Origin of the sequence: Microbacterium sp. AG238, assembly GCF_003610405.1 — a bacterium.
Lineage (GTDB): Bacteria > Actinomycetota > Actinomycetes > Actinomycetales > Microbacteriaceae > Microbacterium.
The window spans coordinates 1-57671 of sequence record NZ_RAQC01000001.1 but is presented as its reverse complement, the minus strand read 5'-3'; the positions used below and the strand labels follow the sequence as shown (position 1 = coordinate 57671).

Annotated in this window: 40 protein-coding genes and 1 pseudogene (1 of these 41 running past the window's edge); 21 read left to right on the top strand and 20 right to left on the bottom strand. The window is 70.8% G+C overall.

The annotated features are described in order from the left end of the window. Both DEU36_RS00205 and DEU36_RS00200 read right to left on the bottom strand, forming a co-directional pair. On the bottom strand, positions 1-678 hold the 5' portion of the coding sequence (locus DEU36_RS00205) for a 4-(cytidine 5'-diphospho)-2-C-methyl-D-erythritol kinase (RefSeq protein WP_120262403.1). The gene continues 264 nt to the left of window position 1, outside the view; the window shows 678 of its 942 coding nt (coding positions 1-678); the start codon lies at positions 676-678; its stop codon lies off the left edge, out of view. Continuing rightward, entirely contained in the window at positions 675-1745 is a 1071-nt protein-coding gene (locus tag DEU36_RS00200; RefSeq protein ID WP_396652139.1) for an aldo/keto reductase, read from the bottom strand. The genes DEU36_RS00205 and DEU36_RS00200 overlap by 4 nt, the downstream gene beginning before the upstream one ends. 132 nt (positions 1746-1877) lie before the next feature. On the opposite strand from DEU36_RS00200, the gene DEU36_RS00195 reads away from it, so the two are divergent. After that, positions 1878-3467 (top strand): stealth conserved region 3 domain-containing protein, encoded by a 1590-nt coding sequence (locus DEU36_RS00195; protein WP_120264269.1) that lies wholly within the window; start codon positions 1878-1880, stop codon positions 3465-3467. Here the strand turns inward: DEU36_RS00195 and DEU36_RS00190 are convergent. The 10 genes from DEU36_RS00190 to hemE all read right to left on the bottom strand — a co-directional run bounded on the left by DEU36_RS00190 (position 3412) and on the right by hemE (position 13761). Continuing rightward, a complete protein-coding gene (locus DEU36_RS00190; protein ID WP_120262401.1) occupies positions 3412-4332 on the bottom strand; it encodes a phosphodiesterase in 921 nt (306 codons plus the stop codon). The two genes, DEU36_RS00195 and DEU36_RS00190, sit on opposite strands and share 56 nt — an antisense overlap. 100 nt (positions 4333-4432) lie before the next feature. Continuing rightward, entirely contained in the window at positions 4433-5278 is an 846-nt protein-coding gene (gene rsmA / locus DEU36_RS00185) for a 16S rRNA (adenine(1518)-N(6)/adenine(1519)-N(6))-dimethyltransferase RsmA (RefSeq protein ID WP_120262400.1), read from the bottom strand. A gap of 57 nt (positions 5279-5335) precedes the next feature. Then, complete coding sequence (gene hemL / locus DEU36_RS00180) at positions 5336-6655, bottom strand: glutamate-1-semialdehyde 2,1-aminomutase (RefSeq protein WP_120262399.1); 1320 nt, start codon at positions 6653-6655, stop codon at positions 5336-5338. Further along, positions 6652-7647 carry a porphobilinogen synthase gene (hemB, locus tag DEU36_RS00175; protein WP_120262398.1) on the bottom strand — a complete coding sequence of 332 codons (996 nt, stop codon included), beginning with the start codon at positions 7645-7647 and terminating at the stop codon, positions 6652-6654. Before hemB ends, hemL begins: the two co-directional genes overlap by 4 nt. Further along, positions 7644-8414 carry a uroporphyrinogen-III synthase gene (locus DEU36_RS00170; protein WP_120262397.1) on the bottom strand — a complete coding sequence of 257 codons (771 nt, stop codon included), beginning with the start codon at positions 8412-8414 and terminating at the stop codon, positions 7644-7646. Before DEU36_RS00170 ends, hemB begins: the two co-directional genes overlap by 4 nt. Then, positions 8411-9391: a hydroxymethylbilane synthase gene (gene hemC / locus DEU36_RS00165; protein WP_259455152.1), complete on the bottom strand. Its 981-nt coding sequence runs from the start codon at positions 9389-9391 to the stop codon at positions 8411-8413. Before hemC ends, DEU36_RS00170 begins: the two co-directional genes overlap by 4 nt. After that, entirely contained in the window at positions 9388-10602 is a 1215-nt protein-coding gene (locus tag DEU36_RS00160; RefSeq protein ID WP_120262396.1) for a ferrochelatase, read from the bottom strand. The genes hemC and DEU36_RS00160 overlap by 4 nt, the downstream gene beginning before the upstream one ends. Then, entirely contained in the window at positions 10602-11291 is a 690-nt protein-coding gene (gene hemQ / locus DEU36_RS00155; RefSeq protein WP_120262395.1) for a hydrogen peroxide-dependent heme synthase, read from the bottom strand. The genes DEU36_RS00160 and hemQ overlap by 1 nt, the downstream gene beginning before the upstream one ends. Beyond that, a complete protein-coding gene (locus tag DEU36_RS00150; protein ID WP_259455151.1) occupies positions 11288-12706 on the bottom strand; it encodes an NAD(P)/FAD-dependent oxidoreductase in 1419 nt (472 codons plus the stop codon). Before DEU36_RS00150 ends, hemQ begins: the two co-directional genes overlap by 4 nt. Beyond that, on the bottom strand, positions 12691-13761 hold the full coding sequence (gene hemE, locus DEU36_RS00145; protein WP_259455327.1) for a uroporphyrinogen decarboxylase: 1071 nt from the start codon (positions 13759-13761) through the stop codon (positions 12691-12693). Before hemE ends, DEU36_RS00150 begins: the two co-directional genes overlap by 16 nt. Before the next feature lie 116 nt (positions 13762-13877). Here hemE and DEU36_RS00140 point away from each other — a divergent pair, with 116 nt between their 5' ends. Next, complete coding sequence (locus tag DEU36_RS00140) at positions 13878-15194, top strand: glutamyl-tRNA reductase (RefSeq protein WP_120262394.1); 1317 nt, start codon at positions 13878-13880, stop codon at positions 15192-15194. Further along, positions 15191-16168 (top strand): LacI family DNA-binding transcriptional regulator, encoded by a 978-nt coding sequence (locus DEU36_RS00135; RefSeq protein WP_120262393.1) that lies wholly within the window; start codon positions 15191-15193, stop codon positions 16166-16168. The genes DEU36_RS00140 and DEU36_RS00135 overlap by 4 nt, the downstream gene beginning before the upstream one ends. A gap of 4 nt (positions 16169-16172) precedes the next feature. Here DEU36_RS00135 and DEU36_RS00130 read toward each other — a convergent pair whose 3' ends face one another. Genes DEU36_RS00130 through DEU36_RS00120 form a run of 3 tightly spaced genes read right to left on the bottom strand, consistent with a single transcriptional unit; the run spans position 16173 to position 19758 of the window. Then, a complete protein-coding gene (locus DEU36_RS00130; RefSeq protein WP_120262392.1) occupies positions 16173-17111 on the bottom strand; it encodes a TatD family hydrolase in 939 nt (312 codons plus the stop codon). Between the two features lie 2 nt (positions 17112-17113). Continuing rightward, complete coding sequence (metG, locus tag DEU36_RS00125; RefSeq protein WP_120262391.1) at positions 17114-18682, bottom strand: methionine--tRNA ligase; 1569 nt, start codon at positions 18680-18682, stop codon at positions 17114-17116. Between the two features lie 59 nt (positions 18683-18741). Beyond that, positions 18742-19758, bottom strand: coding sequence for a LacI family DNA-binding transcriptional regulator (locus DEU36_RS00120; protein ID WP_120262390.1), 1017 nt, complete (start codon positions 19756-19758; stop codon positions 18742-18744). 198 nt (positions 19759-19956) lie between these two features. Between DEU36_RS00120 and DEU36_RS00115 the strand changes: the two genes are divergently transcribed. The 5 genes from DEU36_RS00115 (at position 19957) to DEU36_RS00095 (ending at position 28380) form a co-directional block, all read left to right on the top strand. Continuing rightward, positions 19957-21978 (top strand): beta-galactosidase, encoded by a 2022-nt coding sequence (locus tag DEU36_RS00115; RefSeq protein ID WP_120262389.1) that lies wholly within the window; start codon positions 19957-19959, stop codon positions 21976-21978. Positions 21979-22125: 147 nt separating this feature from the next. Continuing rightward, entirely contained in the window at positions 22126-23358 is a 1233-nt protein-coding gene (locus DEU36_RS00110; RefSeq protein ID WP_120262388.1) for an extracellular solute-binding protein, read from the top strand. Between the two features lie 61 nt (positions 23359-23419). Beyond that, positions 23420-25048: an ABC transporter permease subunit gene (locus DEU36_RS00105; RefSeq protein WP_120262387.1), complete on the top strand. Its 1629-nt coding sequence runs from the start codon at positions 23420-23422 to the stop codon at positions 25046-25048. After that, positions 25048-25941 (top strand): sugar ABC transporter permease, encoded by an 894-nt coding sequence (locus tag DEU36_RS00100; protein ID WP_120262386.1) that lies wholly within the window; start codon positions 25048-25050, stop codon positions 25939-25941. The genes DEU36_RS00105 and DEU36_RS00100 overlap by 1 nt, the downstream gene beginning before the upstream one ends. A 105-nt stretch (positions 25942-26046) precedes the next feature. After that, a complete protein-coding gene (locus DEU36_RS00095; protein ID WP_120262385.1) occupies positions 26047-28380 on the top strand; it encodes a glycosyl hydrolase 53 family protein in 2334 nt (777 codons plus the stop codon). A 91-nt stretch (positions 28381-28471) separates the two neighbouring features. Here the strand turns inward: DEU36_RS00095 and rsmI are convergent, their stop codons facing one another. Next, positions 28472-29296 carry a 16S rRNA (cytidine(1402)-2'-O)-methyltransferase gene (gene rsmI / locus DEU36_RS00090; RefSeq protein ID WP_120262384.1) on the bottom strand — a complete coding sequence of 275 codons (825 nt, stop codon included), beginning with the start codon at positions 29294-29296 and terminating at the stop codon, positions 28472-28474. Between the two features lie 22 nt (positions 29297-29318). Between rsmI and DEU36_RS00085 the strand changes: the two genes are divergently transcribed. The 13 genes from DEU36_RS00085 (at position 29319) to DEU36_RS00025 (ending at position 53408) form a co-directional block, all read left to right on the top strand. Further along, positions 29319-30914: a dolichyl-phosphate-mannose--protein mannosyltransferase gene (locus tag DEU36_RS00085; RefSeq protein ID WP_120262383.1), complete on the top strand. Its 1596-nt coding sequence runs from the start codon at positions 29319-29321 to the stop codon at positions 30912-30914. Between the two features lie 33 nt (positions 30915-30947). Then, positions 30948-32012 carry an FHA domain-containing protein gene (locus DEU36_RS00080; RefSeq protein ID WP_120262382.1) on the top strand — a complete coding sequence of 355 codons (1065 nt, stop codon included), beginning with the start codon at positions 30948-30950 and terminating at the stop codon, positions 32010-32012. A 113-nt stretch (positions 32013-32125) separates the two neighbouring features. Beyond that, positions 32126-33271, top strand: coding sequence for a serine/threonine-protein kinase (locus DEU36_RS00075; protein ID WP_120262381.1), 1146 nt, complete (start codon positions 32126-32128; stop codon positions 33269-33271). Between the two features lies 1 nt (position 33272). Further along, entirely contained in the window at positions 33273-39209 is a 5937-nt protein-coding gene (locus DEU36_RS00070; RefSeq protein ID WP_120262380.1) for an Ig-like domain-containing protein, read from the top strand. A 32-nt stretch (positions 39210-39241) separates the two neighbouring features. Continuing rightward, positions 39242-40207, top strand: a complete 966-nt coding sequence (locus DEU36_RS00065) for a MoxR family ATPase (protein WP_120262379.1) — start codon at positions 39242-39244, stop codon at positions 40205-40207. Next, positions 40204-41559, top strand: coding sequence for a DUF58 domain-containing protein (locus tag DEU36_RS00060; RefSeq protein ID WP_120262378.1), 1356 nt, complete (start codon positions 40204-40206; stop codon positions 41557-41559). The genes DEU36_RS00065 and DEU36_RS00060 overlap by 4 nt, the downstream gene beginning before the upstream one ends. Further along, positions 41556-44060 (top strand): transglutaminase domain-containing protein, encoded by a 2505-nt coding sequence (locus DEU36_RS00055; protein ID WP_120262377.1) that lies wholly within the window; start codon positions 41556-41558, stop codon positions 44058-44060. Before DEU36_RS00060 ends, DEU36_RS00055 begins: the two co-directional genes overlap by 4 nt. Positions 44061-44111: 51 nt before the next feature. Beyond that, positions 44112-45413: an FHA domain-containing protein gene (locus DEU36_RS00050; protein ID WP_120262376.1), complete on the top strand. Its 1302-nt coding sequence runs from the start codon at positions 44112-44114 to the stop codon at positions 45411-45413. Next, positions 45413-46267 carry a PP2C family serine/threonine-protein phosphatase gene (locus DEU36_RS00045; protein ID WP_120262375.1) on the top strand — a complete coding sequence of 285 codons (855 nt, stop codon included), beginning with the start codon at positions 45413-45415 and terminating at the stop codon, positions 46265-46267. Before DEU36_RS00050 ends, DEU36_RS00045 begins: the two co-directional genes overlap by 1 nt. Next, positions 46260-47681 carry a protein kinase gene (locus tag DEU36_RS00040; protein WP_120262374.1) on the top strand — a complete coding sequence of 474 codons (1422 nt, stop codon included), beginning with the start codon at positions 46260-46262 and terminating at the stop codon, positions 47679-47681. Before DEU36_RS00045 ends, DEU36_RS00040 begins: the two co-directional genes overlap by 8 nt. 62 nt (positions 47682-47743) lie before the next feature. Next, positions 47744-48460, top strand: a complete 717-nt coding sequence (locus tag DEU36_RS00035; protein ID WP_120264265.1) for a hypothetical protein — start codon at positions 47744-47746, stop codon at positions 48458-48460. 32 nt (positions 48461-48492) lie between these two features. Next, positions 48493-52446, top strand: coding sequence for an ATP-dependent RNA helicase HrpA (gene hrpA, locus DEU36_RS00030; protein ID WP_120262373.1), 3954 nt, complete (start codon positions 48493-48495; stop codon positions 52444-52446). A 20-nt stretch (positions 52447-52466) separates the two neighbouring features. Next, positions 52467-53408 (top strand): NADP-dependent oxidoreductase, encoded by a 942-nt coding sequence (locus DEU36_RS00025; protein ID WP_120262372.1) that lies wholly within the window; start codon positions 52467-52469, stop codon positions 53406-53408. A 98-nt stretch (positions 53409-53506) separates the two neighbouring features. On the opposite strand, the gene mmsB is transcribed toward DEU36_RS00025, so the two are convergent. The 4 genes and pseudogenes from mmsB to DEU36_RS16240 all read right to left on the bottom strand — a co-directional run. Then, on the bottom strand, positions 53507-54736 hold the full coding sequence (gene mmsB / locus DEU36_RS00020) for a multiple monosaccharide ABC transporter permease (protein WP_120262371.1): 1230 nt from the start codon (positions 54734-54736) through the stop codon (positions 53507-53509). Between the two features lie 23 nt (positions 54737-54759). Further along, complete coding sequence (mmsA, locus tag DEU36_RS00015) at positions 54760-56289, bottom strand: multiple monosaccharide ABC transporter ATP-binding protein (RefSeq protein ID WP_023950245.1); 1530 nt, start codon at positions 56287-56289, stop codon at positions 54760-54762. A gap of 97 nt (positions 56290-56386) precedes the next feature. Then, complete coding sequence (chvE, locus tag DEU36_RS00010) at positions 56387-57514, bottom strand: multiple monosaccharide ABC transporter substrate-binding protein (protein ID WP_183045255.1); 1128 nt, start codon at positions 57512-57514, stop codon at positions 56387-56389. Between the two features lie 63 nt (positions 57515-57577). Beyond that, positions 57578-57671 (bottom strand): annotated as a pseudogene (locus tag DEU36_RS16240) (L-ribulose-5-phosphate 4-epimerase); the annotation flags it as partial.

The window sequence follows — 57671 nt, the reverse complement described above, 5'->3', positions numbered from 1 at the left end:
CCCCGAGCGCAGCGCCTGGAGGACGACCGGGTCGACCTCGGGCGCCTCGGGGCGCGGGGCGATGTCGGGCCGCCGGTCGGCTCGCAGCCGGTCGAGCGCTGCGTACACCTCCGGGGTCGAGAGGCCGCCGCCGTCGGCGACCACGACCCAGTCGAAGCGGGCTCGCCCGAGCGCCGGGCTCAAGCGATCGCCGCGCCCCGTGCCCACCGCGCTGCCACCCATGAGCGAGAACGGGACGTCGGCCCCCAGGCGCGCAGCCAGCTCCTGCAGCGCCGGAGACGTGAGCCCGGCGCCCCACAACGCGTCGCAAGCCACGAGGGCCGCCGCGGCATCCGCCGAGCCCCCGCCCATGCCGCCGGCGACCGGTACGGACTTGCAGATGTCCAGATGCACGCCACCCAGATAGCCGACCTCTCGCGCCACCATCCGCGCCGCGCGCAGGGCGAGGTTTCGATCGTCCAGGGGAACGCCGGGCACGGGTTCGCCGGCTTCGTCCACGACGGTCACGGTGAAGTCGTCCGCAGGCGTCGCCACCAGATCCTCGTACAGCGAGACGGCCTGATACACCGAGGCGACGTCATGGTAACCGTCGTCCTGCACGGCTCCGACGTCGAGGAACAGGTTGATCTTGCCGGGAGCCCGCACACGCACGCGGTCGGGGACGGCGCTGAGGCTCATGAGCCGTCCGGCCCGTCCCAGATCGAGCCGATGCGAGCAGCGATGTCGTCGATCCGCCGGAGCTCGTCGTCGGTGAGGTCGGGCCCGTCGAGGGCAGCGAGATTCTCGTCGAGCTGAGCCGTGCGCGATGCGCCGATGAGGGCGGAAGCGACCACGGGGTCGCGCAAAGTCCAGCGGATGGCGAGCTGCGCGAGGGTCTGCCCGCGCTCGCGGGCGAGGTCGCCCAGCTCCCGCAGGCCGGCGAGCGCCGAGGGCGAAAGCCGCCCGTCGTCAGGCAGCGAGAAGCGCTGCATCGAACGCTCCGACGTGCCGTCGCCGAGGTACCGGCCCGTCAGCAGGCCCTGCTGGAGGGGCATGAAGCCGATGGCTCCCATCCCGTCGCGGCGCAGCTGATCGGTGAGCCCGTCTTCGATCCAGCGGTTGAGAATGGAGTACGACGGCTGGTGGATCACCAGCGGCGTGCCGAGTTCGCGGGCCACCGCGGCGGCACGGGCGGAGTTCTCGGCCGAGTACGACGAGATGCCGACGTAGAGCGCCTTGCCCTGTCGCACCAGCGCGTCGAGCGCTCCCACCGTCTCTTCGATCGGCGTCGTGTCGTCCTCGCGGTGCGAGTAGAAGATGTCGACGTAGTCGACGCTCATCCGCTTCAGCGACTGTTCGGCGCTGGCGATGAGGTACTTCCGCGATCCGTGGTTGCCGTAGGGGCCGTCCCACATGTCGTATCCCGCCTTGGACGAGATGATCAGCTCATCGCGGTAGGGAGCGAAATCCTCGCGCATCATGCGCCCGAAGTTCGTCTCGGCCGAACCGTAGGGCGGTCCGTAGTTGTTCGCGAGGTCGAAGTGGGTGATCCCGCGATCGAACGCGTGCCGCAGCACCTCGCGCTGACGGTCGAAGGGGATGTTGTCTCCGAAGTTCCACCAGAGGCCCAGCGAGATCGGCGGCAGGAACAGCCCCGACGAGCCGACCTGGCGATATTCGCTGCTCTCGTAGCGGTCGGGGGCGGCGTTGTAGGGACGGTGCAGGTCTCCGCCGCGCGAAGCGGGGAAGCGGGGCGAGGCGGTCACGATCCGAGCCTATCGACAGCGCAGCCGGCCGCGTCTCGATCTGTGCAGGCTCTCCGAGGTGCGCGGAAACACCGATGTAACGGAGAATGTCTAGTCTGCCTACGAACACACCATTCCCCCGAGGAGGAAACCCTGGCCCTTTCCGCTCTGCCCCGCCGCGAGAACCCCTGGATCGATCTGCCCGCGCGACGCGACGAGGTCGTCCTCGACGAGGGCATTCTGCGTCTCGTCCACGACGCCACGACGCCCGATGCCGCCCGGACCGCTGATCTGCTGCTGCTCGCCGACGCGCTCGACGCGGCCGGCATCCGCGCGCTGCTGATCCGTCACGATCTCCATACCCCCGCCCTCGCGGTCGACCTCGCAGACGCGGAGCGCACCGCGACGGCACTGCGCGCGCTCGGTCGGAACGAGCCGCTCTACCTCAAGGCGAAGGGCGCGGCGCCGGTCTTCGCCGCAGATGCGACCATCCCCGCCGCGGCGCCGCACGCCGTCCGCGCCTACCGTCCGCGCGTGAGCGCCACGGGAGGACGTAGATACGACCACGAGTACGGCGTACGGGTGGAGTTCTGGCGCTTCGGGGAGACCTCCGTCGAGGCACCTCAGGCCAATGCCCTGATGCGTCGCATCACCCCCGCGCAGGACGTCGAGATCGTCACGGCGACGCGATACGGCCGGCAATGGCAGACCGTCGTGGGAATGCTCGACCCTCACCCCCGAGAAGTCACGCACGACATCGACATGGTGTTCTCCTGGGTCGACGGATCGGCCAGCGAGTTCCAACGGCAGCGTGCGGCGCAGCTCTCCGAGTACGTCGTCGGAGAAGGCGACGACGGTCCGGCTCGGTACCGCCATGTCGACGAGCTGCGATACGCGCTGCGAAGCGTCCACATGTACGCCCCCTGGGTCCGCCGCATCTTCATTGCCACCGACTCCCCCGCACCGGCGTGGCTCGCCGAGCACCCCAAGGTGACCATCGTGCGGAGCGAGGAGTTCTTCGCCGACCCCTCGACGCTCCCGACCCACAACTCGCACGCCGTCGAAGCACAGCTGCACCGCATCGACGGCCTCGCCGAGCATTTCCTGTACTCGAACGACGACATGTTCTTCGGCCGCCCGGTGCACCCCGAGCTGTTCTTCTCGCCCGGGGGCATCTCATCGTTCGTCGAGTGCGACGTGCGCATCGGCTCGGGCGACCCGCGCCTCGAACGCTCGGGCCACGACAACGGGTTGCGCGTCAATCGCGCCCTCCTGCAGGAGCGGTTCGGGCGCGTCATCGTGCGCGACCTCGAGCACTGCGCCGCACCGCTGCGCCGGAGCGTCATGAGCGAGCTCGAGCAGACCTTCCCCGAGGACTTCCGGCGCACCGCCGCATCCCGCTTCCGTGCCGCGACGGACATCTCGGTGACCAACTCGCTCTACCACTACTACGCGATGTTCACCGGCCGCGCGCTTCCCACCTCGGTGCCACGCACCCGGTACGTCCAGACGACGCTCGCGCGCTCGCTCGCAGGCATGGAACGTCTCGCGAAGCGTCGCGACATCGACATGTTCTGCCTGAACGACGGCGGCGAGACCGAGGTCCCCGAAGAGATCCGCGTGAGCTCACTGCGCGATGTGCTCGAGCGGATGTTCCCCATCCGCGCGCCGTGGGAGATCCCGGCCGTCAGCGAAGGACAGGTACGGGACGCGTCGGCGGCGCGCTCCGGCGTGAAGCGCTGACGGGAGCGATCCCGGCCTCGGCCAGGCGCCGCTGAGCTTCACGCGCGTCGGTGTACTCCAGCGTCGTCGGCGCGTCGATCGGCACAACCGAGTGGACGACCGTGTCGTCGTAGACGTGCACGAAGTTGAACGACTGGGCGCCGTCCTGCGGGCGGGTGCCGCCCACCGGAACCGTAAGGTCCTGGGCGTAGCAGGTCGATGAGGCCACCGAGACGGGGATGCCGGCGAAGGTCGCGAACGTCGAGTAGTGCAGGTGTCCGGCGATGATGGCGCGCACGTCCGACCCGGCGAGGACCGGGGCGAGCGAACGCTGGTCGCGCAGCTCGACGCTCGCGGCCAGCGGCAGCACGCTCGGCACCGGCGGATGGTGCATCGCGAGGATCGAGCCGAGCGGGGCGGGCGTCGACAGCACCTCCCGCAGCCACGCGAGCTGCGCGGGGCGCACCTCGCCGTGGTGTGCGCCGGGAACACTCGTGTCGAGGGTGATGAGCCGGAGCCCGTCGATCTCGTCGACCCGATCGGCGGTCTCGGTGGTGCCGGACTCGCGCCACAGGGTCTCGCGGAACCCCGCACGGTCGTCGTGATTGCCCATCACCCAGAACACCCGGGTGCCGAGACGCTCGGCGAACGGCTCGACCAGGTCGCGCAGTTCGGCGTAAGCGCCGCGCTCGCCGAGGTCGACGAGGTCGCCGGTGAAGACGATCCCGTCAGGACGGAGGGCTGCCGTCTCGATCGCGTCGAGAGCGCGGCGCAGGTGCGCAGCCGCGTCGACGCGGTCGAAGAGTTGCGAGCCGGCGGCTCGCAGGTGGGTGTCGCTCAGGTGCAGCAGCACCCTCTCGGGTGCCGGGTACTCGGCGCTTCGCATCGTCTCTTCCGGGTCGGGTGATGCTCGCCGCGACGCTCGCGGCTCGCCCCGAATGTTACCGGCATGTTTCGGGAGAACCCGATGACGCGCTGATGATCATTCAGTGAACGGATGCCGCCAACCGCACGAAATCGTCGATCGTGAGCTGTTCGCCGCGCAGCGTCGGGTCGATCCCGGCGGCCTCGAGCGCCGCAGACGCCGATGCCGCGGTACCGCCGAACAGCGGCGAGACGGCCTGGCGGAGCATCTTGCGTCGCTGGCCGAAAGCCGCGTCGATGATCTGGAACGTGCGCCGGCGGAGGGCTTCGTCGCCGCGCGCGTCGGTGTCGCGTTCGAAGGCGACCAGCAGGCTGTCGACGTTCGGGACGGGCCAGAACACCTGCCGCGAGACCGTGCCGGCCAGACGCCATGACCCGTACCACGCGGCCTTCGCGCTCGGCGAGCCGTAGATCTTCGAGCCGGGCGCGGCGGCGAGGCGTTCGGCGACCTCGGCCTGCACCATGACGACGCCGCGCTGGAGGTAGGGGAAGGTCTCGAGGAAGTGCAGCAGCACGGGCACACTGACGTTGTACGGCAGGTTCGCGACCAGCACGGTCGGCTCGCCTGGCAGCTCGGTCACCCGCATGGCATCGGCGTCGACGACCGTGAGCGCGTCGTCGGCGACACCGTGTCTGGCGGCGGTGACCGGGAGGTGCGCGGCGAGGCGGTGATCGATCTCGACCGCCGTGACGCGGGCACCGGTTTCGAGGATCGCCAGGGTCAGCGACCCCAGGCCCGGCCCGATCTCGACGACGCGTTCGTCGGGCTGAACGCGTGCCGCGTGGACGATCTTGCGTACCGTGTTGGCGTCGACGACGAAGTTCTGCCCGAGCTTCTTCGTGGGAGTCACGTCGAGTTCGGCCGCGAGGGCGCGGATCTCGGCGGCACCGAGGAGGGTCACAGGCATGAGGACCAGCCTAGTTGGGCGGCGCCGCGTCGCCCCGCGGACGACGCGGCGCCCGGGTCAGCTGTCTGCGGACGCGGCGGCAGCTGCTCGTGCGGCGCCCGGCAGCGCCTCGAGGATGCGCCCGAGAGCGACGTCGTCGTGTGCCGCGGTGAGGAACCACGCCTCGAAGGCCGAGGGCGGAAGCGACACCCCCGCGTCGAGCATCGCGTGGAAGAAGGCGGCGTAGGCGCCGGCATCCTGACGCGTCGCCGTCTCGTAGTCGGGTACGCCGGCGACGACGGCGGCACCGAAGAAGACGCTGAAGAGCGTTCCGGCACGCTGGACGACGTGGGGCACGCCCGCGGCGTCGAGCGCCGCGGATGCCGCCACCGAGACGGTGTCAGCCGCGCGTGAGATGCGGTCGTACACCCCGGCGTCGGCGAGGCGGAGGGTGGCGAGACCCGCGGCGACCGCGACAGGGTTACCCGAGAGCGTGCCGGCCTGGTACACCGGGCCCAGGGGTGCGAGCAGGTCCATGATCTCGGCACGACCGGCGAGAGCGGCCACGGGGAGGCCCCCGCCGACCACCTTGCCGAAGGTCAGCAGGTCGGGCGCGATGTCCTCCCCCGCCTGGCGCAGGACGCCCCAGTAGCCCGACGGGCCGGAGCGGAATCCGGTGAGCACCTCGTCGCTGATGAGCAGCGCGCCGTGGCGGTTCGTTAGCTCGCGGAGGAACGTCGTGAAGCCCGGGGCGGGTGGGACGACACCCATGTTCGCGCCCGCGGCCTCGGTGATCACCGCGGCGATGTTCGCACCGTGCTCGGCGAAGACCGCCTCGAGGGCCGCCTCGTCGTTGTAGGGCACAACGAGCGTCTGCGCGGCGATCGGTGCCGGGACACCCGCGGACCCCGGCAGCGCGAGGGTCGCGAGTCCCGAACCCGCCTGTGCGAGCAGCCCGTCGGAATGCCCGTGGTAGTGCCCCGAGAACTTCACCAGCAGGTCACGCCCGGTGGCACCGCGGGCGAGCCGGATAGCGGTCATCGTCGCCTCCGTGCCGGTGGAGACGAGGCGGATCTTCTCGGCGATCGGCACGCGGCGGCGGATCTCCTCGGCCAGCTCCGTCTCGGCGGGGGTCGAGGCGCCGAACGACAGTCCGCGACGAGCGGCGTCGACGACGGCATCGATGACCCCGGGATGCGCGTGGCCCACCAGAGCGGGCCCCCAGCTCGCGACGAGGTCGACGTAGTCGCGCCCGTCCGCGTCGGTGACGTATGGTCCGCTCGCCGAGACGTAGAAGCGCGGTGTGCCGCCGACCGAGCCGAAGGCGCGGACCGGCGAGTTCACACCACCGGGGATGACGGCTCGGGCCCGATCGAACAGTTCGTCGTTGCGGCTCATGCGAAGTCCTTTCCGGCGCGGATCCAGTCGGCCACCTCACGGGCCCAGTAGGTGAGGATGACATCGGCGCCGGCCCGGCGGATGCCCACTAGGGATTCCGCGATCGTGCGCTCGCGATCGATCGCGCCGGCACGCGCGGCGAGCTCGATCATCGCGTACTCCCCCGACACCTGGTAAGCCCACACGGGCACGGTGGCGGCGTCGGCGACGCGCGCCAGCACGTCGAGGTAGGGGCCTGCGGGCTTGACCATGACGTAGTCCGCGCCCTCGGCGATGTCCTGCATGGCCTCGGCGACGCCCTCGCGGCCGTTGGCGGGGTCGAGCTGGTACGTGCGGCGATCGCCCTGCAGGGTCGACTCGACGGCGTCGCGGAACGGCCCGTAGTACGCCGAGGCGTACTTCGCCGAATAGGCCAGGAGTGCGACGTCGGTGTACCCGGCCGCGTCGAGCGCGCCACGGATGACCGCGACCTGACCGTCCATCATCCCCGAGAGCCCGAGCACTTCCGCGCCCGCCCGGGCCTGAGCCAGCGCCATCTGCGCGTAGACCTCGAGGGTGGCGTCGTTGTCGACCGAGCCGTCGGCGGCGAGCAGACCGCAGTGGCCGTGGTCGGTGAACTCGTCGAGGCAGAGGTCGGCCTGCACCGTGATGCGCCCCTGCGCGGCATCGCGCGCGACCCGGATGGCGCGGTTGAGGATGCCGTCCTCGGCGACCGCGCCCGATCCCTCGGCGTCGCGGACGGCGGGTACGCCGAACAGCATGATGCCGCCGACGCCCGCGTCCGCGGCATCCGTCACGACGCCCGCGATCGCCTCGAGCGGATGCTGCATGACGCCGGGCATGCTCGCGATCGGCAGCGCCTCGTCGATGCCCTCCTTCACGAAGACGGGCAGCACGAGCTGCGCGGCGACGAGGTGGTGCTCGGTGGACAGCCGGCGCATCGCGGGAGTGCGACGCGTGCGGCGCAGGCGACGCTCGGGGAAGGTGCTCATGGGGAATCCTCTGGTGCGGGTCGCGCGTCGAGCTCTGCGATGAGGGCGTCGACGCTCTGCGAGTGTGCGGTGTGGTGCACGGTGTAGCCGAGCTTCTCGGCGTCACGCGTGGTTCCCGGGCCGATCGAGGCGATGAACACCTCGGGTCCGGGGATGCCGACCTGGCGGCGGAGCTCGCGGCCGACGCTGAGCGACGTCAGGAGCACGGTGTCGATCGCTCCGGTGCGCACCTCGTCGGCGATCTCGGGGGTCAGGTCGACCCCCACCGTCCGGTACGCGATGCAGACGTCGACCTCGTAGCCCTGGAGCTCGAGCTCGTCGCTGATGACAGCCATCGCGAGGTCGGAGCGGAGCACGAGGCAGCGTCCCGTCGATCGCGGCGAGCGACCGGCACACCACTGCGCGATCATGTTCGTCGCCGACGAGGTGCCTACGGGAACGAACTCGACCTCGAAGCCCGCGTCGGCGACGGCGCGCGCCGTCGGTCGCCCGACCGCGGCGATGCGGGTGCCGATCGGAATGCTCACGCGCTGCGCGACCAGCTGCTCGACGGTGGCGGCGCTGGTGATGAACACCCAGGCGTACTCGCCCGCCGCCAAGCGGGCGAACGCGGCGTCACGGGCTGCGAGGTCGCGCGGGGGCCGCGACTCGATGAGAGGGGCGATCACACCCGTCGCGCCGCGTCGCTCGACCTCGTCGCGCACGCGGTCACCCCACGCTCCGCCGCGAGGGATCAGGATGCGCCGTCCGCGCAGACCGCCGGTCATCGGCTCGTCCCCGGCAGATCGGCGATGTCCGCAGCACCGCCGTCCAGCAGTTCGGCCACGACGTCGGCGGCCACCGACTCGCGCGCGTCGTCCGAGGTCAGGTCGGCGTGCAGAGCACGCTGCGCGCGCACCGTGCGCTCGCCATCGGGGGCGTAGACCTCGGCGACGAAGACGGATTCGGCCGCCAGCCCGGTCACGGAGATGCCGACCGGGGCGGCGCATCCGGCCTCCAGGCGGCGCAGGACCGCACGCTCGAGAAGGGCCCGCGACGACGATTCGACATCGTCGACCCGGGCGACGGAACGCCCGATGGGTCCGTCGACATCGGCGGTGCGGATCTCGACCGCCAGGGCCCCCTGCCCGGCCGAGGTCGGCCAGCGGTCGAGGGGGAAGACCTCGCCGATGGCCGCGTCGCGCTCGATCCGCCGCAGCCCCGCCTCGGCGAGGACGATCGCGTCGTACTCGCCGTCGCGCATCTTGCGCAGACGCGTGTCGATGTTGCCGCGGATGTCGCGGACCCGCAGGTCGGGCCGGCGACGCAGCACCTGGGCGACGCGTCGGGGCGAACCGGTGCCGACGACCGCGCCCTCGGGAAGCCCATCGAGGGTCGCCTCGGCGATGGGACCGCACAGGACGTCCCGCTGCGGCGCCCGCGGCGGGACGGCGCCGATCGTCAGCCCCGGATACGGCGCGGTGGGCAGATCCTTCATCGAGTGCACGACGAGGTCGCAGTCGCCGCGGAGGAGCGCCTCACGCAGCGCCGTGGCGAAGACCCCGGTTCCGCCCATCTGGGCGAGCGAGCCGGTCAGGACGTCGCCGTCCGTCGTGATCTCGACGAGTTCGACGGCGATTCCGGTCGCCGCCGTGATCGCGTCGGCGACATGCCGCGACTGGGTCGTCGCGAGCAGGCTCGCGCGTGTTCCCAGGCGCAGGACCGGCTCGGTCGACCTGTCGACGTCGGGTGCGACGGCTGTCACGGCGCCACCCCCGCGAGCGCAGGCTGGAAGCCCAGCCGCTTGTTCTCGCAGCATCCCGGCCGGCACACGTCGTACCACGGGCCCAACGACGTCACCGCAGGGCGCTCCTCGACCGGCGTTCCGTTCAGTCGCTCTTCCACGAGGTCGACCAGACCCGCGACGTAGGCCGGGTGCGTGCTCGGCGAGGCGGTGCGAACGGCGAACAGACCGTGCTCCTCGGCCGTCTCCATCGCCTCGGTGTCGAGGTCCCACAGCACTTCCATGTGGTCGCTGACGAATCCGAGCGGCACGATGAGCACGGCCTTGCGGCCGGCGGCGGGAAGCTCCGCGATCGCGTCGTTGATGTCGGGCTCGAGCCACGGCACGGACGGCGGGCCGGAGCGGCTCTGGAACACCAGCTGCCAGGGGCTCGTCGTGCCGAGCTCGGCCACGATCGCCTCGGCCACCGCGGTGTGCTGCGCGACATATGCGCCTCCGGCGCCGAAGCCGCGCTCGGGCGGGCCGGAACGGTCGGCGTCGGAGTTGGGGATCGAGTGCGTCGAGAAGAGGATCTCGATGTCGGCGTCGGCTATGCCGCGCTCGCGCACCTTCGCCAGACCCTCGCGGATCCCGTCGACGAACGGGGCGACGAACCCGGGGTGGTCGAAGAACTGCCGCACCTTGTCGATCTCGATCTCGCCCGCCAGGCTCGTCGCCTCCATCGCGTCGGCCAGGTCTTCGCGATACTGGCGGCACGACGAGTACGAGCTGTAGGCGCTGGTCGCGATCGCGATGACGCGCCGGTGTCCGTCGGCGTGCAGCTCGCGCAGCGCGTCGTCGACGTACGGCATCCAGTTGCGGTTGCCCCAGTAGACCGGAAGCCCGAGCCCGCGCGCGGCGATCTCCGCCTCGAGCGCGGCCTTCAGCTCGCGGTTGTGCTGGTTGATGGGCGAGACTCCGCCGAAGTGACGGTAGTGGTGGGCGACCTCTTCGAGGCGCTCATCCGGGATACCGCGCCCCGCGGTGACGTTGCGGAGGAACGGCAGGACGTCGTCCTGCCCCTCCGGCCCACCGAAACCGAGCAGCAGCAGCGCGTCGTACGACGTGGGCTCGCTCACGTGCGGCGCTCCCCCGCACGAGGCGGGACCGGCCGCGGGAACTGCGCAGCCCGGGGCGCACGGCGGCGCGCTCTGCGCGCGCGGCGGCTTGGGTCGGAACTCGTTCGCGCTCATCAGGACAGCACCTCCGCCAGTTCGGACACCTCGACGCGTCGGCCGGTGTAGAAGGGGACCTCTTCGCGGACGTGTCGCCGCGCATCGGTGGCGCGCAGATCGCGCATGAGGTCGACGAGGCTGATCAGCTCGTCGCTCTCGAGGGGCAGCAGCCACTCGTAGTCGCTGAGGGCGAAGGTCGAGACCGTGTTCGCGATGACGTCCGAGAACTTCGCGCCGCGACGGCCGTGCTGGGCGAGCATCGCCGAGCGCTCTTCCTCGGGAAGCAGGTACCACTCGTAGCTGCGCACGAACGGGTAGAGGCACAGCCACTCGCGGGCGTGCTCGCCGCGGAGATAGCCGGGGACGTGACGCTTGTTGAACTCCGCCTCGCGGTGCACGCCCATCGCGCTCCACTCGAGGTCGAAGGCGGCCAGCGCCGCTGTGCGGCGCAGCTCGCGCAGTGCGCGCTGCAACGCCGCCGGGTCGTCGTCGGAGCCGGGAGCGGTGTGCAGCCAGACCATCAGGTCGGCGCCTGCCCGCATGCCGGTGACGTCGTACAGACCGCGCACCGTCACACCGGCGCCGGGCAGTCCGCCCACGACGCGCTCGAGCTCGGCGAGGTCGGCATCGGTGGGAGCCTGCGGGCGCGGGCGGGGGCCGGCGAGGATCGCGAAGAGCGTGTAACCGAGTGGAACCTGTTCGGTCATCGGAAGTCCTTTCGAACGGAGGAATCGGCGAGAAGTTCGTGCGCGAGAGCGCGGGCATGCGGGATGACGGATGCGAGACCCGTTCCGGCGGCGACGGCTCCGGTGACGTGGATGCCGCGGGCCGCGGCATCCATCACCGTCGCGGTCCACGCGTCGGACTCGGCCGGGACCACGGCGTCGCGCCATCGGGTCGTGATGACCTCACCGATGTCGGCCCGGTCGACGCGCGCACCGGTGAGGTGCGAGATCTCGCGTGCCACGGCCCCAGCGGAGTCGAGACCCGTGGTGTCGTCGGCTCGCGCCGACAGGCGGACGAGGTGGGTCCCCTCCGGCAGTGCTTCTCGGGCCCAGGCCCATTTCGCGTCGATGTGGGTGAGTGCCTTGGCGGCGGTGCGCGCGTCGGGCGCGACGATGACGCCCGATCCGACGGGTTCTGCTGCGAGGTCGGGCGCGGTGACGGCCGCGGTGAGCAGGCGGACGGCTGGCTGGATCGGCGCGGTCGCCGCCGCGTCGATCGCGCCGCTGTCCTGCCCGAGCAGGGTCGCCGCGCCACGCGGGCCGGTCGCGATCACGACCACGCCGGCGCGGATGGTCGCGCCGTCGGCGAGCGTCACCGTCGCGGCGGACACGCGTTCGGCGACGAGGTGCGCCACGGCCGCACCGGTGCGGATCACCGCGCCGCGCTCGACGGCGAGAGCCGCGACCGCATCGGCGAGCCGCCACATGCCGCCCGAGATCCCGCCGACCGCGGTGCCACCGGGAGCGTTCGGGGCGACCTCCGCCGCTGCGGCGAGCAACGAGCCGGTGCGCTCGAACGCCGCCCACATCTTCGGGTGGAGCCGCGGCAGCGGAACCGCCGCGGCCGGCTGCGAGTAGATGCTGCGGCACAGCGGATCGACCAGGTCGCGGACGAGCCCCGCGCCGAGGCGCTCCTCGACGACATCCGCGAGCGACGCGGTCGGGTCGATCGGCGCGTCGAGCATCTCGGCCGCGGCCCGCTCGGCCGCGCGGGCGCCGATGATCGCGACGACGTCGGGGGCGAGAGGGTCGGCAGGGATGCCGATGACCGTTCGTCGCGGCAGCGGCAGTCGACTCCAGCGGGGGCCGGGCAGTCCGACGCCGTGCTGCGAGACCAGATGGGCCGGACCCGACCGTGGCGCGACGACCTCGAGCGGCAGCGCGTAGTCGGCGATGAGTCGCGGCACCGCGTCGGTGCGCTTGGCGAACGACTCCGCGCCCAGGTCGACGTCGATGCCGGCGATGCGTCCGCGGCGCAGCATCCCGCCGATCTGGTCATCGGACTCGACGACCATGACCCGCGCACCCGCGGTGACGGCCTCGAGCGCGACGACGAGTCCGGCGATACCGGCCCCAACGACGATGACGTCGGTCTCGACGGTCACGCCGATCGCCACCCGTGGACGGTGCGCACGACCGAGCTGATGGCGTCGGGGTCGGCTTCCATCGGCACCCCGTGGCCGAGGTTGAACACGTGGGCGCGCGCTGCGCGCCCGGCCTCGAGGATGCGGACGATCGCGGCATCGCGCACCTCTGCGGGGGCGAACAGCAGCGCGGGATCGAGGTTGCCCTGCAGCGTGAGGTCGCCGCCCACCCGACGGGCCGCTTCATCCAGTGGCACGCGGTAGTCGACGCCGAGGGCGTCGATGCCGATCGACGCCATGTCGCGCAGGATCTCCCCCGTGCCGACACCGAAGTGGACGAGCGGGATGTGATCGATGCCGGCACCCGCCGGGACCGGAAGGGCGCGCACCGCCTCGAGCGAGGCAGCCGATGCCGGCAACGCTGCGGCTCGATAGTCCTCGGGGGGCAGACCCCCCGCCCACGAGTCGAACAGTTGAGCCGCGCTGGCGCCGGACTCGACCTGCAATGCGAGGAACTCGCCGGTCACCCGGGCGAGCCATTCCGTGAGCGCTCGCCACGCGGCCGGATCCTCGTGGATCAGGCGTCGGGCGGCCAAGTGGTCCTTCGACGGTCCGCCCTCGACGAGGTAGGCGGCGAGGGTGAAGGGCGCGCCGGCGAAGCCGATGAGCGGCAGCGGCTCACCGCGCGACTCCGACTCCTCGGCCAGCATCCCCGTGGTCAGCTCGACGGCGCGGGCGATGGCCTCGCCGCGCTCGCGAACGAGACGCGGGTCGATCTCGACCGCGCGGGCGATGTCGGCCGCCGTCCGGAGCGGGCGCGCGAAAACCGGTCCGCGTCCGGCCGCGATCTCGACCTCGATGCCGAGGATCGCCAGCGGAACGATGATGTCGCTGAAGAAGATGGCCGCGTCGACGCCGTGACGGCGCACCGGTTGCAGCGTGATCTCGCTCGCCAGCTCGGGTGTCAGGCACGCGTCGAGCATCGATCCCTGCGACCGCAGCGCGCGGTACTCGGGCAGTGACCGGCCGGCCTGGCGCATGAACCATACGGGGGTCTTCTCGACGCGTTCGCCGAGCAGGGTGCGCACGAGCCGGCTCGAGCCGGTGGCGTGCGTGACGAGAGGGTGGGCGGATGCCGGAATGATGATCTCCTCGAATGAGTTAATCGATATACTAGTCACGATTCCAGGGGGTTTTTCCGCACGTGCTCGTCGCTCTCACCGCGCATCAGCGCTCCACGCCGCTCGCTTCACTCGAGCGACTCTCCGTCATCGGAGACGAAGTCGGCACCCGGTTGACAGATGCCCACGAAGCCATCCAGGGCGCCGTGGTCCTCGCAACCTGCAACCGCTTCGAGGCCTACTTCGACCTGCGCGATGACGCCGACTTCCCCTCGACGATCCCGGCGATGGATGCGGCCATGGAAGAGATCGCGAAGCTGAGCGATCTGCCCTACCGGACCGTCCGCGAGACCGTCGACTTCGCTCACGGCAACAAGGTCGCCCACCACTTGTTCTCCGTCGCATCGGGCCTCGATTCGGTCGCCGTCGGCGAGGACGAGATCGCGGGCCAGGTGCGCCGCGCGCTTGACGACGCGCGACGGGGCGGACTGACGACGGCTCCCCTCGAGCACCTCTTCCAGCGCGCGACGGAGACCTCGCGCGCCGTGAAGAACAGCACGCGCATCGGCGAATCGGGTCGCTCTCTCGTTCGCCTCGCGCTCGAGCTCGCCTCCTCTCGCGTGGCCGATTGGTCGACGGTGCGGGTGCTGCTGGTGGGCACGGGACGGTACGCCGCAGCATCCCTCGCCGCCCTGCGCGACAAGGGCGCCGTCGACGTGCGTGTGCACTCGCGCTCGGGACGCAGCCGGTTCGCGCAACGCGAGCACCTCGTCGCCATCGACGCCGAGCACTACGCCGACGAAGCAGCGGCCGCCGACGTCATCGTCACCTGCACCACGACCACCGACACCTACGCCCTGACCGCGTCCGACCACGCCGCCCGACGCGCCGGCGCCGATCGCACGCAGCTGATCATCGACCTGGGCCTGCCCCGCAACGTCGACCCCGCCCTGCGCGACGTCCCCGACATCGAACTGCTCGACCTCGAGACGATCCGCGTCCACGCCCCCATCGACGAGTTCGCCACCCTCGACGAGGCGCGCGAGATCGTCGCCGGCGCTGCCGCCCGCCATGCCGCGGCCCGGCGCGTGCACGAAGTCGCACCCTCGGTCGTCGCGATGCGGGGATACATCACCGGCATCCTCGACGATGAGCTCGAACGCTCCCGTCTGCGCGGCGAGTCACCGCAGGTCGAGGCGGCATTGCGGCACTTCTCCGGCGTGCTGCTGCACCGTCTCATCGCGCAGGGGCACACCCTGGCGTCGTCCGGCTCGGGTGCCGCCTGGGCGGATGCCGTCGCCACGGTCTTCCCCACCGCAGCAGACGCCCCCGCATCCGCCGGCTCCGTTCCGAGCGAGCGCGCCCCGGGCGGAGTCGAAGCGGGGGCCGGTCGGTCATGACCCGGCAGGTGACCCTGAAAGACATCGCGCTGCGCGCGGGTGTCTCGACGGCCGCCATCAGTCAGGCGCTCAACGATCGCGGAAGCCTGCGCCCCGAGACCCGCGAGCGCATCAAGGCGATCGCCGCCGAGCTCGGCTACCAGCCCAACAAGTACGCCGCCGCGCTGCGGAGCGGCCGCACGATGTCGGTCGGCTTCGTCGTCCCGCAGGATGCCGAGCTCGACCTGTCGAAGCGCGGTGCGCTGCACCGCAGCAGGCATATCGGCGCGCTCGTCAGCGCTGCGGCCGATCAGGGATTCACCGTCACGATGCTTCCCGCTGCGCGGCCCGATCTGCTCCGCGGCGCGCAGATCGACGTCGTCTACTTCGCCGAGGTGGCCGCCGATGACCTGCTGCTGCGCGAGGCCATCGCTCGCGGCATCCCCGTCGCCACGAACGACCTCTATGTCGACACCGAGCTGTCGATCACCGTGCGCACCGGGTACGACGAGGCCGTGCGCTCCGCCCTCGCCCTGCTCGAAGCCGGCGGAGCCCGGCGCATCGGGTTCCTCGTCGACGATGCGGGCTCACCCCGCGACGAGATCGGCGAGACGGCGTATCGCGCATGGAGCACCGTTCGCGGTCGGGAGCCTCTCGTCGCATACCTCGACGCCGAGCACGGCGCGCTCCCCCGCCGGGTCGGCGAGCTGCGCGACGCGGGCGCCGACGCCATCTTCTCGTTCGCCGAGGAAGGCCCGGCGATCTACCTGCAGCTCGAGGAGATGGACTTCGTCATTCCGCGCGACATCCAGTTCGTCGCACTGTGCACGAGCGACTGCGCCGTGAACACCCGGCTGGGCGTCACGCACGTCTGCGTGCACCCGGAGCTCGCTCCCGCCGCGATGTTCCAGGCCCTCAGCGGCATCCGCGATGCCGCGTCACCCGATATCGTCGATCTTCCCTGGGAGATCGTCCGCGGCTCCTCGACGCGCTGAGGCGTCAGAACTCGCCGTAGACCTCGAGGGTGTTCGCCGCGATCTGGGCCGACAGCTCATCGACATCGATTCCGAGCTCCGCGGCCATGAACCGCAGCGTCACCGGGATCAGGTAGGGCGCGTTCGGGCGCCCGCGATGCGGGGCCGGCGTGAGGAAGGGAGCGTCGGTCTCGACGAGGATGCGCTCGCGCGGCGTGACCGCGAGGGCGTCGCGCAGGTTCTGGGCGTTCTTGAACGTCACGTTCCCGGCGAAGCTGAGCCAGTAGCCGCGGTCCGTCGCGACGCGCGCCATCTCGGCGTCGCCGGAGAAGCAGTGGAACACGGTGCGCTCGGGAGCCCCCACCCGCTGCAGCGTCTCGAGGACGGCGTCATGAGCGTCGCGGTCGTGGATCTGCATCGCGACGCCGTGCTTCTTCGCCAGCGCGATGTGCGCCTCGAAACTCTCGAACTGCGCCGGCAGCCCGTCCTCCTCGGTACGGAAGAAGTCGAGGCCCGTCTCGCCGATCGCCCGCACGCGGGGCTGCGCGGCGAGCTCGTCGATGACGCCGATCGCCTCGTCGAGTCGCCCGGCCGCGGCGTACAGCGGCGCCTCGTTCGGGTGGATGGCGACGGCGGCGAGGACGCGCGGGTGCGACGCCGCCGCCCACGCCGACCACCGCGACGAGTCGATGTCTCCGCCAGCCTGGACGACGCCGATCACGCCGACGGATGCCGCGAGTTCGAGCTGCTCCCCGAGCGAGCGGGGCTCGTCGCCGTCCTCGATCTCGAGGTGGGTGTGATTGTCGTAGACCGGCACCGCGAGCGGCTCCGGCGCCTCCGGCCAGCGCACATCCCGGGCGGCCTGCGAACGCTGCCGCACATACTGCGAGACGTCAACCGTCGACTCGCCACGAAGTGACGATGTCGGGGTCGCCGGATCGGCGCTTTCTGGCGAGTCGACCATGTTCAGGCGGGCTGCTCGACGCGCGGGAACAGCGGGGCGAGCCCGTTGACCGTCGTGCCGGCGGGCAGCACGCCCCACGTGCCCGCCTCGCGCAGCGGCTGGTCCTCGATGCGGGCGTCGATGCCGAGCGCCACCCACAGCTTGCGCGTCGACTCGGGCATCACCGGCGACAGCAGCACCGCGAGGGCGCGCAGCCCCTCGGCCGCGGTGTACAGCACCGTGCCCAGCCGCGCCCGTCGGGTGTCGTCCTTCGCGAGAGCCCACGGCTCGTTCTCGGTGATGTAGCCGTTCAGCGCGTCGACGATCGTCCAGATGGCACCGATCGCCTCGTCGGGCCGGAACCGTTCCATCGCGGCATCCGCGGCGGTGGCGGCGTCCGCAACGACCCGTTGGATCGCGAGATCGCCCTCGGCGTACTCGGCCGGCGCGGGCACGATCGCCTCGTAGTAACGCTCGATCATCGCGATCGTACGCGACGCGAGGTTGCCGAATCCGTTGGCGAGCTCGGCCTGATATCGCGCGGACAGGTCCTCCCACGAGAACGAGCCGTCCTGACCGAACGCGATCGCCGACAGGAAGTAGAACCGGTACGCGTCCGACCCGAACACGTCGGTGATCTCGGTCGGCGCGATGCCGGTGAGCTTCGACTTCGACATCTTCTCGCCGCCGACGAGCAGCCAGCCGTGCGCGAACACGCCGCGCGGCACGTCGAGGCCCGCGGCCATCAGCATCGCGGGCCAGATCACCGCGTGGAACCGCAGGATGTCCTTGCCCACCACGTGGTAGGCGGGCCAGCGGCGCGCGAACTCGTCCGGGTCGGTGCCGTAACCGATCGCGGTGGCGTAGTTCAGCAGCGCATCGACCCACACGTAGATCACGTGCGACGGGTCCCACGGCACCGTGATGCCCCAGTCGAAGGCCGACCGCGAGATCGAGAGGTCCTTCAGCCCCGACTTCACGAACGAGACGACCTCATTGCGCGCCGACTCCGGACGCACGAAGTCGGGCTCGTTCTTGTACAGCTCCAACAGGCGGTCCTGGAACTCGCTGAGCTTGAAGAAGTAGTTCTTCTCCTGCAGCAGCTCGAGCGGCTTCGAGTGGATGGCGCAGACCTTGAGCCCTTCGAAGGCGCCGGTGCCGTCGGCGATCTCGGCCTCGGGCTTGAACTCCTCGCATCCCACGCAGTACAGCGCGGCGTACTCGCCGGCGTAGATGTACCCGCGGTCGAAGAGCGTCTGGACGAAGACCTTCACGCGCTCCTCGTGACGCTCCTGCGTCGTGCGGATGAAGTCGTCGTTGGCGACGTCGAGCGTGCGCAGGAGCGGGAACCACGACTCTTCGACGAGCTTGTCGACCCACTCCTGGGGAGTGACGTTGTTCGCCGCAGCGGCACGGAGCATCTTCTGACCGTGCTCGTCGGTGCCCGTCAGCATCCACGTGTCGTCGCCGGCTTGGCGGTGCCAGCGCGCGAGCGTGTCCACCGCCACCGTCGTGTAGCCGTGCCCGATGTGGGGCAGGTCGCTCGGGTAGTAGATCGGCGTGGTGATGTAGAAACTGCGGCCGTTGCTCACCCCGAGATTCTAGTTCGAGTGGGCGGACCGCCGGTGCCGTGTGTCGACGCGGCGGGGCGTCAGGCCGTCTCGCGCACGATGAGGGATGTCGGCAGCACGAGGGGTTCCGGCTCCGCCCCGGCGATCACCTGCAGCACCATGTCGACCATGGCCGAGCTGATCTCGTTCCACGGCTGCCGCATCGTCGTCAGCGGCGGGTCGTGCGTCGCCGCGAGTCCCGAATCGTCGAAGCCGGCGACGGCGATGTCGTCGGGCACGCGACGCCCGGTGCGACGGATGGCGGCGATCGCACCGACGGCCATGACGTCGGATGCCGCGAAGACGGCATCGATGTCGGGCGCCCGCTCGAGCAGCCGTGTCATCGCCGCCGCGCCTGCGTCACTCGAATAGACGTCCTGCTCGACGAGTTCGGGGTCGAACAGGTCACCCATCTCGTCGCGGAAGCCCTGCAGGCGGTACCGGCCGCCCGGGGTGTCGTCGGGACCGGTGATCACCGCGATGCGACGGTGACCGCGCGAGAGAAGGTGACGCGTCATGGTGCGCGCGGACTCCTGCTCGTCGACCGAGACGGTGGGGACGTGCGCCCGATCGCCGAGGGGGACACCGGTGCACACCGTGGGCACCCCCGCGGAGATCAGCGAGGCGAGCAGCGGGTTCGACTCGTGGGACGAGATGAGCAGCACGCCGTCGACGTGCCCCGCGCGCACGTACCGCTCGACGTTGGCCCGCTCCGCCGCGGTGTCGGCGATCATCAGAACCAGGGTCATCGACCGTTGCGCGAGGGCCTCGGTCGCACCCCGCAGGAGCAGGGCGAAGGTCGGGTCGGCGAAGAGCAGGTGCTGCGGCTCGGTCAGCAGGAAGGCGAGCGAGTTCGAGCGTCCCGTCGCCAGGCTGCGCGCGGCGTGGTTGGCGGTGTATCCGGTCTCGCGGATCGCACGGTCGACGGCTTCCCGCGCCTCGGGCGAGACCCAGTGTCCGCCGTTGATGACGCGCGACACGGTGCCGTGCGAGACGCCGGCCGCCGCCGCGACGTCGCGGATGGTCGGTTTGCGCGACGCGCCGATGGAGCCGTTCACGTCGGCGAGCCTACTCCGCGAGGCACGCCGGGGCCGGCACGCCTCGCGATGAGACGCCGCGTCTGGCACAAGAGCTGGGACCGGTCACAGTTCGATAACGACGCGTGTCCGGGATGGCGGGCTCGCTTACAGTTATCGCACACCCTGTGACCGGTCACAGTACGACCGGCGCATTCGAGAGACACGAGGACGCGTTTCATGCCTGCGAGCGTTTGGCCGGCCATCGACGGGATCGCCTACGGCGGCGACTACAACCCGGAGCAGTGGCCCCGCGAGATCTGGCGTGAAGACGTCCGCCTCATGCGCGAGGCGGGCGTGAACCTCGTCAGCGTCGGCATCTTCTCGTGGGCGCTCATCGAGACGAGCGAGGGCGTGTTCGACTTCGAGTGGCTCGACGAGATCATCGGCCTGCTCCACGAGAACGGCATCGCCGTCGACCTCGGCACCCCGACGGCGTCGCCGCCGGCCTGGTTCTTCGCCGCCCACTCCGACGCCCGCGCCGTCAACCGCGACGGCGTGGTCATGGGCTTCGGCTCGCGCGGCATGGCCTCGCACTCCGCTTCCGCGTACCGCGGGGCCGCGGTGCGCATCGCCTCGACGCTCGCCGAGCGCTACGCCGACCACCCGGCGGTCGTGATGTGGCACGTGCACAACGAGTACGGCGTACCCGTCGGCGAGGACTACTCCGAGCATGCGCAGCGCGCCTGGCGCGGCTGGCTGCAGGAGAAGTACGGGTCGCTCGACGCCCTCAACGCTGCGTGGGGCACCGCGTTCTGGGGCCAGCACTACGGCGTCTGGGACCACGTGGGCGTCCCGGCCGCCGCGCCGTCGGTCGTGAACCCGGCGCAGCGCCTCGACTTCGCCCGCTTCACCGACGCGCAGCTGCGCGCGTGCTTCATCGCCGAGCGCGACGCCATCCGGCGCTTCTCGTCTCTCCCGGTCACGACGAACTTCATGGCCAACCAGCACCACGGCTGCGACCTGTGGGCCTGGGCGCGCGAGGTCGACATCGTCTCGGACGACCACTACCTCTGGGCCGCGGACGTCGAAGGCGAGATCGGTCTGGCCATCGCCGCGGACCTCTCCCGCTCGGTCGGGGGCGGCAAGCCCTGGATCCTCATGGAGCACTCGACCTCGGCGGTCAACTGGCAGCCGCGGAACATCGCCAAGCGGCCGGGCGAGATGGCGCGCAACTCGCTCGCCCACCTCGGCCGCGGTGCGGATGGCATCCTCTTCTTCCAGTGGCGGGCCGGCCGCTCGGGGGCCGAGAAGTTCCACTCGGCGATGCTGCCGCACGCCGGCTCCGAGTCTCGGGTGTTCCGCGAGGTCGTCGACCTGGGCGCCAGGCTGAACCGCCTCTCCGAGGTGCGCGGTTCGCGTGTGCACGCCGACGTCGCGATCCTGTGGGACTTCGAGTCGTTCTGGGCGCAGGACCTGGAATGGCGTCCCTCCGAGGACGTCTCGCACGACGAACGCATCCGGGCGTTCTACGAGCGACTGTGGCGCGACAACATCACGGTCGACTTCGCCCTGCCCGGGCACGATCTCTCCGGCTACAAGCTCGTCATCGCGCCCGCGCAGTACCTCCTGCGCCAGGCCGACGCCGACAACCTCAACCGGTACGTCGAAGCCGGCGGCACGCTCGTGGTCTCGTTCTTCTCGGCCGTCGTCGATGAGAACGACGCGGTGCACCCGGGAGGCTTCGCCGCTCCGCTCGAGCCGTCTCTCGGCATCCGCGTCGAGGAGCACCTGCCCCTGCGCGCCGGGACCGCCACGACGATCGAGTTCGGCGGCGCGTCGCACACGGCAGACGTCTGGCATGAGCACCTCGTGGTCTCCGACGCCGAGGCCCGCGCGACCTACGTCGACGGACCGGGCGCGGGGATGCCGGCCGTGACGCGCAAGCGGCACGGCGCCGGCACGGGCTGGTACGTCAGCACGCGACCGGATGCCGCCGGCCTCGCCGCCATCATGGCCGAGGTCTACGCCGACGCGGGCATCGTCCCGCTCGGCGCACCCGCCGGACTCGAGATCATCCGCCGCGCGGGCGAGACCGACGACTACGTCATCGCGATCAACCACGCGGAGACGGACGCAGAGCTCGCCCTGGACGGCGTCGACCTGATGACAGGACACGCCACCCGGGGCACGCTGGAGGTGAGCGCGGGCGACGTCGCCGTCATCCGTGCTCCGCGCACAGCACACGGGAGCGGTCGATGACCGTCCCCGAGACCGAGAGACAGACGACGTCTCGCGGCAGGCACTGAGAGAAGAAGCCGACGCCATCCGGCGACGGCATCCACACCGGTCGTGACGGAGCGACCTCGCGAGAGGCCCTTCCGATCGACCACATCGGAAGGAAGATCCATGCGCAAGATCGGGACCGGCATCGTCGCCATCGCGGCGACCACCGTCCTGCTCGCCGGTTGCTCCGGCGGCAGCACCCCCAGCGAGAGCGGCAACGCCGACGAAGGTTCCGGCGGCTCGCTCGTCGTCTGGACCGACGCCAACCGCGCACCCGCCATCGAGGCGGCTGCGAAGGCGTTCGAAGAGGAGACCGGCACCAAGATCGAGCTGGTCCAGAAGAACTTCGAAGACATCCGCAACGACTTCATCAACCAGGTCCCGACCGGCGAGGGCCCCGACATCACCGTCGGCGCCCACGACTTCCTCGGCTCGTTCGTCTCGGCCGGTGTCGTCGACACGATCGACCTCGGCGACAAGGCCGACCAGATCGAGAAGGTCGCCGTCGACGCGTTCACCTACGACGGCCAGCTCTACGGCTTCCCCTACGCGCTCGAGACGATCGCGCTGGTGCAGAACACCGACCTCGTCGGCGAAGAGGCGCCGTCGTCCTTCGACGACATGATCGCCCGCGCCCAGGCGGCCGGCGCGGAGCGTCCGTTCGTCATCAACACCGCGGGCCAGAAGGGCGACGCCTACACGATGTACGGGTTCCAGACGTCGTTCGGCGCTCCCGTGTTCGTGCAGGACGCCACCGGCTCGTACACGACCGAGGTCGGCATGGGCGGCGAGGGCGGCGAGGCGTTCGCCACCTGGCTCGGCGCGCACGGCGAGGCCGGCTCGGGCGAGATCTCGACCACGATCGACTACGACACCAACAACGAGCTCTTCGCCGCCGGCACCGCCGCGTACACGGTGCAGGGACCGTGGGCCATCGAGACGCTCACCGCCAACGGCGTGAACGTCAAGGTCAACCCCATCCCGTCGGCCGGTGGCGAGACCGCTGCACCGTTCGTCGGAGTCCAGGGCTTCTACATCAGCTCGGAGAGCACGAACAAGCTGCTGGCCCAGGAGTTCCTGACCACCTACCTCGCGACCGACGACGCGCAGCGCGCGCTCTACGAGGCCGACCCGCGTCTGCCCGCCTGGAAGACGCTCGCCGCGGAGGTCTCGTCCGACCCCGTCGTGGCCGGCTTCCTGGCCTCCGCCGCTAATGGCGTGCCCCAGCCCTCGATCCCCGAGATGGGCTCGGTCTGGGACCTCTGGAACGCGGCACAGGTGCAGATCATCAAGGGCGGCGACCCCGTCAGCACCTGGAACACCATGGTGACCGACGTCCAGGCCACGATCGGCTGATCCCCTCCGGGGGCGGAGCATTCAGCTCCGCCCCCGGACCTCTCTCGTGAAGGAGATGCACATGTCGGTCCCCCAGGGAACCGTGAGCGAGAGCGCACCGCCGCCTCGCTCCCCCGATCGGTCGCAGCAGCCCGAACCGCACGGCCGACGCTGGTCGGGCATCGGCTGGGGCTTCATCGTGAAGCTCGTGCTGATGGCGATCGTCAACGCCTTCGGCCTGATGGGGGTGTTCGCCGCCGTCCAAGCCGAGTCGTGGCTCATCGCGACCGCCGCGGCCGTCCTGCTCCTCGCCGCCGACGTCGTCTACTTCACCAAGCGCGCACTGCCGCTGAAGTACCTGCTGCCGGGCTTGGCGTTCCTGCTTGTCTTCCAGGTCTTCATCTTCGGCTACACCGCGTACATCGCCTTCACCAACTACGGTGCCGGCCACGTGGGCTCGCAGGAGCAGGCGGTGGCTGCCGCCCTCGCCCAGGGCGAGCGCCGCATCGACACCTCGCCGTCGTACCCGCTCTCGGTCGTCGAGCAGGGTGGCGAGTACGGCTTCGCGATCGTCGACGACGGTGAGATCAAGGCCGGCGCCACCGACCGGCCACTCGAGGTCGTGGGCGAGACGTCGGGCGCAGGCGCTCCCACCGATGTCCCCGGCTGGAACGTCGTGCCGCGCGGCACCTTCCTCGGCGACCCCGCCCTTCAGGAGCAGATCGTCGAGCTTCGGGTACCCGTCTCCGACGACCCCAACGACGGCTCGATCCGAACGCGCGACGGCTCCACCGGTGCGGTGTACCTGTCGACGCTGACCTGGGATGCCGACGCGCAGACCATCACCGACACGGCATCCGGCGCCGTGTACACCGCGACCGCCGACGGACGATTCGTCTCCCCCGACGGAGCGGCCCTCCCGACCGGCTGGGTCGTGAACGTCGGGTTCGACAACTTCCTGCGCCTCGCCACCGACCCCGGGCTCCTCGAGCCGCTCGCCCTCGTCACGCTCTGGACATTCGTCTGGGCGGCGCTGTCGGTGATCATCCCGTTCGCGATGGGCCTCGTCGTGGCGCTCATCTTCAACGATCCTCGGGTGAAGGGCCGCAAGGTCCTCCGGACCCTGTTCATCCTCCCCTACGCCTTCCCGGCGTTCATGTCGGCCCTGTTGTTCCGCGGCATGTTCAACGCCGAGTTCGGAGTCATCAACGAGTTCTTCTTCGGGGGCGCCAACATCGACTGGCTCGGCGACCCCTGGCTGGCTCGCATCGCCGTACTCTTCGTCAACGTCTGGCTGACGTACCCGTACTACTTCCTGGTGTGCACGGGCGCCCTGCAGGCGCTGCCGTCCGACAGCCTCGAGGCCGCATCGATCGACGGCGCCGGGAGGTTCCGGCAGTTCCGCGCGATCGTCCTGCCGCTCGTGCTGGTGTCGACGGCTCCCCTGCTGATCTCGTCATTCGCGTTCAGCTTCAACAACTTCACCGTCATCTACATGTTCAACAGCGGCGGGCCGGCGATCCCCGGTGCGCCGTACGCGCTCGGCTCCACCGACATCCTGATCTCCGCGATCTGGCGCATCTCGGGAGTCTCGGGCGGCGCTGCCGACTACGGCCTGGCCAGCGCCCTGTCGATCCTCGTGTTCGTCGTGATCGGCGTGATCTCCGCCCTGGCGTTCCGCCAGACCCGCAAGCTGGAGGAGTACCAGTGATGTCTGCAACCACCACCGTCGCCACCACGCCCAGCCGCGTCGGGGCCCGGCGTCGCCGCTGGCTGCTCGAGGTGGGCTGGAAGTACCTCGTCGCGCTCGTCATCCTCTTCTACGCGATGTTCCCGCTGCTCTACGTCGTCTCGGCCGCGCTCAACCCGCGCGGCAGCCTCGCCGCGAGCAACCAGCTGTTCGGGGTCTTCGATGTCGCGAACTTCGCTTCGCTCGGCGGCACGTCGTACTGGACCTGGTACGGCAACACGCTGATCGTGAGCGGCGCGTCCGCGGTGGGCGCCGTGCTGATGGGAGCCGCAGCGGCCTACGCGTTCTCGCGGTTCCGCTTCCGCGGTCGCCGCGCGGGCCTGACGTCGCTCCTCATCATCCAGATGTTCCCGCAGGCGCTCGCGTTCGTCGCGATCTTCCTGATGCTGCTCGCTCTCGGCGAGGTGTTCCCCGCCCTCGGCCTGAACTCGAAGATCGCCCTCATCTGCGTCTACCTCGGCGGTGCGCTGGGTGTGAACACGTTCCTCATGTACGGCTTCTTCAACACGATCCCGATGGAGCTCGACGAGTCGGCGAAGATCGACGGCGCGACGCACGCCCAGGTGTTCTGGCGGATCATCATGCCGCTCGTGACCCCGATCCTCGCGGTCGTGGCGCTGCTGGCGTTCATCGCGTCGTTCGGCGACTACATCATCTCGAAGATCGTGCTGGTGTCGCAGGACAACTGGACGCTCGCCGTCGGGATGTTCCAATGGGTCTCGAACCAGCTCGCCAGCAACTGGGGCCTGTTCGCAGCCGGCGCCGTGCTCGCGTCGATTCCCGTGCTGGCGCTGTTCCTCGGCCTGCAGCGGTACATCATCGGCGGACTCACGGCCGGCTCCGTGAAGGGCTGACGCGCGAGAACGCACCCTCTCGCCGAAACCACACCGTCCCCGGCACGTCCTCGCCGGGACCGTACGCTTTCGCGCGCCCGCGCGCCGACCTCGAAGGAGAGGCTCATGCACCGAACCATCCCACGGCTGACCGCGGCCGTCACGGCGGCGGTCCTGTCGCTGGGGGCGCTCGCGCTCCCGGCGTCGGCGGCCGACGACCCGGCGGGCCCGGTCCCCAGCACGATCACCGTGCCGCGGGTCGAGAACCTGCCGGCCGACTTCATCGGAGGCGTCGACGTGTCGTCGATGCTGTCGCTTGAAGAATCCGACGTCGTCTTCCGCGACGCCGACGGCGAACCCGGCGACCTGTTCGCGATCCTGCGGGATGCCGGGGTCAGCGACATCCGCATCCGCGTCTGGAACGACCCCTTCGACGCCGACGGCAACGGTTACGGCGGCGGCGACGTCGATGTCGCCCGGGCGATCGAGATCGGAGAGCGGGCGACGGCCGCGGGGCTGGGCGTCCTGGTCGACTTCCACTACTCCGACTTCTGGGCCGATCCCGCCAAGCAGCAGGCGCCGAAGGCGTGGGCGGGGATGACCGTCGACGAGAAGGCCGCCGCGACCGGCACGTTCACGCGCGACGCGCTCACACGATTCCGCGACGCCGGCGTCGACGTGCGGATGGTGCAGGTCGGGAACGAGACCAACGGCGGCATCGCCGGCGTGTCCGGGTGGGACGACATGGCGCGGATCTTCAGCGCCGGGTCGGCCGCGATCCACGACGTCATGCCGGAGGCGCTCGTCGTGCTGCACTTCACCAACCCCGAACGCCCCGGTTTCTACGCGGGCGTCGCCCGCGAGCTCGAGGTGCGGGATGTCGACTACGACGTGTTCGCGTCGTCGTACTACCCCTTCTGGCACGGCACGCCCGAGAACCTGACCGCAGTGCTGTCGCAGATCGCCGAGACGTACGACAAGAAGGTGCTCGTGGCCGAGACGTCGTGGGCGTACACGCTCGATGACGGCGACGGGCACCCGAACGTCGTGAAGACACCCGAAGACGCGACGCGCTACCCCGTGAGCGTGCAGGGCCAGGCCACCGCCGTCCGCGACGTCGTCCAGGCCGTGGCGAATGTGGGCGACGCGGGCCTGGGCGTCTTCTACTGGGAGCCGGCGTGGCTTCCGGTGGGTCCGCCCGAGGAGCTCGAGTCCAACCGCGTGCTCTGGGAGCGCGACGGGTCGGGCTGGGCGTCGAGCTACGCCGGCGGCTACGAGCCGCACGATGCGGGCCAGTGGTTCGGCGGATCCGCGTGGGACAACCAGGCCCTGTTCGACCACGACGGCAACCCGCTCGCGTCGCTGAACGTGTTCTCGTACGTGCGCACCGGCGCGATCGCCCCTCGGACGGTCAGCGACGTGCAGCGTGTAGCCCTCACCGTCGCGGACGGCGACCCGGTCACCCTTCCTGACACCGTCACCGTGTCGTACACCGACGGGACCAGTGAGCAGCAGAACGTCGTCTGGACCCCCGGAACGGATGCCGTCGACGGCGTCGGCGTCTACACGTTCTCGGGCATCACGTCCGCAGGCCACGCCACGACCGCGACGGTCTCGGTCATGGCCCGCAACCTGATTCGGAACGGCGGCTTCGAAGACCCCGATGTCTCGATGTGGCGCTCGGAGGGACGCGGTCTCACGGTGCGCGCGACGGACGACCCGCGCTCGGGCACATATTCGGCGCACTTCTGGGCCGACGCCGCGTATTCGTTCACCCTCGAGCAGGAGGTCGTCGTTCCCGAGGCGGGGTGGTACACCGCATCCGCCGCGGCGCAGGGCGGGGCAGCCGGCACCGACGGGCGCCTGCGGCTGAGCCTCGCTGACGCCCGCACCGCCGCTCGCGCGACGGCGACAGAGGCCGACTTCGCTCTCACCGGCTGGCGCGTGTGGTCCACCCCGACCACCGAGGCCGTGTTCGCATCCGCGGGCGGCACCCTCACCGTCCGGATCACGGGCGATCTGCCTGCCGGGGCCTGGGGAACGCTCGATGACGTCTCGCTCGTCCGGGCCGCACCGGCGGCGGACTTCTCGGCCCTGACGGCAGCGACCGTCCGCGCTGGATCGCTCGACCGATCGCTCTACACGGCGACATCCCTGGCATCGGTCGACGCCGCGCTGGAGTCCGCGCTTTCGATCCTGGCGGCCGCGTCGACGTCGCAGACGGACGTCGACGCGGCGACGACGACGCTTCGAGCAGCGATCGATGCGCTCGTCACCGTGGCGCCCGCTCCCGAGGCATCCGCACCGGCGATGCCCGCACCGGCACCCTCCCCCGCATCCGCGGATGCCGGCCCGCTCGCCGCGACCGGCGGAACACTCCCCCTCGCGGCGCTCGCCATCGCCACCCTGCTGCTGCTCGTCGGCGTCCCTCTCGCCGCCCGCCGCCGGCGCGAAGGCTGATCGCCGAGAACGCACCGTCGCCGCGAGAGCGTGCCCTCACCGGTACGTTCTCGCGGCGGCGGTGCGTTCTCGCGGGGACGGCGTTCTCGCGTCAGGGGCGCGTGCGCGCCGCGAGCGCAGCCTGGTACAGATCGCGTGACGACAGACCGGTCGCGCCGGCCACCTCGGCGGCCGCGTCTTTGAGCCGGATGCCGTCGGCCACGAGCCGCTGCACCTGAGCGAGCGCATCGGCGGGATCGATCTCGCGCACCCCGGCGCCCTCGATCACGATCACGATCTCACCGCGGACGCCCTCGGCCGCCCACGCGGCGAGCTCGTCGAGGGTTCCCCGGGCGACCTCTTCGTGCAGCTTCGTGAGCTCGCGGCAGACAGCCGCCCGCCGTTCCCCTCCGAACGCGTCGGCCATCGCACGGAGCACCTCGGCGATCCGCGACGGCGCTTCGAAGAAGACGAGCGTGCGCTGCTCGCCCGCCAATTGATCGAACAGCCGGCGCCGCTCCCCCGGCTTGCGCGGCGGGAACCCCTCGAACGCGAACCGATCGGTCGGAAGCCCCGAGACGGCGAGCGCGGCGAGCACCGCGCTCGGTCCGGGGAGGACGGTCACGGTCACTCCGGCTGCGGCGGCCGCCGCCACGAGTCCGAACCCGGGGTCGCTGACCGTCGGCATCCCGGCGTCACTGAGGACGAGGACGTCCTCGGTGCGCGCACGCTCGACAAGCTCGGCGGCCCGCTGCTTCTCGTTGTGATCGTGCAGCGCGATCAGGCGCGGGCGATTCGTGACGCCGAGCGCTTGCAGCAGCCGCTGCGTGGTGCGCGTGTCCTCGGCGGCGATCGTCGTCGCCTGCTCGAGGGCCGTGACCAGCCGCGTCGTGGCGTCGCCGAGGTTGCCGATGGGCGTCGCGGCGAGGATGATCACCGCCCCAGCATAGGCTGGCGGCGTGACGACGACCGCTGAGCCGCTGCTCCCCGAGACTCGTCGGCCGACCCTTCTCGACCGGTGGCACGAGCGCTTCTTCGGCGACCCGCTCTTCGCCCGACGGGCGGCCTGGATCGCACCCCTCGTCATCACGCTGATCGCCGCCGTCCTGCGGATGTGGAACCTCGGGCACCCCCACGCCGTGGTCTTCGACGAGACCTACTACGTCAAGGACGCCTGGAGCCAATGGGTGCTCGGCTACGCCGCGACCTGGCCCGACGGCGCCGACGAACGCTTCCTCGCCGGCGAGACCGTCATCTTCACCACGACGGGCAGTTTCGTCGTCCACCCTCCGCTCGGCAAGTACCTCATCGGGCTTCCCATGGCGCTGTTCGGCGCCGACTCGACTTTCGCCTGGCGTCTCGGCACGGCGCTCGCGGGCACGGCGTGCGTGCTCGTGCTGTACCTCCTCGCGCGCAGCCTCACCGGCTCGATCGTCTTCGCCTCGCTCGCGTCCGGTCTGCTCGCGATCGACGGCCTCGGCATCGTGATGAGTCGCGTCGCCCTGCTCGACATCTTCCTGACGCTGTTCACGCTGCTGGCGTTCTGGTTCGTCGTGCTGGATCGCAACCGCTCCCGGGTCGTGCTCGCCGAGCGCATCGCGGCGCGGTGGGACGACATCGGCGCGCCCGCCTGGGGTCCGGTGCTCTGGAACCGTCCGTGGGTGATCGCCGCGGGCGCGGCCGCCGGCGCTGCGACCGCGGTGAAGTGGTCGGGGGTGTGGGTGCTGGCGGCGATCGGCATCTACCTGGTGGTGAGCGATGCCCTGGCGCGCCGCAGCGCCGGCATCCTGCACTGGCCGGCCGACGCGACCGCCCGTCAGGGAGCGGTGTCGTTCGTGCTGCTCGTTCCGGTGGCGCTCGCGGTCTACCTCGCGTCGTGGACCGGCTGGTTCGTCACCGACGGCGGGTACGACCGGCATGCGGCGGACGCGAACCCGGCGACCGGCTTCTGGTCATGGGTGCCGCTGCCGCTGCAGAGCCTCTGGCGCTATCACGAGTCGATGTACGGCTCGACGGCCGCGATGTCGACTCCTCACGCCTACGCGAGCCCAGCAGCGCAATGGCCGCTGCTGCTCCGACCGACGTCGATGTACGCGGGCAGCACTCCCGGCGGCACGGGATCGTGCACCGATGCGAACGGCTGCTGGGAGATCCTCTACAGCATGCCGAACCCGATCGTCTGGTGGGCGGGCGTGGCGAGCGTGCTGTACCTCGTCTACCTGTTCTTCCGCACCCGCGACGGCGCCTACGGCATCGTCCTGACCGGTGTGATCGCGACGTACTCGCCGTGGCTGCTCTTTCCCGAGCGCACGATCTTCCAGTTCTACACCGTGCTCATCCAGCCGTTCCTGCTGCTCGCGCTCGTGTTCGTCATCCGATCCGCTGTGCGCTCGGCGCGGCGCGACCGGGGAACCACGCGCGGCGTCGAGCGCATCGTGCTGGTGTTCCTCGGGGTCGTCCTGGTCCTCGCTGCGTTCTGGTTCCCGTTGTGGTCGGCGATCTCGGTTCCCTACGAGTTCTATCGGCTGCACAACTGGCTCCCCGGCTGGGTCTGACGCGCGCCCGACGCCGCCCCGTAGGCTAGGCGCGTGTTCCGCTACCCGACGCCCGACGACGCCCATGGTGCGGGCTTCGCGATGGTCACCGACCGGTTCGCCCTGCTTCTCGGCCCGGGCGCCGGTGAAGCGCTCGCCGCCGCCGTGTGGGAGGCGATGACGGCGCGGGATGCCGCGTTCGAAGACGTGCTCTCCGTGATCGCGGCGGTCGGCATCGGGTCGCTCCCCGACTTCGCTCTGGTCGAGCTCGTCGATGCTGGATCGAGTGCGGTCTCCGTCGCCGTCCGAGGCGGCGCCACGATCGATCTGCACGGCCCGCAGCGCAGCAGCTACGCGGGCACCGGGGTCGGCACGTGGGTCGAGGGGTCCGCTCAGCACGTCGCCGGCCTCTCGCTCGGCCTCGGCGCCGCACCCGGTCCCTCGGTGCTCCCGATCGGCCGGGGCGTCGTGCGCACGGACGCCCTGGAGTGGGGCGCGGCAGCCCCCGCCGCGGTCGCCTCGCCCGCCGTCGAGGTGGCGACGGTGACCTCCCCCGCCATCGAGGCGCCGGAGGACGCCGCCCCTCTCGAGACGGTCGCCGTGGACCGGCGGACGCTGACACCGTCCTTCGGCCCGCGCCGCAGTTCCCAGCCCGTGGCAGCCCCGGCGGCATCGCCGGCGCCTGTGCCTGCGCCCGTGCCGACGCCCCCGCAACCCGAGATGGACGACAGCACCGTCCTCGGGTCGCGTCGCGGGGCCGCCCCGGTCGCCGAGGCGCCCGCGTCGCGCCGATACGTCCTCCGCCTCGAGCCGGGCGGGGAGTATCCGCTCGATCACCCCATCGTGCTCGGGCGGGCGCCGCGGGCCGCGCAGCATCCCGGAGCGCGGATCATCGCGGTGCCCTCGCCGCGCAAGGAGGTCTCCGGCACGCATGTGGAGGTCAGGCTCGAGGACGACGTGCTCGTCGTCCGCGACCTCGGCTCGACGAACGGCACCATCGTGCGCGATGCATCCGGAGACGTAGGACTGCTGCGCAGCGGCGCCACCTCGCGTGTCTCGCCGGGTGCCGTGCTCGATCTGGGCGACGGCGTACTCGCGTCATTCGAGTCGCCTTCGTGAACACGCGTCAAGCGATTTCCCGGCCCGACCGTGGTGTGTTAGAAAAATCTCACCGGATTCGGATTCCGGGGGACGCCGTCGTCGCGCCCCCGTTGACAGGGGGTGCATGACTCGTGGCGTCGAGACTGCCCTCCGCGCCGCCCGGTCTTGCGGGATTCACCTACGTCCGTCCGCTGGGTACCGGCGGCTTCGCCGACGTCTTCCTCTTCGAGCAGAACCTCCCCCGTCGCCCCGTCGCCGTGAAGGTGCTGCTGGAGGACATCGTCGACGAGAGCCTGCTGCGGATGTTCAACGCCGAGGCGGATGTCATGGCGCGCCTCAGCTCGCACCCCTCCATCCTGACGATCTACGAAGCGTCGATCTCCTCTGACGGGCGGCCTTACATCGTGATGGAGTACTGCCCCACGTCCCTCACCAACCGGTACCGCCGCGAAGTGATCCCGGTGGCAGAGGTGCTGCAGCTCGGCGTCAAGATCGGATCGGCGCTCGAGACGGCCCACCGATCCGGGCTGCTCCACCGGGACATCAAGCCCTCCAACATCCTCATCACGACCTTCGGCACCCCGGTGCTCTCGGACTTCGGCATCGCCGCGGCCATCTCGGGTCGCTCGGACGGCGACGAGGTGTTCGCGATGTCGGTGCCCTGGAGCGCGCCGGAGATCATCGACGAGCGCGTTTCCGGCTCGGTCACGGCCGAGGTGTGGGGGCTCGGCGCGACGCTGTACTCGCTCCTGGCCGGTCGCAGCCCGTTCGAGCGCGCCGGCAGCGGTCAGAACAGCCGCGACCAGCTGAAATCGCGCATCCGGAAAGCGTCGTACACGCCCATCGGTCGCGCCGACGTGCCCGATCGCCTCGAGCAGGTGCTCGCTCGGGCGATGAGCCGGGACCCAGGTGCACGGCATGCGACGGCCGCCGAGCTCGCCCATGACCTGCAGCTCGTCCAGCACGAGCTCGGGCTCCCGCACACCCCGATGGAAGTCGCCGTCGACGAGTGGGCAGCGGCGGGCGCCAGCGTCGATTTCGCCGACGACCGCGCGCGCGGGCCGGTGCGGCCATCGGTGGCATACGAGTCGCGTCGACCGGCGCGAGCCGCCCGCGTCGTCGATCGCCGTCCCGACGAAGGCACGATCCTCGCTGGAGCCGAGCCGACGCGCCGTCTCGGAACCGCTGCACGGGTCGCCCTGATCGCCGGCGGCGCCCTGCTGGTCGCCGGCGCAGGCGCCATGACGACACTCCTCATCGTCGGCGGAGGGTTCTGAGATGGCGCGGCGTGAGAACACGCGCCCCCGCGTGCGGCGCACGACCTGGATCGCCGCAGGCGCCGTGACGGCGGTGCTCGCGGTCACGGCGACACTCGCGGTCGTCTGGCCCGGCTACGACGCGCAGCAGACGCCGCCCGACGACCCCACCGTGTGGGCGCTCCAGAACGGGACCGGCAGCGGCTACGCCCGTGTCAACCTCGAGCTCGGCGAGATCGACACCGTCAAGCAGGTCGACAACGGCAGCGCGCTCGCGCAGACCACCGACCGCCTGTTCGTCTACAGCGACGGTTCGTCGCAGTTCTCCGACGTCGACATGGGACGGCCCGCCGACCTCACGGATGACGCCGAAGACGCCTTCACCCCCACCCCTCCGGGCACCGCCGACATCGCCGTGACCGGTGACGCGATCGCCTACCGCACCGAGGCGGGCGCGGTGTTCGGCTCGAGCCTGTCGGGCGGCGGTGAGGGGATCCCGATCGATCCGTACGCCGACACCGAGGTACCCGAGGGTGAGGAGAGGCCACGGTTCGTGGCCACGGCCGTCGCGGTCGACGCCACCGGCGTCGTGTACGCCTACTCGGCCGCCGAAGACCGGGTGGTCCGGGCAGACTCGCGCACGGGCAGCATCCTCGGCGAGGACGACGCACCGGCGGATCTCGAGACGGTGCAGCTGAGCGTCGTCGGGACCCGCTGGGTGCTCCTCGACGAGGCGACCGGCGATGTCTGGCTGCGCGGACGCGACGAAGCGGTGACGACCGACCTCGCCGCCGGAGCGCGGCTCCAGGATGCCGCTCCCGGCGGCGACCGCGCGTACATCGCCGATTCCGACGGCGTCGTGGCGGTCGACATTCCCGGCGCGACGGCATCGCGGGCGCTCGATCGCCCCGGTGCCGGCACCGCCGCGAAGCCCGCCGTGCTCGATTCGGCCGTCTACGCCGCATGGCTCGGCGACGGCGAGTCGGCCGGCTCGCTGTGGTCGAGCACGGAGCCCGACGCCGTGACCGACCTGGACTACCGCGGCGCCGACATCGGCGACAACGTCGATCCGGCCTTCATCGGGAACGGAACGAGGCTCGCGCTGAACGACCGTCGTTCGGGCTGGGTGTGGAACGTTCCCGACGGCGCGCTCGTGGCGTCGTCACAGCAGTGGGACCTCGACCGTCAGATCGAGGTCGAGCAGCAGGATGATGCGACCTCCGAGCTCGTCGTGGATCCGAAGCCGCCCGTGGCGGTCGACGACGCGTTCGGCGTCCGCGCCGGTTCGGTAACGCTCCTGCCCGTACTGCTGAACGACCACGATCCGAACGAGGACGTGCTGAGCATCGACCCGGCCTCGCTCGAGAACCTCGATCCTGCGTTCGGGACGGCGTCCATCACGGGTGCCCAGCAGCAGCTGACCGTCGCGGTTTCTCCGGATGCCGCAGGCACGGCGACCCTGCGCTACCGCGTGACCGACGGCACCGCCGCCGACGGTCTGCTCTCGGACGTCGCGACGGTGACGCTCACGGTCGTCCCCGACGACCAGAACACCGCGCCGGTGTGGTGCGGTGTCGAGGGATGCCTCGCCTCGTGGCCCTCGCTCACGGTCGCGCCCGGCGGAACGGTCTCTGCGGAGCTCCTCGAGGGCTGGGTCGACCCGGAGGGCGACCCGGTCTTCCTCGCCGGGGCGACCAACGACACCGGGGTAGGAACCGTGACCACGTCGCCCGAGGGGACGCTGACCTACCAGCACCCCGACCCGAACGCGACCGAAGGACTGGCCGTGACGATCACGGTGACGGTCTCCGACGCGCGCGGGGCGACGGTGACGCAACCGCTCACGATCACCGTGACGCCGACGCCCGAGCTCACCGCCGAATCATTCGCGGTGACCGGCGTCGTCGGGGAACCGCTCGATGTGTCGGTCGCGCCCTACGTCACCGGCGCGGCCGGCCCGGTCACCCTCAGCGGCGTCGTTCCGCTCGACGAGGCCCAGACCACGGCGGCGGCGAATCCCGCCGCCCTCAGCATGGTCGTCACCGCGTCGGCGCCCGGTTCGTTCCTCGTGCAGTACACCGTCCGCGACTCGCTGACGGAGGCGACGGCCACCGTGCGCGTGACGATGCTCGCCCCCGAGTCGGCGGGCATCACGACGCCTCCCCTCACCGCCTTCGTGCGACCCAACGAGGACGCGACGATCGACGTCGCATCGGCGGTGTCGAACCCGGCCGGCTCGGTGCTGCTCCTGAGCGACATCCGTCCCGAGAGCGATCCGTTCGCCTCGCTCGGTGTCGACCTCGTCGGCCAGAGCCTGCTGCGGGTGAGCGGCACGACCGACTCGGGCGAGCCCGGGCGCCTGGGTGTCGTGCGGTACACCGTGTCTGACGGCACCGGCAGTGCGGCCGCGACGGCTCAGGGCGAGCTGACGGTCGTCCTGCTGCCGTCGGCGACCGCCGAGCCCCCGATCGCCGTCGACGACGCGGTGACGGTACGAGCGGGCACGCAGATCGACATCCCCGTGCTCGACAACGACACCGCCCCCTCAGGTGCGCTCATCGCGATCGACCCGTCATCGATCGTGAACGAGACCGGAGGCGGCCTCGCCTTCGCCACCAGCCGCCTGCTCCGCTACCTCGCCCCCGAACAGGCGGGCACATACGCCCTGACGTACACGATCTTCCGTCTGGGCTTCCCCGAGGTCAGGGACACGGCGCGCGTGACCGTCACCGTCGTGGGTGACGAGTCGAACCAGGCGCCCCTCCCCCGCACGCTCGTGGGACGGGTGCTGAGCGGCCAGTCGGTGAGCATCCCACTCGACGCCTACGCGGTAGACCCCGACGGCGACCCGGTCGTGCTCGACCGCGTCGTCGCTCAGCCCGAGCAGGGGTCGGCGACCATCTCGGCCGATGGCTCGGCGATCGTCTACACCAGTCCCGACGGGTTCAGCGGACAGGTCAGGTTCCGATACGCCGTCCGCGACCCCAGCGGTGCGACCGGTACGGCGGACGTTCGCGTGGGCGTCATCGACACGCAGACCGATCCGAGTCCGGTCACCTACAGCGACTACCTGCAGGTGCAGGTCGGCGCCGAGAGCACGGCGGTCGTCCGCCCCACCGACAACGACATCGACCCCGCGGGGAGCAAGCTCGAGCTGATCGACGTCGCACCCAACGCCCAGGAGGGCTCGAGCGAGTACGACACGCTGCGGGGGCTCATCGGGCCGGTCGAGAACGGGGCGGTGACGCTCCGCGCCGGCGAAGTGCTCGGCACCTTCTCGTACACGTACACGGTCCGCAACGAGCGGGGCGACACCGCGATCGGACTCATCGTCGTCAAGACCGTCCGCGAGCCGGTGCCCGACTACCCGGTCGTACGCGACACCGTGCTCACGCTCGAGAACCGCGAGGACTTCCCGCGGGGCATCGACGTGCTCGACGGTCAGGTGTCGTGGAACACCGGCGACGTCTCCGGCCTCCGCCTGTCGTTGTGGGGCGAGCCCACCGACCTCGACGTCGACGGCTGGAAGATCTCGGGCGAGTTGCCGGAGCGGTCGCGCCTGATCCCTTTCGAGGTCACGGGCACGGCCTTCGACGGCGCCGAGGTGACCTCCTACGGGTTCCTGCGCGTGCCCGGCGAGGCCGATGTGCGCCTCGCTCTGCGCGAGGGCTTCCCGCCCCTGCAGGTGCGCGAGAAGGAGAGCGTCGAGATCGACCTCGCCGACGCTGTCCGCGTCCCTCGCGGTGCAACCCTCGTCATCGACGACGGCATCCGCACGGGAGGCGCTCGAGGCGAAGCCGTCTGCAGCGTCGTGTCGGGCACCACGATCCGCTACGACGCCGGGGCCGGCGCGCCGTGGACCGACAGCTGCATCGTGCCCGCGCGACTGAGCACGCAGGACGTCGCCACCTTCCTGACTCTCCGGGTGATCGTCGAGGCGGAGATCCCGCAACCGAGCCTGCGGAGCGCGTCGCTCACGGTGAGCCCGGGCTCGACCCAGACCTACGACCTTGCGCAGATGGTCCAGTGGGCCGGACGCGCCGACTGGGAGTCGGTCCGCTACGCCGGTTCGTACGGGGGCGACCAGTTCACCGTCACGGTCGACGGCACCACGGCGACCGTGACGGCAGCGGATGCCGCTCGCCCGGGCCGCCAGGAACCGGTCTCGATCTCGCTTCCGAGTCATTCCGACACCGCTCCGGCGAACCTGCTCCTGACGGTCGGCCCGGCACCCTCGACGCTGCCCAAGGGCGGCTCCGCCGTGCAGACCTGCTCGCAGTCGGGCGGCGCGACCTCGTGCACGATCGAGGTGATCGGCGGCGCCGGAGAGGTCAACCCGCTGCCCGGAACGCCGCTGCGGCTCGTCGGCGCCAGCGGCCCCGGGAACTGCACCGGTGTGTCGTTCTCGCGCGCGAGCGACACCGCGGTGCGTGCGACGTGGAGCTCCGATGCTCCCGGCGCCGCCGAGTGCACCGGAAGCTTCACCGTCGAAGACGCACAGGGCCGCCAGTCCAGCGGCGCACGCAACGGGCAGGTCATCCTCGATCTGCAGGGTCTTCCGGCCAATCCCTCGCGGATGGAGTGGACCGCGTACACCGGTGACTCCGTCAGCTTGCGTGTCACCTCCGACGGCGGTTCGTACCCCGCGGTCCAGGGCTATCGGATCACCGCCGACGGTCGCGAGGTCGCCACCTGCCCGGCGTCCGGATCGTGCTCACCGATCTCCGCCCCGGTCGGCGAGAAGATCACGTACGAGGCGCGCGCCTACAGCTCCGTCGGCGAGTCGCGCTCGACCGTTCGCGCGCAGGCCTGGGCCTACCGCCCGCCGGCACAGCCCGCGGGATCGTCGTTCGAGCCGGCACCCAACGGCCGTGACGGCGGTCGCGCGACGATCACGGTGACGGGACTCGACGCGACGACCGGCAGCGTGCGGCTGAGCGGCGGCCGGCAGGGATCGGACACGCGTCCGGTCGTCGGCGGCACCGCGACCTTCACGAACTACGACGTCGGCTCGAACTCCGCGACCACGCTCACCGCGACGCCGCTGACGACCTTCGACCTGCCGCCGATCGCGGCGGGCTCGAGCGAGGGACAGTCACGCGCGGTGACAGCGCATGGCGTCGGCGCTCCGGGCCTGACCCTGACCGAGACCAACACGTCGAACTCGATGCGCGTGACCGCGGCGGTGACGCCGAACGGTGATGGCACCCAGACCCTCATCGGGTTCAGCGACGTGTCGGCCGAGGCATGCGTCCCGTCCGGCTCGGCTACCAGCCAGCAGTTCGAGGCGCAGGCGTTCAAACGCAAGACGGTGTGGGCGTGCGCCGAGCACACGTTCAACGGCAAGCAGGGCTTCGGCGTCACGCGAGCCGAGATCTCCGCTCGGCCGGTCGGCAACGTCGAGGCGCCGACGGGGATGACCTTCCGGGTGTCGTCGACGGCGAGCGGGAACGCGCAGAGCGGCTACACCTACGCCCTCCAGGGCACGCACAGCGACCCCGGCGCCAAGCCCTTCGACGATGCCCGCCTCGTCTACTACGTCAACGGCAACCGGCGCGACTCGTTCTCGCCGGAGTACAACCGTCCCGACGACCAGTGGACGGCGAAGTGGTGCGACAGCTTCCTCGGCGCGGACGTCCGCTGCTCCGACCCCATCGCCATCTCGCCGGCCTCCGGAAGCGCGTCCACGCCTGTCTCGGTCGCGATCCAGAATCTGCCGTCATGCCAGAGCACCGACACGTCTGCTCCCACCTGGAACCCCCGGTGGGCGAACCTCACGTACGAGGTCACGTCGCAGATCGGCGGTGCCGCGGAAGCGATCACGCACGTGGACTACACCGTCACCTGGACGGGCAAGCTATCGCCGCTGGACCCCGTCACCGTGCGCCAGACGTGCGACCAGGTCACCCCGCCTCCGGCGGAGCCGAGCACCCCCGCCGAATCGAACACGACCCCCTGACCCCCGCCGAGAAGGCGAAGCGAGAGGACCCCATGAGCATCACACCGGAGCAGACCGCCTGGTTCCAGGAGACGTTCGCGACGCTCGTCGACAACGTCGAGAAGGTCGTCCTCGGCAAGCGGCACGTCATCGAGCTCGCGTTCACCGCGATGGTCTCCGAGGGCCACCTGCTGCTCGAGGACTACCCGGGCACCGGCAAGACCTCGCTCGCGCGGGCCATGGGGCAGACCGTGCAGGGGACGAGCAGCCGCATCCAGTTCACCCCCGACCTGCTGCCCGGTGACGTCACCGGCATCACGGTCTACGACCAGAGCCGCGGCGAGTTCGAGTTCCACCAGGGACCGATCTTCGCCAACATCGTGCTCGCCGACGAGATCAACCGTGCCTCACCGAAGACCCAGTCGGCGTTGCTGGAGGTCATGGAAGAGGGCCAGGTCACCGTCGACGGTGTGAGCCGACGCGTCGGCGTGCCCTTCCTCGTCGTCGCGACGCAGAACCCCGTCGAGCAGGCGGGCACCTACCGGCTGCCCGAGGCGCAGCTCGACCGCTTCCTGATGAAGACGACGCTGGGATACCCCGATCACGCCGCGACCGTGCGCATCCTCGAGGGCGCGGCCGAGTCCCGCCGCGAGGTCTCCCCCGTCATCACGCCCCAGGGCGTCGTGAGCATGGCCGACATCGCTCGCGGCGTCTACCTCGACGCGCTCGTCCTCGACTACATCGCGCGCCTGATCGAGGCGACGCGCCTGGCCACCGAGGTCCGCCTCGGCGTGAGCGTCCGCGGCGCGATCGCGCTGACGAAGGCGGCAAAGACGTGGGCCATCGCGCATGGTCGCAGCTACGTCACGCCCGACGACGTGAAGGCGCTGGCCGAGCCGGTGCTCGCCCACCGTCTCATCCTCGATCCCGAGGCGGAGTTCGACGGCGTGACGGCGGGGGCGGTCATCGGACAGGTGCTCCTCGACACGGTGCCGCCCAGCCAGAGAGAGACCGTGTGAGCTTCGACACCGAGTCCCGCCTGACCCGAACCTCCTTCTCGGAGGGCACGGGTTTCGCGCGCACGCGTTTCGGCACGACCGGCCGCACCACCGTGCTCGCGGTGCGCGGCGTGCAGTCGTGGCGGCGTCTGCGTCGCGCGGCACGGGCGACGGCGCGGTGGATCTCCGAAACGGTCACGGTGGCCGGGTGGCTCATGGTGATCACCGCGGTCCTCGGACTCGGCATCGGACTGCCGCTCGGCCTCATGGAGCTCGCCGCGGCCGGCGTGGTCGCCCTCGTGCTGCTGGCCCTGTCGGTGCCGTTCCTCTTCAGCGCGCGCGCCTACCAGGTCGACCTGCGGCTCGAGCACGACCGGGTCGTCGCCGGCACGCAGGTCGAGGGGACCCTCGTCGTGACCAATATCGGCACCGCTCCCGCCCTTCCGGGCCGTATCGACGTCCCCGTGGGCGACGGCATCGTCGACGTGCACGTGCCGTTGCTGCGCCATGGGCACACCCACACCGAGCAGGTCGTGGTGCCCACGCACCGGCGCGGCATCATCACCGTCGGCCCCGCGCGCACCGTGCGAGGCGACCCCTTGGGCATCCTCAAGCGCGAGGGCACGTGGGATGACGTGCACACGCTGTACATCCACCCCGTCACCACGACCCTGCGCAGTACGACGACCGGGTACATCCGCGATCTCGAGGGAAGCGCCTCGCGCACCGTCGTCGATGCCGACTTCTCCTTCCACGCGATCCGCCCCTACGTCGCCGGCGACTCGCAGCGCCAGATCCACTGGAAGTCGACCGCGAAGACCGGCACCCTCATGGTGCGCCAGTACGAGGAGACGCGGCGCAGCCGCATGGTCATCGCCCTCGCGGTCGGCGACGACGAGTACGCCTCCGACGACGAGTTCGAGCTGGCCGTCAGCGCCGCCGCCTCGCTCGGCATCCGCGGCATCCGCGACGGCCGCGACGTCGACGTCGTGGTCGGGGGCGAGGTGCCGGAGTTCGCACGCCGCCGCATCCGCACCATCCGCGAGCTCACCACCATCACGACCCGCACGCTGCTCGACGACCTCGCCGGACTCGACCGCATCGAGCACGTCAGCCCGCTGCGCGACGCGGCGTCGCTCGCCGCGGAGAGCCACCCCGACGTCTCGATCGCGTTCCTCGTCTGCGGCTCGACGCTGACCGCCGCGCAGCTGCAGTCCGCCGCGCTCGCCTTCCCCGCCGACGTCGGCGTCATCGCCGTGACCTGCTCGCTCGAGGCCGAACCCGGCTTCAGGTCTCTCGGGGCCATGTCGGTGCTCTCGATCGGTCTCCTCGACGACCTCCGCCAGCTGCTGTCTCGGGCGGCGCAGTCATGAGCGCCCCCGCACGCCGCGACCTGCGCGCTCGGCGCGCCGCACGAACACCGTGGCGTTTTCTCATCGTGCAGGCCGCGGTGCTGCTGCTGGTGGTCGCGGTGGGCGCCATCGCCGCCTGGCCGATCTACCGGGGCCCGGCGTTCGTCGTCCTCGTCATCGTCGCCACGATCGCGGCGACGGCCATCGCCGCGGCCGGCCTACGGTGGCGCCAGAACGGCTGGTGGGTCGCGCTGGTCACGATCGGCGCCTACCTCGTGCTCGGTCTGCCCCTCGCCGCTCCCGGATCACTGGGTTCCGTGCCGCAGGCGCTGCAAGGGCTTCGTGGCGTCGTGACGGCCCCGGTCACCGGGTGGAAGGACCTCCTGACCCTCGAGCTGCCCCTCGGCAGCTATCAGGCGACGCTCGCGCCGGCGCTTCTGGTCTTCCTCGCGGCCACGGTGCTCGCACTGTCTATCGCGTGGCGGGGCGGTCGCTGGTGGCCGCTCGCGGTCATCGCTGCGCTCATCCCCACGGTCTTCGGCATCGCCTTCGGCTCCACGGCCCCGATGCCCGCCCCCGCCCTCGGTCCGCTTACGCTCAGCCGCGAAGCGCTCGTGGGAATGGCGGCCCTGGTCGCGGCGCTCGTCGCGATCGTGTGGCGGACGACGGCGGACCGCCGACGCGCGATCGCGACCGCCACGGCCGCGACGGGCGTGCGCAGCGGAAGCCGCCCTCTCCGCGGACTGGCCGGGCGCGCCGCGACCGCTGCGGGGATGGTCGCGATCGGCCTGGTCGGCGCGACGTTCGTCGCCCCCTGGGCGCTCGCGGGATCGCCGCGCGAGGTCCTCCGGGCCGATGTCGATCCCCGCCTCGAGCTCGCCGCCGAGCTCAGCCCGCTCGGGCAGTACCGCACGTGGTTCGGCGACGACCGGTTCGATCAGCCGATGTTCCGCGTCGCGGCCCCCGACGGCGTCGACCGGGTGCGGCTGGCGACTCTGCCGTTCTACGACGGGCGGGTCGCCCGGGTCGTCGACCCGACCGCCGCATCCGGTGATGCGCGATCGTCCTTCACCCGCGTCCCGTCGGCTCTCCCCGCGAATGCCGGGTCGGTGACCGGTTCGGCGCGCATCGCCGTCGAGGGCTGGGACGGCGTCTGGATGCCGACGGTGGGATCGGTCACCTCGATCGACTTCGACGGCGCGGATGCCGCGACTCTCGCCGACGGCTTCTACTACAACGCGGAAACCTCCGCGGGCGTGCAGCTGGCTGAGCCGCGGCTGCGGACCGGCGCCGAGTACCGGCAGGGCGCTGCCTACCCCGAGGCCGTCCCGGCGCTCGGGTCGCTCGAGCCCGCCCGGTCGGCTCCGACGCTCGGGGAAGACATCGTGCCCGAGAGCCTCGTGCGGTGGGTGGACGAACACGCGAACGGTTCGGGCGGCGCCGGTCTCGAGCAGCTCGTCGAGCTGCTGCGCGCGCGGGGGTTCCTCAGCCACGCCCTCACGATCGACGCGGCGGCGCCCCCGTCGTGGACCGCCGACCTGGGCGATTACGCGTTCCAGCCGAGCCGCGCCGGGCACTCCACCGACCGCATCGATCAGCTCTTCACCGATCTGCTCGCCCGTGAGGATGAGGTCGGCGGAGACGATGACGCCGCGCTCGTGGCCGCCGTCGGCGACGACGAGCAGTTCGCCGTGGCCGCGATGATGATCGCCGACCGGCTCGGCTTCGACGCGCGGATCGTCGTGGGCATGCGCCTGGAGTCGGCCGACGACACCCTCTCGACCTGCGACGACGGCGTCTGCACGGCCGGAGACATCTCGGCATGGCTCGAGGTGCGCGGTGCCGGACCGGAGTGGGTGCCCGTCGACGTCACGCCCCAGCACGCCGTCTTCCCCTCCCCTGACACCCAGCAGCGGCAGGACCCGAAGATCCCCACCGACGTGCGGCAGGAGCAGGCGGAGGCGGTGCAGCCCGCCGACGCCAATCCGAGCGACGGCGGTCGGAGCCCCGGCGATGACACCGCGACGTCGCAAGACCTCTCGGCGCTGTGGACGACGCTCCGCATCGGCGGGATCTCGCTGCTCGTCCTCCTGCTCCTTTTCGGACCGTTCGCGCTCATCGTGCTGGTGAAGCTCGCGCGCCGGCGGGGACGCCGTGCCAGTGCCGACCCCGTCGAGCGATTCACCGGCGGCTGGCAGGAGTTCGTCGACGCGGCCGTCGACCACGGTCTCCCCGGGCCGGGATCGCGGACCCGCCACGAGCTCGTCACCGCCTACGGCGGGTCAGCCGGCGCAGCCGAACTGGCCACGCTCGCCGACCGCTCGGTATTCGACGTCGCGCCGCCCGATCAGGACGATGCCGACCGCTTCTGGCGCATCGTCGAATCCGAACGTTCCCGGCTCGACGACGGGCTCGGATTCTGGGCACGGCTCCGCGCGCGGGTGTCGTTGCGCTCCCTGGTACGACGCGAGCGTCGTGTCGCCCGGGCGCAACGACTGCCGCGCGACCGACGGGATCGATAAGGTGGCACGCGGCACGCGCGGGACGCACCGCGCTCGAGGGCAGGAGAACAGGTGAGGGCACACGGCTTCACGAACGACGTTGCAACGGCGGTCATCGCGCTCGGCGGGGCGAACGGCGGTCCCACGGGCGCCTTCGCGGCGCTCGGAGTCGTCCAAGTGGTGCTCGGCATCGGCATCTACGTGTGGACGGCGTTCGCGCTGACCGCCGTGTTCCGCAAGACGGGGATCGACCCGTGGCGGGCCTGGGTGCCCGTGCTGAACATCTGGGAGCTCTTCGTCCTGGCCGGCATGCGCGGCTGGTGGGCTGCGGTGCTGGCGGGAGGCGCCGTCCTGGTGACGATCATCACGGGCGTCGTCGCCGGCCTCTTCGCCGGGATCGCCCTGAACGCGGGCTTCGGCGGCGACGCCGGCAGCGCGGCGGGTGCGCTCGCTGCGGCGGCGATCGTCCCCGCGCTCATCTGGCTCGCATTCCTCGCGTTCGCCCTGGTGATCCACATCCGGATGCTGCGCGCCCTGTGTCGCGGATTCGGCCTGAGCACCGGCTACGTCGTGCTGGGCGCGCTGCTGTTCCCCGTGTGGGCGAGCGTCGTCGGGTGGGGCTCGGCGCGGTGGCTCGGCCGCGAGGCGCCGACGGAGCCGGCCCCGTTCCGCTCTCCCCCGCCCACCGGCACGGGTGTCCCGACCTCGCCCGTCGCGACGTCGCTCGCGACACCGGCGCCCGCAGCGGTGCCCGCGCCCCCGCTGTTCGCCCCGTCGCCCTCCGCCCCCGGCGCACCCGCCGCGCCGGCCGCGCCCCCCGCTTCCGAGCCGATCAGCGCGAGCCCCTGGGCACCGCCGCCCCCGCCCGCCGAGACCGGCCCGGCCGCGGCGGCGGCACCCGCGGCTCCGCAGTCGTGGTCCGCCCCGACCAGTTCTCCGATGGCGCCGCCGTCGGCACAGCCCGCAGTGCCCGTCGCTGCGACGCCGAGCGTCGCCGGTACGGCCCCGGTCGCCGAGGAAACGGATCTCGACGACCACACCGTCCTCGCGGCCCGTCGGGGTCCTCAGACTGCGCTCCGGCTGCCGAGCGGGTCGACGGTCGTCCTGTCGGCCACCGCCGTCGTCCTCGGCCGCAACCCGCTCGCGCCCGACGAAGCCCCCGATGCCCAGGTCGTCGCGGTCGACGACGTCACACGTACCGTCTCGAAGACCCACGCCCTGCTGCGGCACACCGACACGGGGTGGACCATCACCGACCTGGCCTCCACCAACGGCGTCTTCGTCGGCCCCGACGACGTCGAGGCGTCCGGGCCCACGCCGGTCTCGGGTGTCTTCCACCTCGGCGACGCCGAGCTCCAGCTCACCGAGGCCTGATGACCACCGCCACGCCTCCGATCGACGTCCATGTGACCAGCGGCAGTCGCACCGACACCGGGCGCCGCCGGTCGGTGAACGAGGACGCGTTGCTGGCCGAGTACCCGGTCTTCGTCGTGGCAGACGGTATGGGCGGGCACGACGCCGGAGACCGTGCGTCGGCCGCTGTCATCGACGTCTTCCGGCCCCTCGTGGGCCGCGATGATCTACGTCCCGAGGAAGTCGCCGACGCCGTCGAGCGAGCTCACTCGGCCGTCGCCGTCGTCGCCGCCGGCACCTCCCGCGGCGCAGGCTCCACACTGTCGGGGGTGGTCGCGGTTCAGCAGGGCGGCGTGCGGCGCTGGCTCATCGTCAACGTCGGCGACTCGCGCGTGTACCGTCTGCTCGCCGAGCGCCTGGAGCAGCTGACGATCGACCACTCCGTCGCTCAGGAACTGGTGGATGCCGGTCAGCTGACGCGCGATCAGATGGCGACCTACGAAGGTCGCAACGTCATCACCCGCGCCATCGGCGGCGAACGCAGCCGCGCCGATTTCTGGCTCATCCCAATCGTCACCGGCGAGCGCATCGTCGTCTGCTCCGACGGGCTGACCGGCGAGCTCTCGGACGAGGCGCTCCGCGCGGGCCTGATGATGGGCGGCTCGCCCGCGCAGACGGCCGAATCGCTCGTCGCCCAGGCGCTCGCCCACGGGGGCCGCGACAACATCAGCACGATCGTGCTCGACGTCGTCGCAGGCGGCATCAGTCCTCGGCTCGAAGACACCACCGGGGGCATCATGAACAGCGAGTCCGTCACCGCGACGGTCGAGGTCGCGACGGCGCGCTCGCGCCGTCGCCGAACGGATCATGGCTGAGCTGCGCCGCAGGTCGCGGCATCCGTTGCCGACTCCGGGTGAGATCGACGGCCGCCGCCCCGAGCGGATACTGGCAGCCGGCGATCGGGCCGAGGTGCACCTGTACCGGGATGCCGCCGGCCGCGATCCGATCGCGGTGAAGGTGTTCCGCGATGTGCTCGACCATGGCGAGCGCGAGGTGTTCGCCGCTGCCGCCGCGCGATTGGTCGCCCTCTCGACGCACCCCAGCGTGACGACGGTCCACTCCGCCGGGACGACGGACGAAGGCCGTCCGTACCTCGTGATGGAGTACTGCTCACGCGCCGACCTCGCCGAAACGGCGTCCCGTTCGCCGATGAGCGTGCCCGAGGCACTGCGGCTGCTGGTCCGCTTGTGCGGCGCCGTCGAGACCGCCCACCGCAGCGGCATCGCCCACGGCCGGGTCGGCATCGAGAACGTCCTGACGACCGACTACGGCTGGCCGGCGATGATCGGCTTCGACACCGACGCCCTGCTTCGCCGCGACGTGTCCGGTGCGACAACTGCGGCACGAGCGGCGGATGTCCACGGCCTGGCCGTAGCGGCGACCGAGCTGCTGACGGGACGCCCGATCGCCGAGACGACGTCGGCTCTCGCCGGTGCGGATGCCGTGCCCGCGGAGTTGGAGACGCTCGTGCTCGCCACCCTCGAGGCCACCGCGGCGGGCGATGGGCCGTCAGCCGCGGAGTTCGGCCTCGCCCTCCAGCGCATCGAGGCCGATCGGCACCTCCCCATCACGCACCTCGACGTCCGGGAACCGGATGCCGCCGCGACGGCGGAAGTTCCGGCGCCGGACGAGGACGAGCGCACGGTCCTGTCGACCCGCCACAGCGCACCCGACGACGACCACACCGTCCTCTCGACCCGCCACAGCGCATCCGACGACGACCACACCGTCCTTTCGACCCGCAAGACCGGACCAGACGACGACCACACCGTCCTCTCGACCCGCCACAGCGCACCCGACGACGACCACACCGTCCTCTCGACCCGCCACAGCGCACCCGACGACGACCACACCCGTCTGGCGGCACGGTCGCTTCCCGTCGCGGACGAGGCCCCGACACCGTCGGAGCGTCCCGCGATCGAGCCCGACGTCGAGCCGACCGCGTTCGTGCGGCGGCAGCGACGTGACGACCTCGTGCGGGGCCGAGTCGACACGGCTCGCCAGGCGACCGGTCCCGACGACGACAGCGAGCGCTATCGGGTGCGGACCGCGCCGGCTCTCGCCGAGGTCTCGCGCGTCCGCGTCGAGGCGCCGGTCAGGGAATCCACGACGACGCCCGTGCCGCGACGGCGCGGTAGGGGCACCGTCATCGCGGTCATCGGCGTCGGGGCGATCGTCCTCGGGGCCGCCGCGACGGCCATCGTGATGATCATCGGAGGAGGAGCATGACAGCCATCGAGCACGAGACCGACGAGCACGAGCGCGAGGAGGTGGGCCCGGCCTCGGGCGAGATCACCGAGAGCGTCGCGATCGAGTTCTGCGGCGAGTGGTTCCGGCCCGTCGCGGGGACCACCTACGCGATCGGGCGCGACGCCGACCTCATCATCGACACGAACCCGTATCTGCACCGTCGGCTGCTCGCCATCGATGCCGAACACGGCCTGTGGTGGCTGTCGAACACCGGTCAGTCGATCTCCGTCAGTCTCGCCACCCCCGACGGCGCCTATCAGGCCGTCCTCGGCCCGGGGGCTCGGGTTCCCCTGGTCTTTCCCGCCCTGGTGGTGATGTTCACCGCGGGCGCCTACACGTACGAGCTGACGGTGCACACCGACGGGTCACGATTCACCGTGCGCGACAGCTTCCCCCGCACCACCGACGAGCACGTCGGCACGACGACGGTCGGTGCGGTGGCGTTGACCTCCAGCCAGCGCCTGCTGCTCGTGGCGATGTGCGAGCCGATCCTGCGAGGCGGCATGGTCGGCTCGAGCCAGGTGCCCACGTCGGCGGCGGCCGCCGAGCGGCTGGGCTGGCCGCTGACGACGTTCAACCGCAAGCTCGACAACGTGTGCGACAAGCTCGACCGCGAGGGTGTCCGCGGTCTCCGCGGCGGCGTGGGCAAGCTCGCCACCAACCGCCGTGCGCGACTCGTCGAGCATGCCGTGCTCTCCCGCCTCGTGACCGCCGCTGATCTGCCGCTCCTCGACGAGGTCCGCAGCGAACAGGCCTGAACCCGCGCCGTGGCGCCGTACGATGGAGGGCTGTGTCTTCGCCCGCCCCTGTGATCACGTTCCCACCCGAGCTGCCCGTCAGCGCGGCCCGGGACGAGATCGCGCGCGCCATCCGCGACCACCAGGTCGTCATCGTCGCGGGGGCCACCGGCTCGGGTAAGACGACCCAGCTGCCGAAGATCTGCCTCGAACTCGGACGCACGAGCATCGCGCACACGCAGCCGCGTCGGATCGCCGCACGGACGGTCGCGGAGCGCATCGCCGCCGAGATGGAAGTGCCGCTCGGCGGGGCCGTCGGCTACAAGGTGCGGTTCACCGACCAGGTATCCGCCGACACCCGGGTGGCGCTGGTCACCGACGGTATCCTCCTCAACGAGATCCACCGCGACCGGATGCTGCGCCGGTACGACACGATCATCATCGACGAGGCGCACGAGCGATCGTTGAACATCGACTTCCTGCTCGGGTATCTGCGCCGCATCCTCCCCCGTCGGCCCGACCTGAAGGTCATCGTGACCTCGGCGACGATCGACCCCGAGAGCTTCGCCGCGCATTTCGCCGACGCTCAGGGCGCGCCCGCGCCAATCATCGAGGTCTCGGGTCGCACCTATCCCGTCGAGGTGCGCTACCGCCCCCATGACGACGCCGGCGATGACGAGTCCGCTACGGATGATGTCGACGGCCTGGTCGCGGCGCTGCGCGAGCTCGACCGTGAGCCCGACGGCGACGTCCTCGTCTTCCTCCCCGGTGAGGCGGAGATCCGCGACGCGATGGATGCCGTGCGCTCCGCCTACGCGAGAGACGCGCGTCCGACCGAAGTGCTGCCCCTGTATGGTCGCCTCTCGGCTGCCGAGCAGCACCGCGTCTTCGAGCCCTCACGGGTCGCCGGTGTGCGGCGCCGCGTCATCCTCGCCACCAACGTCGCCGAGACGAGTCTCACCGTGCCCGGCATCCGGTACGTCATCGACGCCGGGACGGCACGCATTTCGCGCTACAGCAATCGCTCGAAGATCCAGCGCCTGCCCATCGAGGCCGTGTCGCAGGCATCCGCCCAGCAACGAGCCGGCCGTGCGGGCCGAACCTCCCCCGGTATCGCCGTTCGGCTCTACGCCGAGGACGACTTCACCTCGCGCCCCGAGTTCACCGAGCCGGAGATCCTGCGCACCTCGCTCGCATCGGTGGTGCTGCAGATGCTCGCGCTCGGGTTCGGCGACATCGCCGACTTCCCGTTCCTCACCCCGCCGGACTCGCGTGGCGTGAAGGCCGCGTTCGACCTGCTCGTGGAACTGCGCGCGGTGCGCCGCGACGACAAGGGCGCCTGGCGCCTGACGGAGACCGGCCGTGAGATCTCGCGCCTGCCGATCGACCCGCGATTCGCCCGCATGCTCGTCGAGGCTCGCGCACTCGAGGTGACCCGCGACGTGCTTGCGATCGTGGCCGGCATGTCGATCCAGGACGTACGTGAGCGCCCGGAGGAACGGCGCGAGGAAGCCGACCGGCTGCACGCCCGCTTCACCGATCCGACGAGCGACTTCCTGACGCTGCTGAACCTGTGGAACCACCTGCAGGACCAACAGCGCGAACTCGGCTCCAGCGCGTTCCGTCGCGCGTGCCGCGCCGAGCACCTGAACTACGTCCGGGTGCGCGAGTGGTTCGACGTCCACCGTCAGCTCAGCACGCTGGCTCGCGGAGACCGCGACCGTCGCCGTCGCGAGAGCGACGAACGCCCCGTCGTCGCGGGGGCCGCGCATCCCGACCGCGTGCACCGTGCGATCCTGGCGGGCCTCCTGTCGCAGATCGGCGTCCTCGACACCCGGAGCACCTCGAACGCGCGTGCCACGGGTGGTCGGGGCGGTGGGAGCAAGCCGCAGCGCCCCCGCGCCGAGTACCGCGGCGCTCGGGGCGCGAAGTTCGCGATCTTCCCCGGCTCGGGTCTGCGTAAAGCGTCGCCGGACGCCGTGATGGCCGCCGAGCTCGTCGAGACCTCGCGTCTGTACGCCCGCACGGTGGCGGCGATCGACCCGGCGTGGGCCGAGGAGCTCGCCGGAGACCTGGCGCACCGGTCGATGAGCGACCCGCACTGGTCGAAGGATGCCGGCGCGGCGGTCGCCGCCGAGAAGGTCACCCTTTTCGGCGTCGAGATCGTCCCCCGCCGGCGCGTGCAGCTGGCCGGGCGTGACCGCGAGCTCGCCCGCGAGCTGTTCCTGCGGCACGCGCTCGTCGAGGGCGACTGGAACTCCTCGCACCTCGACAAGCGGCTCACCGCCTTCGAGCGGCGCAACCTCGAGCTGAGGCGACGCCTCGAGAAGATCGAGGAACGCGAACGGCGTCGCGACATCCTGGTCGGCGACGAAGCGGTGTTCGCGTTCTACGACGCCCGCATCCCCCGCGACGTGTTCGACGTCCGCTCGTTCGAAGCCTGGTGGCGCGACGCCACGGCCCGCACGCCGCGCCTGCTCGACATGACCGAGAGCGACCTCGCCGGTGATGCATCCGGTAGTGACGAGCGCGCCTTCCCGGCGCGCTGGCGCCAGGGCGATCAGGTGCTCTCACTCGCCTACCGCTTCGAGCCCGGCGCCTCGGACGACGGCGTCAGCGTGGTCGTCCCGCTCGCACTCCTCGCGTCGCTCCGACCCGACGGGTTCGACTGGCAGGTGCCGGGTCTGCGCGATGAGCTGATCGCCGGGCTCCTTCGCGCGCTGCCCAAGGCCATCCGGCGGCACGTCGTACCCGCGGCCGACTGGGCGTCGCGCTTCGCCGAAGAGCTGGCCGCAGACGGACCCGAGTCGCGAGACGGGCTGCCCGCACGCACCCTGCGCGACGCGCTCGCCGCCCGCATCCAACGCGTCGCGAATCAGCCGGTCACGTCGGCCGACTTCGATCTCGAGCGCGTGCCCGCGCACCTGTCGATGTCGTTCCGCGCCGTCGACGAGCGCGGGCGTCCGCTCGGCTCCTCTCGCGACCTGGCCGAGCTGCAGCAGCGGCTCGCGAACCGCAGCCGGGCGTCGGTGGCTCGCTCGCTCGCGAAGGCCGCCCCGCGTCCCGGCTCGCAACCCGCCGCAGCGGCGCCGGCCGCCGCGCTCGGCGCCGCATCCGGCAGTGACCAGCGAGCCGGAATCGCCGAGCAGAGCGGCCTGACCGACTGGACGTTCGGCGACCTCCCCGAGCTCGTCGACACGAGGGGCGCCGGCGGCGTCGTGCGAGGCTACCCCGCCCTCGTCGATGAGGGAACGGCCGTCACCCTGCGAATCGAGGCGACCCCCGATCGAGCGGAGCGCCTGACCCGCGCGGGCGTCCGGCGGCTCGTGCTGCTGTCGGTCCCGTCTCCGGCGACGTACGTGCTCGACCACCTCACCGCGTCCGAGAAGCTCGCGCTCGCGGCCTCTCCCTACCCGTCGGCGAAGGCGCTCATCGAGGACGCGCGCGTCGCCGTCGCGGACGCGGTCATCGACCGCACGGCGGCATCCGTCCGCACGCCGGCGCAGTTCCAGGCGGTGCGGGATGCGTTCTCGGCGGCTGTCGTCGACGAGCTGTTCCAGACCGTCTCGCTGGGCGCACGCATCCTGACCCTTCAGCGCGACGTCGAGCGGGCGATCCGCAAAGAGAACTCGATGGTGCTGCTCGCCGCCCTCGGCGATGTGAAGCAGCAGCTGGCCGGCCTGGTCTTCCCCGGATTCCTCTCGCAGACCGGTACCGCGCGGCTCGCGCATCTGCCCCGATACCTCCAGGGCGCGCTCGAGCGGGTGACCTCGCTGAGCGACAACCCCGGCCGCGATCGGCAGCGTCTCACCGAGTTCGAGCGTGCCGCGACGCTCTACACCGAAGCCGGCGGCACGATCCCCCCTGCCGACGATGCTCCCCCGAACCTGCGGCACGCGCGGTGGCTTCTGGAGGAGTACCGGGTCAGCCTCTTCGCGCAGCGTCTCGGCACGGCCGAGCCCGTGTCGATCCAGCGCATCACCAAGATGCTCGCCGGCAAGGGCTGATCTGTCGGTAGCGTGGCCCCATGGCCCACGCAGTGACGTACTCCGAATTCGGCGGACCCGAGGTCCTCACCCTCAGCGAGATCGAGGTCCCCACACCGGGCCCGGGTCAGGTGCGCGTGCGCGTGACCGCGGCCGGGGTCAACCCGATCGATCACAAGCTGCGCGCGGGTCTGCGGCCCTCCGCCACCATCTCGAAGCCCCGGCGCATCGGCAACGACGGCGCGGGGGTCGTCACCGAGGTCGGCGCGGATGTCGACGGCTTCCGTGTCGGCGACGAGGTCGTCGTGTTCGGGGCGAGCGGTGTCTATGCGACCGAGATCGTCGTCACGCCCGACAAGCTCACGCCTCTCCCCGCCGGCGTCTCCCCTGCGGTCGGCGCGGCCCTGGGCATCCCGGTCGCGACGGCGTATCAGTCGCTCCGATCGCTCGACGTCGGCCCGGCCGATACCCTGCTGCTGCACGCCGGCAGTGGATCGGTCGGTCAGGCGGCCATCCAGTTCGCCCGGCTTCGAGGTGCATCCGTCATCGCCACCGCGAGCGAGGCCCGGGCCGATCGCGTGCGCGAGCTCGGCGCCACACCCGTCGGGTACGGCGACGGACTCGCCGACCGTGTCCGGGCCGCTGCACCGCAGGGCGTGACGGTGGCGCTCGACTGCGCGGGCACCGACGAGGCGCTCGACGTCTCACTCGAGCTGGTCGCCGACCGCTCCCGCATCGCGACGATCGTGCGGGGAGCGGATGCGCCGGGGCTCGGCATCCGCGCGTTCTCGGGCGGAAGCCCCGAGCCGCTCACCGAACAGCAGGTTGCCTGGCGTGCCGAGGCGATCCCCGTGGTCGCGGCGCTGCTCGCCGCCGGCGCCTTCCGCGTCGAGCTCGGACCCGAGCTGCCCCTCGCCGAGGCGGCGGAGGCGCACCGGCTGGTCGCTGACCACACCCCCGGCAAGATCACGCTCCTGCCCTGACCGGCCGCCACCCGATCACAACGAAGCGGCGCCCGCACCGGCGATCCCATCGGGATGCCGACGCGAGCGCCGCTTGGTCGCTCAGCCTCGGGGCGTCGTCAGTTGCCCGAGCGCCGCTTGTTGTAGACGTCGAAGGCGACGGCGAGCAGCAGCACGAGACCCTTCACGGCCTGCTGCCACTCGATGCCGATGCCCATGATCGACATGCCGTTGTTGAGCACACCGATGATCAGACCACCGATGATCGCGCCGCCGATGGTGCCGACACCACCCTGCACGGCCGCCCCGCCGATGAACGCCGCCGAGATCGCCTCGAGTTCGAAGCCGTCACCGGCCTTGGGACCTGCGAGGTTGAGTCGCGCTGTGAAGATGAGACCGGCGAGGGCCGCGAGCACGCCCATGTTGACGAAGAGCCAGAAGTCGGCGCGACGGGTCTTGATGCCCGAGAGCTCGGCCGCGTGGCGGTTTCCGCCGATCGCGTAGATGTGACGACCGAACACGGTGCGGTTCATGACGATGCCGTAGACCAGCACCAGCACCGCCAGCACGATCAGGGTCACCGGAATGCCCTTGTAGGAGGCCAGCGCCCACGTGAACCAGCCGATCACGACGGCGATCAGGGCGAGCTTCGCGATGAACCAGACGAGCGGCTCGACGTCTTGCGAGTACTTCTGGCGTCCGGCGCGGGTGCGCCACTGCTGCACGACCAGGGCGACGATACCCAGCGCGCCGATCAGAAGCGTGAAGAGATCTGGATCGGATTCACCGAAGATGCCCGCCAAGAAGCCGTTGCCAAGGGCACGGTACTCGGTGGGGAACGAGCCGATGTTCGCGTTGCCGAGCACGACGAGGGCGAGGCCGCGGAAGATGAGCATGCCCGCGAGCGTCACGATGAACGCGGGTATGCCCACGTAGGCGACCCAGAAACCCTGCCAGGCTCCCACCAGCGCGCCGATCAGCAGCGACAGCACGATGGCGAGCCACCACGGCATGCCCATCTTGACCGCGAACACGCCCGACACGGCGCCGATGAAGGCGGCGACCGATCCGACGGAGAGGTCGATGTGGCCGGCGATGATGATCATCACCATGCCGATGGCCAGCACGAGGATGTAGCCGTTCTGCACGACCAGGTTCGACAGGTTCTGCGGACGCAGCAGGATGCCGTTGGTGAGGATGGCGAAGAGGGCGACCACCGCGATCAGCGCGATGAAGATGCCGTTCTTGCCGAGGTCGGCGAGGATGTGTCCGAGCCACCGCGTGAAGCGGTTCTCGGTCGGGTTGAGCCCGCCGCCGGCGGCGGTTTCAGGGGCGTTGTTCTGAGACATTCGAGGATCTCCTGCGGCCCCGCTCAGCGGGGCTTCTCCATGGTCATGAGTTTGAGGACCGACTCGGGGGTCGCGTCGGCGATGGGCAGCTCACCGGTGATCCGCCCCTCGGAGAGGGCGTACACGCGGTCGGAGATGCCGAGCAGCTCGGGCAGCTCGGACGAGATCACGATGATCCCCTTCCCCGCTGCGGCGAGCTTGTTGATGATCGTGTAGATCTCGTACTTCGCCCCCACATCGATGCCGCGCGTGGGCTCGTCGAGGATGAGCACCTCGGGATCCGAGTAGATCCACTTCGACAGCACGACCTTCTGCTGGTTGCCGCCGGAGAGCTTTCCGGTCTTGGCGAGCACGGTCGGCGCCTTGATGTTCATGCTCTTGCGGTACTGGTTCGCGACCGAGAACTCCTCGTTGTCGTCGACCAGACCGGCTTTCTCGAGCTTCTTCAGCGACGCCATCGAGATGTTGCGCTTGATGTCCTCGATGAGGTTCAGGCCGTAGGTCTTGCGGTCCTCGGTGGCGTACGCGAGTCCGTTGGCGATGGCTTCGGAGACGGTGCGCGTGCGGATCTCCTTGCCGCGCATGAAGACCTTGCCCGAGATGCGGGTGCCGTAGCTGTGACCGAACAGGCTCATCGCGAACTCGGTGCGGCCGGCGCCCATGAGACCGGCGATGCCGACGATCTCGCCCGCGCGGACGGTCACCGACACGTCGTCGACGACGACGCGGGTCGGGTCCTGAGGGTGGTGCGCGGTCCAGTTCTCGACCCGCAGCAGCTCGTCGCCGATCTGCGGCTCGTGATCGGGATAGCGGTGCTCGAGGTCGCGGCCCACCATGTCTTTGATGATGCGGTCCTCGGTGACGTCGTTCTTCGAGATCGTCTCGATCGTCTTGCCGTCGCGGATGACCGTGACGGTGTCGGCGACCTTCTTGATCTCGTTCAGCTTGTGGCTGATGATGATCGACGTGATGCCCTGCTCGCGCAGGCTCAGGATGAGATCGAGCAGGTGGTCGGAGTCCTCGTCGTTGAGCGCGGCGGTCGGCTCGTCGAGGATGAGGAGCTTGACCTCCTTCGAGAGGGCCTTGGCGATCTCGACGAGCTGCTGCTTGCCGACGCCGATCTGGTTGACCTTCGTCGTCGGGTTCTCCTTGAGCCCGACGCGACGCAGCAGCTCGGCCGCGGCGAAGTTGGTCTTGTTCCAGTCGATGAGGCCGCCGACGCCCTTCCTCTCGTTGTTGAGGAAGATGTTCTCGGCGATCGACAGGTACGGGCTGAGCGCCAACTCCTGGTGGATGATGACGATGCCGCGCGCCTCGCTGTCGCGCAGATTCTTGAACTCGACGGTGTCGCCCGCGTAGACGATCTCGCCGTCGTAGGTGCCGTGCGGGTAGACCCCCGACAGCACCTTCATGAGAGTCGACTTACCCGCGCCGTTCTCACCGCAGATCGCATGGATCTCGCCGCGCTGGACGGCGAGATTGACATTCGAGAGCGCCTTGACGCCGGGGAAGGTCTTGGTGATCCCGCGCATCTCGAGGATGGTTTCGCTCACGTCTCCGACTTCCTTGTGGGGTGGATGGTTTCTCGGGTGCGGCGGCGGGAGCTGTTCGCCCCCGCCGCCGTTTCCGAGGATCGGCGGATGCCGTGGCTCAGAGACCGAGCTCCTCGGCGGTCCAGTAGCCGGTGTCGACGAGCGACGACTCCACGTTGTCCTTCACGACGGGAACCGGTGCCAGCAGGAACGAGGGCACGACCTTCACGTCGTTGTCGTAGGTCTCGGTGTCGTTGACCTCGGGCTCCTCGCCCTTCAGGGCAGCGGCAGCCATGTTCGCGGCGACCTTCGCGAGCTCGCGGGTGTCCTTGAAGATGGTGGCGTACTGCTCACCGGCGAGGATGGCCTTGACCGAGTCGACCTCGGCGTCCTGGCCCGAGATGATCGGCCATTCGGCGCCGAGCGAGTAGCCCGCGCCCTCGAGGGCGGAGATGATGCCTCGCGAGATGCCGTCGTAGGGCGAGAGGACCGCGTCGACCTGCGTGCCGTCGGAGTAGTTCGCCGTGAGGATGTCCTCCATGCGGCTCTGGGCGGTCTCGCCGTCCCAGCGCAGCGTGGCGGCCTGCTCGATGTCGGTCTGACCCGACTTCACGACGAGGGTGCCGTCGTCGATCAGGGGCTCGAGGACCTCCATCGCACCGTCCCAGAAGAAGAAGGCGTTGTTGTCGTCGAGCGAGCCGGCGAACAGCTCGATGTTGAAGGGGCCGGCGGGAGCGCCGTCGAGCGGCTTGCCCTCGAGGTCGGTCAGCCCGAGTCCGTTCAGGACGGTCCAGGCCTGCTGACGGCCGACGAGCGCGTTGTCGAACGTCGCGTAGTAGTCGACGTTCTCGGTGCCCTTGATCAGGCGGTCGTAGGCGATGACGGGGATGTCGGCGTCGGCCGCGTTCTGCAGCGCCTCGGTCAGCGTCGTGCCGTCGATCGAAGCCACGATGAGCGCCTCGGCGCCCTTGGTGATCATGTTCTCGATCTGCGAGACCTGGGTCGGGATGTCGTCCTCGGCGTACTGCAGGTCGACCTGGTAGCCCTGGTCCTCCAGCGCCTTCTTGACGGCGTCGCCGTCCTGGATCCAACGCTCCGAGCTCTTGGTGGGCATCGCGACGCCGATGAGGCCGCCGTCGCCGCCGCCCTCACCGCCGCCGGCGCCGCCGCCGGTGTTGGAGCATGCCGAGAGCGCCAGGGCGCCGACGGCGAGCGTCGCTGCTGCGTACAGGAACTTCTTGTTCACTGTGTGTCCTTTCCAGTGACTTCAGTGTCTTGCGGGAAATGGTGACCGCGCCCCGGTGCGGGGCTACCGGCGGTCGTCGGTGGTCTGTCCGTAAACGTTCTGATACCGGTCGTACAACGCATCGATCGCGTCCTGCGGGATCGGGATCACCTCACCC

Coding starts and splice junctions, on each gene's coding strand:
- mmsB (WP_120262371.1), bottom strand. CDS start 54,736: ATGTCTCAGAACAACGCCCCTGAAACCGCCGCCGGCGGCGGGCTCAAC.
- DEU36_RS00100 (WP_120262386.1), top strand. CDS start 25,048: ATGTCTGCAACCACCACCGTCGCCACCACGCCCAGCCGCGTCGGGGCC.
- hemB (WP_120262398.1), bottom strand. CDS start 7,647: ATGAGCACCTTCCCCGAGCGTCGCCTGCGCCGCACGCGTCGCACTCCC.
- DEU36_RS00110 (WP_120262388.1), top strand. CDS start 22,126: ATGCGCAAGATCGGGACCGGCATCGTCGCCATCGCGGCGACCACCGTC.
- DEU36_RS00045 (WP_120262375.1), top strand. CDS start 45,413: ATGACCACCGCCACGCCTCCGATCGACGTCCATGTGACCAGCGGCAGT.
- DEU36_RS00065 (WP_120262379.1), top strand. CDS start 39,242: ATGAGCATCACACCGGAGCAGACCGCCTGGTTCCAGGAGACGTTCGCG.
- DEU36_RS00135 (WP_120262393.1), top strand. CDS start 15,191: ATGACCCGGCAGGTGACCCTGAAAGACATCGCGCTGCGCGCGGGTGTC.
- DEU36_RS00115 (WP_120262389.1), top strand. CDS start 19,957: ATGCCTGCGAGCGTTTGGCCGGCCATCGACGGGATCGCCTACGGCGGC.
- DEU36_RS00130 (WP_120262392.1), bottom strand. CDS start 17,111: ATGGTCGACTCGCCAGAAAGCGCCGATCCGGCGACCCCGACATCGTCA.
- DEU36_RS00025 (WP_120262372.1), top strand. CDS start 52,467: ATGGCCCACGCAGTGACGTACTCCGAATTCGGCGGACCCGAGGTCCTC.
- DEU36_RS00040 (WP_120262374.1), top strand. CDS start 46,260: ATGGCTGAGCTGCGCCGCAGGTCGCGGCATCCGTTGCCGACTCCGGGT.
- DEU36_RS00160 (WP_120262396.1), bottom strand. CDS start 10,602: ATGAGCGCGAACGAGTTCCGACCCAAGCCGCCGCGCGCGCAGAGCGCG.
- hemL (WP_120262399.1), bottom strand. CDS start 6,655: ATGAGCCGCAACGACGAACTGTTCGATCGGGCCCGAGCCGTCATCCCC.
- DEU36_RS00105 (WP_120262387.1), top strand. CDS start 23,420: ATGTCGGTCCCCCAGGGAACCGTGAGCGAGAGCGCACCGCCGCCTCGC.
- rsmA (WP_120262400.1), bottom strand. CDS start 5,278: ATGCCTGTGACCCTCCTCGGTGCCGCCGAGATCCGCGCCCTCGCGGCC.
- DEU36_RS00055 (WP_120262377.1), top strand. CDS start 41,556: ATGAGCGCCCCCGCACGCCGCGACCTGCGCGCTCGGCGCGCCGCACGA.
- DEU36_RS00095 (WP_120262385.1), top strand. CDS start 26,047: ATGCACCGAACCATCCCACGGCTGACCGCGGCCGTCACGGCGGCGGTC.
- hemQ (WP_120262395.1), bottom strand. CDS start 11,291: ATGACCGAACAGGTTCCACTCGGTTACACGCTCTTCGCGATCCTCGCC.
- DEU36_RS00190 (WP_120262401.1), bottom strand. CDS start 4,332: ATGCGAAGCGCCGAGTACCCGGCACCCGAGAGGGTGCTGCTGCACCTG.
- DEU36_RS00170 (WP_120262397.1), bottom strand. CDS start 8,414: ATGACCGGCGGTCTGCGCGGACGGCGCATCCTGATCCCTCGCGGCGGA.
- DEU36_RS00070 (WP_120262380.1), top strand. CDS start 33,273: ATGGCGCGGCGTGAGAACACGCGCCCCCGCGTGCGGCGCACGACCTGG.